Annotated in this window: 53 protein-coding genes (2 of these 53 cut by a window edge); 25 read left to right on the forward strand and 28 right to left on the reverse strand. The window is 70.1% G+C overall.

Annotated features, from left to right (window positions below):
• On the reverse strand, positions 1–651 hold the 5' portion of the coding sequence (locus tag INQ48_37595; protein QRF61121.1) for an alpha/beta hydrolase. 162 nt of this gene lie to the left of the window's left edge; 651 of the gene's 813 nt are visible here — the first part of the coding sequence; the start codon lies at positions 649–651; its stop codon lies off the left edge, out of view.
• 91 nt (positions 652–742) lie between these two features.
• The gene (locus INQ48_37600) at positions 743–1699 is read right to left on the reverse strand and encodes a LysR family transcriptional regulator (GenBank protein ID QRF61122.1); all 957 of its coding nucleotides are present in this window, start codon (positions 1697–1699) and stop codon (positions 743–745) included.
• 103 nt (positions 1700–1802) lie between these two features.
• On the opposite strand from INQ48_37600, the gene INQ48_37605 reads away from it, so the two are divergent.
• The 6 genes from INQ48_37605 to INQ48_37630 all read left to right on the forward strand — a co-directional run bounded on the left by INQ48_37605 (position 1803) and on the right by INQ48_37630 (position 7169).
• Positions 1803–2780: a tripartite tricarboxylate transporter substrate binding protein gene (locus tag INQ48_37605; protein ID QRF61123.1), complete on the forward strand. Its 978-nt coding sequence runs from the start codon at positions 1803–1805 to the stop codon at positions 2778–2780.
• Positions 2781–2830: 50 nt separating this feature from the next.
• Complete coding sequence (locus tag INQ48_37610) at positions 2831–4207, forward strand: MmgE/PrpD family protein (protein ID QRF61124.1); 1377 nt, start codon at positions 2831–2833, stop codon at positions 4205–4207.
• A 13-nt stretch (positions 4208–4220) separates the two neighbouring features.
• Positions 4221–5306 (forward strand): isocitrate/isopropylmalate dehydrogenase family protein, encoded by a 1086-nt coding sequence (locus INQ48_37615; protein ID QRF61125.1) that lies wholly within the window; start codon positions 4221–4223, stop codon positions 5304–5306.
• Positions 5307–5338: 32 nt separating this feature from the next.
• The gene (locus INQ48_37620; protein QRF63138.1) at positions 5339–6331 is read left to right on the forward strand and encodes a zinc-binding dehydrogenase; all 993 of its coding nucleotides are present in this window, start codon (positions 5339–5341) and stop codon (positions 6329–6331) included.
• Positions 6332–6402: 71 nt separating this feature from the next.
• Positions 6403–6720 carry a type II toxin-antitoxin system PrlF family antitoxin gene (locus INQ48_37625; GenBank protein ID QRF61126.1) on the forward strand — a complete coding sequence of 106 codons (318 nt, stop codon included), beginning with the start codon at positions 6403–6405 and terminating at the stop codon, positions 6718–6720.
• Entirely contained in the window at positions 6720–7169 is a 450-nt protein-coding gene (locus tag INQ48_37630) for a type II toxin-antitoxin system YhaV family toxin (GenBank protein ID QRF61127.1), read from the forward strand. Before INQ48_37625 ends, INQ48_37630 begins: the two co-directional genes overlap by 1 nt.
• A gap of 1 nt (position 7170) precedes the next feature.
• On the opposite strand, the gene INQ48_37635 is transcribed toward INQ48_37630, so the two are convergent.
• From INQ48_37635 to INQ48_37680, 10 genes are all read right to left on the reverse strand, one after another.
• On the reverse strand, positions 7171–8577 hold the full coding sequence (locus tag INQ48_37635) for a heavy metal sensor histidine kinase (protein QRF61128.1): 1407 nt from the start codon (positions 8575–8577) through the stop codon (positions 7171–7173).
• Positions 8574–9254: a heavy metal response regulator transcription factor gene (locus INQ48_37640; protein QRF61129.1), complete on the reverse strand. Its 681-nt coding sequence runs from the start codon at positions 9252–9254 to the stop codon at positions 8574–8576. The genes INQ48_37635 and INQ48_37640 overlap by 4 nt, the downstream gene beginning before the upstream one ends.
• A 76-nt stretch (positions 9255–9330) precedes the next feature.
• Entirely contained in the window at positions 9331–10116 is a 786-nt protein-coding gene (locus INQ48_37645; GenBank protein QRF61130.1) for an alpha/beta hydrolase, read from the reverse strand.
• A gap of 129 nt (positions 10117–10245) precedes the next feature.
• Entirely contained in the window at positions 10246–10413 is a 168-nt protein-coding gene (locus tag INQ48_37650; protein ID QRF61131.1) for a hypothetical protein, read from the reverse strand.
• Positions 10414–10441: 28 nt separating this feature from the next.
• Entirely contained in the window at positions 10442–10642 is a 201-nt protein-coding gene (locus INQ48_37655) for an MbtH family protein (protein QRF61132.1), read from the reverse strand.
• Between the two features lie 36 nt (positions 10643–10678).
• Entirely contained in the window at positions 10679–11992 is a 1314-nt protein-coding gene (locus tag INQ48_37660) for a glycosyltransferase family 1 protein (GenBank protein ID QRF61133.1), read from the reverse strand.
• A gap of 10 nt (positions 11993–12002) precedes the next feature.
• On the reverse strand, positions 12003–19487 hold the full coding sequence (locus INQ48_37665; GenBank protein QRF63139.1) for an amino acid adenylation domain-containing protein: 7485 nt from the start codon (positions 19485–19487) through the stop codon (positions 12003–12005).
• Between the two features lie 469 nt (positions 19488–19956).
• Positions 19957–20616, reverse strand: a complete 660-nt coding sequence (locus INQ48_37670) for a hypothetical protein (protein ID QRF61134.1) — start codon at positions 20614–20616, stop codon at positions 19957–19959.
• 78 nt (positions 20617–20694) lie between these two features.
• Positions 20695–21207, reverse strand: coding sequence for a hypothetical protein (locus INQ48_37675; protein ID QRF61135.1), 513 nt, complete (start codon positions 21205–21207; stop codon positions 20695–20697).
• A 30-nt stretch (positions 21208–21237) separates the two neighbouring features.
• Positions 21238–21933 (reverse strand): TetR/AcrR family transcriptional regulator, encoded by a 696-nt coding sequence (locus INQ48_37680; GenBank protein ID QRF61136.1) that lies wholly within the window; start codon positions 21931–21933, stop codon positions 21238–21240.
• Positions 21934–22115: 182 nt separating this feature from the next.
• Between INQ48_37680 and INQ48_37685 the strand changes: the two genes are divergently transcribed.
• A complete protein-coding gene (locus INQ48_37685; GenBank protein QRF61137.1) occupies positions 22116–22901 on the forward strand; it encodes a helix-turn-helix domain-containing protein in 786 nt (261 codons plus the stop codon).
• Between the two features lie 43 nt (positions 22902–22944).
• Here INQ48_37685 and INQ48_37690 read toward each other — a convergent pair whose 3' ends face one another.
• From INQ48_37690 to INQ48_37705, 4 genes are all read right to left on the reverse strand, one after another.
• Complete coding sequence (locus tag INQ48_37690; protein QRF61138.1) at positions 22945–24219, reverse strand: MFS transporter; 1275 nt, start codon at positions 24217–24219, stop codon at positions 22945–22947.
• A gap of 137 nt (positions 24220–24356) precedes the next feature.
• Complete coding sequence (locus INQ48_37695; GenBank protein QRF61139.1) at positions 24357–25496, reverse strand: porin; 1140 nt, start codon at positions 25494–25496, stop codon at positions 24357–24359.
• Between the two features lie 365 nt (positions 25497–25861).
• Positions 25862–26638, reverse strand: coding sequence for a cyclase family protein (locus INQ48_37700; protein ID QRF61140.1), 777 nt, complete (start codon positions 26636–26638; stop codon positions 25862–25864).
• Positions 26639–26665: 27 nt separating this feature from the next.
• Positions 26666–28012, reverse strand: a complete 1347-nt coding sequence (locus tag INQ48_37705) for a fumarylacetoacetate hydrolase family protein (protein QRF61141.1) — start codon at positions 28010–28012, stop codon at positions 26666–26668.
• A gap of 196 nt (positions 28013–28208) precedes the next feature.
• Between INQ48_37705 and INQ48_37710 the strand changes: the two genes are divergently transcribed.
• From INQ48_37710 to INQ48_37765, 12 genes are all read left to right on the forward strand, one after another.
• Positions 28209–29579: an MFS transporter gene (locus INQ48_37710; protein ID QRF61142.1), complete on the forward strand. Its 1371-nt coding sequence runs from the start codon at positions 28209–28211 to the stop codon at positions 29577–29579.
• A gap of 297 nt (positions 29580–29876) precedes the next feature.
• Positions 29877–31124 (forward strand): ABC transporter substrate-binding protein, encoded by a 1248-nt coding sequence (locus tag INQ48_37715; protein QRF61143.1) that lies wholly within the window; start codon positions 29877–29879, stop codon positions 31122–31124.
• A 12-nt stretch (positions 31125–31136) separates the two neighbouring features.
• A complete protein-coding gene (locus INQ48_37720) occupies positions 31137–32003 on the forward strand; it encodes a branched-chain amino acid ABC transporter permease (protein QRF61144.1) in 867 nt (288 codons plus the stop codon).
• Between the two features lie 13 nt (positions 32004–32016).
• Positions 32017–33870 carry an ATP-binding cassette domain-containing protein gene (locus INQ48_37725; GenBank protein QRF61145.1) on the forward strand — a complete coding sequence of 618 codons (1854 nt, stop codon included), beginning with the start codon at positions 32017–32019 and terminating at the stop codon, positions 33868–33870.
• Complete coding sequence (locus INQ48_37730; GenBank protein ID QRF61146.1) at positions 33854–34549, forward strand: ABC transporter ATP-binding protein; 696 nt, start codon at positions 33854–33856, stop codon at positions 34547–34549. Before INQ48_37725 ends, INQ48_37730 begins: the two co-directional genes overlap by 17 nt.
• 43 nt (positions 34550–34592) lie before the next feature.
• Positions 34593–35603 (forward strand): alpha/beta fold hydrolase, encoded by a 1011-nt coding sequence (locus INQ48_37735; protein ID QRF61147.1) that lies wholly within the window; start codon positions 34593–34595, stop codon positions 35601–35603.
• A 2-nt stretch (positions 35604–35605) separates the two neighbouring features.
• Positions 35606–35821, forward strand: coding sequence for a hypothetical protein (locus tag INQ48_37740; protein QRF61148.1), 216 nt, complete (start codon positions 35606–35608; stop codon positions 35819–35821).
• Positions 35808–37244, forward strand: coding sequence for an amidase (locus tag INQ48_37745; GenBank protein ID QRF61149.1), 1437 nt, complete (start codon positions 35808–35810; stop codon positions 37242–37244). The genes INQ48_37740 and INQ48_37745 overlap by 14 nt, the downstream gene beginning before the upstream one ends.
• Positions 37234–38352, forward strand: a complete 1119-nt coding sequence (locus INQ48_37750; GenBank protein QRF61150.1) for a transporter substrate-binding domain-containing protein — start codon at positions 37234–37236, stop codon at positions 38350–38352. The genes INQ48_37745 and INQ48_37750 overlap by 11 nt, the downstream gene beginning before the upstream one ends.
• Positions 38352–38975 (forward strand): ANTAR domain-containing protein, encoded by a 624-nt coding sequence (locus INQ48_37755; GenBank protein ID QRF61151.1) that lies wholly within the window; start codon positions 38352–38354, stop codon positions 38973–38975. Before INQ48_37750 ends, INQ48_37755 begins: the two co-directional genes overlap by 1 nt.
• Positions 38975–40186, forward strand: coding sequence for an amidase (locus INQ48_37760; GenBank protein ID QRF61152.1), 1212 nt, complete (start codon positions 38975–38977; stop codon positions 40184–40186). The genes INQ48_37755 and INQ48_37760 overlap by 1 nt, the downstream gene beginning before the upstream one ends.
• A gap of 162 nt (positions 40187–40348) precedes the next feature.
• On the forward strand, positions 40349–40825 hold the full coding sequence (locus INQ48_37765; GenBank protein QRF63140.1) for a gamma-glutamylcyclotransferase: 477 nt from the start codon (positions 40349–40351) through the stop codon (positions 40823–40825).
• A gap of 266 nt (positions 40826–41091) precedes the next feature.
• Here the strand turns inward: INQ48_37765 and INQ48_37770 are convergent, their stop codons facing one another.
• The 6 genes from INQ48_37770 to INQ48_37795 all read right to left on the reverse strand — a co-directional run bounded on the left by INQ48_37770 (position 41092) and on the right by INQ48_37795 (position 45660).
• Positions 41092–41406 (reverse strand): cell envelope biogenesis protein TolA, encoded by a 315-nt coding sequence (locus INQ48_37770; GenBank protein QRF63141.1) that lies wholly within the window; start codon positions 41404–41406, stop codon positions 41092–41094.
• 8 nt (positions 41407–41414) lie between these two features.
• Positions 41415–41966: a hypothetical protein gene (locus tag INQ48_37775; protein ID QRF61153.1), complete on the reverse strand. Its 552-nt coding sequence runs from the start codon at positions 41964–41966 to the stop codon at positions 41415–41417.
• A gap of 27 nt (positions 41967–41993) precedes the next feature.
• On the reverse strand, positions 41994–42815 hold the full coding sequence (locus INQ48_37780) for an alpha/beta hydrolase (GenBank protein QRF61154.1): 822 nt from the start codon (positions 42813–42815) through the stop codon (positions 41994–41996).
• A 50-nt stretch (positions 42816–42865) separates the two neighbouring features.
• On the reverse strand, positions 42866–43687 hold the full coding sequence (locus INQ48_37785) for an alpha/beta hydrolase (protein QRF63142.1): 822 nt from the start codon (positions 43685–43687) through the stop codon (positions 42866–42868).
• Positions 43688–43921: 234 nt separating this feature from the next.
• Positions 43922–44722 carry a helix-turn-helix transcriptional regulator gene (locus INQ48_37790; GenBank protein ID QRF61155.1) on the reverse strand — a complete coding sequence of 267 codons (801 nt, stop codon included), beginning with the start codon at positions 44720–44722 and terminating at the stop codon, positions 43922–43924.
• 191 nt (positions 44723–44913) lie between these two features.
• A complete protein-coding gene (locus INQ48_37795; protein ID QRF61156.1) occupies positions 44914–45660 on the reverse strand; it encodes a response regulator in 747 nt (248 codons plus the stop codon).
• 137 nt (positions 45661–45797) lie between these two features.
• Here INQ48_37795 and INQ48_37800 point away from each other — a divergent pair, with 137 nt between their 5' ends.
• Entirely contained in the window at positions 45798–46193 is a 396-nt protein-coding gene (locus INQ48_37800) for a response regulator (protein QRF61157.1), read from the forward strand.
• Here the strand turns inward: INQ48_37800 and INQ48_37805 are convergent.
• Positions 46137–48143 carry a PAS domain-containing protein gene (locus tag INQ48_37805; GenBank protein ID QRF61158.1) on the reverse strand — a complete coding sequence of 669 codons (2007 nt, stop codon included), beginning with the start codon at positions 48141–48143 and terminating at the stop codon, positions 46137–46139. The genes INQ48_37800 and INQ48_37805 overlap by 57 nt on opposite strands.
• 170 nt (positions 48144–48313) lie before the next feature.
• Between INQ48_37805 and INQ48_37810 the strand changes: the two genes are divergently transcribed.
• Entirely contained in the window at positions 48314–48937 is a 624-nt protein-coding gene (locus INQ48_37810; GenBank protein ID QRF61159.1) for a response regulator transcription factor, read from the forward strand.
• A 6-nt stretch (positions 48938–48943) separates the two neighbouring features.
• On the opposite strand, the gene INQ48_37815 is transcribed toward INQ48_37810, so the two are convergent.
• From INQ48_37815 to INQ48_37825, 3 genes are read right to left on the reverse strand one after another with little or no spacing between them, the layout of a single operon-like run.
• The gene (locus INQ48_37815) at positions 48944–49930 is read right to left on the reverse strand and encodes a tripartite tricarboxylate transporter substrate binding protein (GenBank protein QRF61160.1); all 987 of its coding nucleotides are present in this window, start codon (positions 49928–49930) and stop codon (positions 48944–48946) included.
• Positions 49931–49974: 44 nt separating this feature from the next.
• Positions 49975–50808, reverse strand: coding sequence for an alpha/beta hydrolase (locus INQ48_37820; GenBank protein ID QRF61161.1), 834 nt, complete (start codon positions 50806–50808; stop codon positions 49975–49977).
• 20 nt (positions 50809–50828) lie between these two features.
• Complete coding sequence (locus INQ48_37825; protein ID QRF61162.1) at positions 50829–51380, reverse strand: cupin domain-containing protein; 552 nt, start codon at positions 51378–51380, stop codon at positions 50829–50831.
• A 141-nt stretch (positions 51381–51521) separates the two neighbouring features.
• On the opposite strand from INQ48_37825, the gene INQ48_37830 reads away from it, so the two are divergent.
• Positions 51522–52430: a LysR family transcriptional regulator gene (locus INQ48_37830; GenBank protein QRF61163.1), complete on the forward strand. Its 909-nt coding sequence runs from the start codon at positions 51522–51524 to the stop codon at positions 52428–52430.
• 9 nt (positions 52431–52439) lie between these two features.
• Here the strand turns inward: INQ48_37830 and INQ48_37835 are convergent, their stop codons facing one another.
• On the reverse strand, positions 52440–53378 hold the full coding sequence (locus tag INQ48_37835) for a LysR family transcriptional regulator (protein QRF61164.1): 939 nt from the start codon (positions 53376–53378) through the stop codon (positions 52440–52442).
• Positions 53379–53499: 121 nt separating this feature from the next.
• Here INQ48_37835 and INQ48_37840 point away from each other — a divergent pair, with 121 nt between their 5' ends.
• From INQ48_37840 to INQ48_37850, 3 genes are read left to right on the forward strand one after another with little or no spacing between them, the layout of a single operon-like run.
• Positions 53500–54054: a DUF3237 domain-containing protein gene (locus tag INQ48_37840; protein ID QRF61165.1), complete on the forward strand. Its 555-nt coding sequence runs from the start codon at positions 53500–53502 to the stop codon at positions 54052–54054.
• 33 nt (positions 54055–54087) lie between these two features.
• Positions 54088–55071: a tripartite tricarboxylate transporter substrate binding protein gene (locus INQ48_37845; protein QRF61166.1), complete on the forward strand. Its 984-nt coding sequence runs from the start codon at positions 54088–54090 to the stop codon at positions 55069–55071.
• A gap of 16 nt (positions 55072–55087) precedes the next feature.
• Positions 55088–56011 carry an NmrA family NAD(P)-binding protein gene (locus INQ48_37850; protein ID QRF61167.1) on the forward strand — a complete coding sequence of 308 codons (924 nt, stop codon included), beginning with the start codon at positions 55088–55090 and terminating at the stop codon, positions 56009–56011.
• Here INQ48_37850 and INQ48_37855 read toward each other — a convergent pair.
• On the reverse strand, positions 55988–56478 hold the 3' portion of the coding sequence (locus tag INQ48_37855) for an amidase (protein QRF61168.1). 856 nt of this gene lie beyond the right edge of the window; 491 of the gene's 1347 nt are visible here — the last part of the coding sequence; its start codon lies off the right edge, out of view; it ends in the stop codon at positions 55988–55990. The two genes, INQ48_37850 and INQ48_37855, sit on opposite strands and share 24 nt — an antisense overlap.

A 56478-nucleotide genomic window follows, 5' to 3' on the forward strand; every position in this document is an offset into this window, starting at 1 on the left:
CAGGTCCTCGGACGACTGGACGATGAGCGTGGGCGTGCGCAGCTTCCCCAGGTCCTCGCGGTTGTCGGACAGGAAGGTGACCCGAGCGAACTGCCTGGTGATGTCCGGGTCGGTGCGGCAGAAGCTCGCCGTGAGCTCCTCGCCGAGCTCGGGCCGCTCGGGCACGCCCATGATGGCGGGCGCCATGCTGCTCGCCCAGCCGAGGTAGTTGCTGTCGAGCGTGTCGAGCAGCGAGTCGATGTCCTCGCGCGCGAAGCCGCCCACGTAGTCGCCATCGTCGATGTAGCACGGCGAGGGGCCGATCATCACCTGCGCCGCGAAGGTGCCGGGCGACTTCAGCTCGGCGAGCAGGCCGATCATGCCGCTGACGGAGTGGCCCGCGAAGATCGCGGGGCCCGTCGCCACGTCGCGGACGACCTCGAGCAGGTCGTCGGCGTAACCCTGGAGGCTCGAGTACTTCGCGGCGTCGTAGGCATCGAGGTCCGACTGGCCGGCGCCCACCAGGTCGAAGGTCACCACCTTGTAGCGATCCGCGAACCGTGGCGCCACGAGTCGCCACATGTTCTGGTCGCATCCGAATCCATGGGCGAAGACGATGGCTGTCGGCCCGGAACCCTGGATCCGGATGTTGTTTCGGTGGTGGACGTTCATGAAAAGCTCAGACGCGGTCTGAGGCGATGAGGCGAGAGGAGTAGCAAGAAGTATCCATTTTGCGCCGATTCGGTGAACGCCAGCCGCTCGTTCAAGACCGGCGCGTGCGTTGCGGCGACCGGGCCTTCGCCGCCTTGGCCGCCTTGGCCGGCCCCACGCTCGAGCGGCTCGCCAGCGCCAGCATCTCCAGAAACGCCGCCGCCGCCGGCGACAGGCTGCGCCCCGCGCGCCGGATCACGCCGATGGTGCGCCCGATCTCGGGCCGTTCCAGCCGCACGCCCACCACGGCCGCCGGCTTGCGTGGCAAGGTGAGCTGCGGCACCACGGCCACGCCGAGGCCGTTCTCGACCATGCCGATCAGCGTGGAGACGTGGCGCACCTCGCACACCGGGCGCGGCAGCGGCGGCAGCTCGGCCAGGGCCTGGTCGATGAACAGGCGGTTGCGGCTGGCCTGCGAGACGCGCGCATGCGGGTACTGGGCGAGCTCCTCCCAGCCCACGGACTTGCGCCGCGCCAGCGGATGGTCCGCGGGGCAGGCCAGCACGTAGGGCTCCTTGAGCAGCGGCGTGAACTCCACCTCGGAGTCCTGCATGCCGATGTAGTTGAGCGCGAAATCGGCCTCGCCCTGCTTCACGCTGGCGAGCACCTCGTCGGCACCCTCCTCGATGATGCGCACCAGCACATGCGGATGACGCGCGCGGAAGGCCTGGATCACAGGCGGCATGAAGTGGTGCACGGTCGACAGCACGCAGCCGATGGTGACGTCGCCGGCCTCGAGCTCGGCCGCGTCGCGCAGGCTCAGCACGGAGCGGTCGAGGTCGTCGACCAGGCCGCGGATCTGGCCGAGGAAGCGCCGGCCCAGCAGGGTGAGCTCGACGCTGCGCGTGGTGCGGTCGAACAGGCGCACGCCCAGCAGTTCCTCGAGGTGCGAGATGCGCCGCGACAGCGCGGGCTGCGACAGGTGCAGGGTGCGCGCCGCCGCGGCGAAGCTCTGCAGCTCGCCCACGGTGACGAAGGCGCGCAGGTCGGCCAGCGAGGGCTTCAGCATCGGGTCTCACTCATGCAGTTCATGCAATAAACCCCCAAAAACTTGCAATTTACTGCAATGACGCCCAGGCAGAAGATGCGCGGCAGAACAAGGAGACAACGACATGCAACGCCGCCAACTGCTGCTGACCGCTTCCGCGGTCTCGGCCACCATCGCGATGCCCCGCTTCGCCATCGCGCAGGACTTTCCGAGCAAGCCGATCCGCTACATCGTGCCGGTCGCCGCCGGCGGCGGCAACGACATGATCGCCCGCGTGGTCGCCGAACGCTGGGGCCGCGCGCTGGGCCAGCCCTTCGTCATCGACAACCAGAGCGGCGGCGGCGGCGTGGTGGCCTGCCAGAACACGGCGCGCGCCGCGGCCGACGGCTACACGCTGATGCAGGGCTATGTGGCGACCCACGGCACCACGCCCGCGACGCGCCGCGTGAGCTACAACGCGATCAAGGACTTCACGCCGATCGGCATGATCGGCGCCACGCCCAACGTGCTGGCCATCAATGCCGACGTGCCCGCGAAGACAGTGGCCGAGTTCGTCGACTACGTGAAGCGCAATCCCGGCAAGGTGAGCTACGGCTCGGCCGGCGCGGGCTCGCTCACGCACATGACGATGGAGCTGTTCAAGCAGGAGACCGGCGTGGTGATGGTGCACGTGCCGTACCGCGGCATCGCGCCGGCCATCAACGACGTGCTCGGCGGCCAGACCCAGGCCATGTTCCCGGGGCTCGCGGCGGCGCTGCCGCACCTGCGTTCGGGCCGCATGCGCGCGTTGGCCGTCACCGGCAGCAAGCGCAGCGCGCAGCTCAAGGACGTGCCGACGATGGACGAGGTCGGCTTCAAGGGCTTCGACGCGATGCAGTGGTACGGCTCGGTCGGCCCCGCGGGCATGCCGGCCGACGTGGTGCGCCGCCTCAACGAGACCCAGGTCGCGGTGCTCAAGGCGCCCGACCTTGCCGAGAAGCTCGCGAGCGAGGCCGTCGAGCCCTGGCCGATGACGCCCGACCAGTTCGGCAAGTACATCGGCTCGGAGATCGCACGCTGGACCGCGCTCGCCAAGGCCCGGAACATCCAGCTCGACGAGTAGGTCCGGCCGGCTCCCCTTTCTCTTTCTCAACGCAACCAGCAAGAACTCCAGTGGCCCGCAACACGCACGTTTCCGCCGACACCTCGGCCCCTCCCGTCACCGCCATCCTGGCCCGCTTCGTCGCCACGCATCCCTCGCGCGGCTGGAGCGACGCGGTCGAGCGCGAGGCGCATCGCACCTTCTACAACTGGCTCGGCTGCGCGATCGGCGCGGCGCGCCACGAGGCGGCCGAGGCCGCGATCGCCGCCGTGCGCATGCTCGAGCCGGCGCCGCAGGCCAGCGTGCCGGGGCGCGCCGACAAGGTCGACATGGCCAGCGCGGCGCTCGTCAACGGCATCACCTCGCACACTTTCGATTTCGACGACACGCACCTCAAGACCATCATCCATCCGGCCGGCCCGGTGGCCTCGGCGCTGCTCGCGCTCGGCGAGCACCGCGGGGCCTCGGGCCGCCAGCTGATCGACGCGTTGGTGCTCGGCATCGACGTAGCCTGCCGCATCGGCAACACCATGTACCCCGACCACTACGACCGCGGCTGGCACATCACGGGCTCGACCGGCATGCTCGGCGCGGCCGCGGGTTGCGCGCGGCTGCTGGGACTGGACGAACACCGCACGGCGATGGCGATCGGCATCGCGGCCTCGCAGCCCGTGGGCCTGCGCGAGCAGTTCGGCACCATGACCAAGCCCTTCCATCCGGGCGCCGCGGCGCGCGCGGGCCTGATGTCGGCGCTGCTCGCGAGCCAGGGCTTCACGGCCAGCGAACGGGCGCTCGAGGCGCCGCGTGGCTTCGTGCAGGTGGCTTCCGACAAGCGGGCCTGGCACGAGGTCACCGACGAGCTCGGCGAGCGCTTCGAGATCTCCTTCAACACCTACAAGCCCTTCGCCTGCGGCATCGTGATCCATCCGAGCATCGACGCCTGCGTGCGGCTGCGCGCGCAGGGCATCGCGCCCGAGGACGTGGAACGCATCGAGCTGCGCGTGCATTCGCTGGTGCTCGAGCTCACGGGCAAGAAGGAACCGAAGGACGGGCTGCAGGGCAAGTTCAGCGTCTACCACGGCTGCGCCGTCGGCCTGATCCATGGCCGTGCGGGCGAGGAGGAGTTCTCGGATGCGATGGTCAACGACCCGCGCGTGGTCGCGCTGCGCAACCGGGTGCAGGCGGTGGTCGACGACGGCATCGCGGAGGAGTCGGTGCATGTGAGCGCGCTGCTGCGCGATGGCCGGCGCGTCGAGGTGCAGGTCGATCACGCGATCGGCTCGATGCACAACCCGCTGTCCGATGCGCAGCTCGAGGCCAAGTTCGACGCGCTCGCGGTGCCGCTGCTCGGCGCGCAGCGTTCGGGCCGGATCACCGAGGTGTGCCGCACGCTGGCCGCGCTGCCCGACCTGCGCACGCTGACCGCACTGACCGCGCCTTCGGCTTGAACAGGAGGCACGCATGACGAACAAAAACATTCCATCGCTTCGCATCGGCATCCTCGACGGCGACGACATCGGCCACGAGATCGTGCCCGCCTCGGTCGACATCGCGCGCGCGGCCGCCGAGCTGCACGGCGTGGCCGTCGACTGGCATCCGCTGCCGATCGGCGCACGCGCGCTCCAGACCCACGGCCACACCCTGCCGCCCGGCACGCTCGAGACCCTGCGCACGCTCGACGGCTGGCTCCTCGGGCCCATCGGCCACCGCGCCTATCCCAAGGGACCGAACGCGATCAACCCGCATCCGATCCTGCGCAAGACCTTCAACCTGTTCGCCAACGTGCGGCCCACGCGCTCGTACCCGGACATCGGCTGCCTGCACGATGGCGTCGACCTGGTGATCGTGCGCGAGAACAACGAGGGCTTCCAGCCCGACCGCAACATGGTGGCGGGTTCGGGCGAGTTCCGGCCCAACGACGAAGTCACGCTGTCGGTGCGCGTGATCACCCGCACCGGCAGCCGGCGCGTGGCGCGCGCGGCCTTCGAACTCGCACGCCAGCGCCGCAAGCACCTGACCTATGTGCACAAGGACACCGTGTTCAAGCTCGGCTGCGGCATGTTCGTCGAGGAGTGCCGCAAGCTCGCCGAGGAGTACCCCGACGTGCGCGTGGACGACGTGATCGTCGACACCTTCGCGATGCGGCTGGTGCGCGATCCGCAGAGCTTCGACGTGGTGGTCACGACCAACATGTTCGGCGACATCCTCTCGGACGAGGCGGCCGGCCTGGTCGGCGGCCTGGGCATGGCGCCGGGGTTGTGCATCGGCGACGGCGACATCGCGATGGCGCAGGCCACGCACGGCTCGGCGCCCGACATCGCGGGGCAGGGCATCGCCAATCCCTACGCGATGATCGAGTCGACGCGCATGCTGTTCGACTGGCTCGGCCACAGCCGTGGCAACGATGGCGCGGTGCGCATGGCGGCGTCGATGTCGCGCGCCACCACGGCCGCGCTGGCCGATCGTTCGGCGCGCACCGGCGACATCCGCGGCAGCGGCAACACAGTGGCGTTCACGAAGGCCGTGCTGCGCAACCTGAGTGCCTGAAGGGGAATCTCTTGATGACCGAAGCGACCACCATGCAGTCCTTCTGGATGCGGATGAGCGAGGCGGGCGGCGTGCTCGAGCAACGCGAGGTGCCGGTGCCCACCGCGGGTCCGGGACAGTTGCTGGTGCGCCTGCATGCGGCATCGCTCAACCGGGGCGAGTTCCTGGCGAGCCACGGCGCTTCGGGTGCTTGGCGTCCGGCCGGCGGGGAGGGTGCAGGCAGGGTGGTCGATGTTGGAAATGCCGTTAGTGGATTTCAAGTCGGCGATCGCGTGATGGGCCGCTGCGCCGGGGCCTTCGCCGAGTACTCGCTGATGGAAGCGGCCGAGGCCATGGCCGTGCCGCAGGCGCTGTCGTGGGAAGAGGCCGCGAGCATTCCGCTGGCCTTCCTGGTTGCGTTCGACATGCTGGTGCTGCAGGGCCGGCTGCAGCCCGGCGAATGGCTGCTGGTCAACGGCGTGTCCTCGGGCGTCGGGGTGGCGTCGCTGCAACTGGGCAAGGCGCTCGGCGCGCGCGTCATCGGCACCTCGGGCTCGGCCGACAAGCTCGCGGCCCTCGCGCCGCTGGGGCTCGACGTCGCGCTGCCCACCCGCGCCGCCGATTTCGCGCCGGCCGTGCTGCGGGCCACCGAGGACAAGGGCGCGAACCTCGTCGTCAACACGGTCGGCGGTTCGGTGTTCGCCGAGAACCTGCGCGCGATGGCCTTCGAGGGACGGCACGCGACCGTGGGCCATGTCGATGGCGTGCTGCATGCCGAGCTCGACCTCGAGGCCCTGCATGCGCGGCGGCTGGTGCTGTTCGGCGTGTCGAACAAGCTGCGCACCAAGGCCCAGCGTGCCTCGGGCGTGCCGCGTTTCGTCGCCGAGGTGCTGCCGCTGTTCGCGGCCGGGCGCATCCGGCCGCGCATCGACCAGGTGGTGGCGTTCGACGAACTGCCGGCGGCCAAGGCGCGAATGGAGGCTGGGGCGCATGTCGGGAAGATCGTGCTGCGCATGCCGGGCGGACAGGACAGCGACCGCCCCTGAAGGTGCCAGTGTTTGACGTGGTAAGGAAATTTCCTTACCATCTGAGGACATTGCCAGCACGAAAGGCCGCCATGTCCGAAATCCATGAAATTGCGACGCTGACCTCCAAGGGGCAGCTCACGTTGCCGAAGTCCATCCGGCAAGCGTTAGGCGTCGACATCGGCGGCAAGGTGGCGTTCGATCTGCGCGATGGAGAGGTCGTCGTGACTCGCGCCCATGCGGAACACGAGGACCCTGCCATCGGCGCCTTCCTGGCATTGCTGGAAGCGGACATCCGGGCCGGGCGCCACCTCCAGTCGCTGCCGGAGGACTTGGCGCGGGCCATGTTGGCGAGCGCTGGCCACGCGGTGAATCTCGATGAAGACATCGAAGGCGAGGTTGCGCTCTGATGCAACGGCATGGCTGGACGCTGCTGTTTCACGAGTGCGTGATCGAGCAGTTGCGCAAGCTGCAAGCGGCGGCGGAAAAAGCCGAGCAGAGCGACCCGCAAGGATTCGAAGGCAATGCCAACGTCAAGTTGTTTCGTGCGCTGAGCCAACTGATCGTGGATGTAGTGCCGAGCGATCCGGCCCGAGACGAATTCCGCCAGGGCAACACCCTGGGGGCTGAATTTCGCCACTGGCGCCGCGCGAAGGTCGGCAGGCGCTTTCGATTGTTTTTTCGCTACGACTCGAAGGCGAAAGCCATCGTCTATGCATGGGTCAATGACGAGCAGACCTTGCGATCGGCGGGCAGCAAGTCGGATCCGTACGCTGTCTTTGAAAAGATGCTGGGGCGAGGCAGTCCACCCGATGATTGGGCGGCGCTGATGGCCACGAGCAAGGTCGATTGGCGATAGCTCAACGAGCGCCAGCCGGGTCGCGCTTGGCCCCATTGCGACCCAGCGTGAACCCGATCTCGTTGACGCCTGGCGCGCCCTGCACGAAGGTCTCCCCCCCATGCATCCGCGCAATGGCCCGCACGATCGCCAGCCCGAGCCCGAAGCGTTCGCCCGTCCTCGGCCGCGAGCTGTCGCCGCGCCAGAAGCGCTCGAACATGTGCTGCCGCACTTCTTCCGCAATCGCATCGCCCGGGTTGGCGACGGTGATGCGCGCGCCTTCCGGCAGCGCCTCGATCCGCAGGCCGATCACGGCCTCCCGCGGCGCATGCCGCGACGCGTTCGTCAGCAGGTTCACGAGCGCGCGGCGCAGCAGCACGCGATTGACCGGCACCGAGGCATCGCCCTCGATCTCGAGCCGCTGGCGCTTCTCCTCGAGAAAGACCTCGACGAACTCGCCGACCTGCCGCGCCTGCTCGCCCAGCGAGAGCTCGCGCAGGTCCTCGGCGGCATCGCCGCGGTCGGCGCGCGCGAGGAACAGCATGTCGTTGACCATCGAGCCCAGCGTGCGCAGCTCCTCGAGGTGCGACTCGAGCACCTCGCGCATCTCGTCCTTGGGCCGGTCGCGCGCGAGTGCGAGCTCGGCGCCGTTGATCATGATGGCCAGCGGCGTGCGCAGCTCGTGCGCCACGTCGGCATTGAAGCCCTCGAGCTGGGTCCACGCATCCTCCATGCGCGCCAGCACCTCGTTGAAGCGCAGGGCCAGCGGCAGCAGCTCGGTGCTGTCGGCCGGCAGGGTCAGGCGCTGCGACAGCCCGCCGGGGCGTATCACCGCGGCCTCGCGCGACAGGTCCGCGAGCGCGCGCAGGCCGCGCCGCGTGGCGATGGCGCCGAGCGCCACGGTGCACAGCACGCCGAGCGCGCCGACCAGCAGGCCGTAGTTGTCGTAGCGGTCGAGCATCTCGGCGCGCGGCCGCGGGTCCATGCCGATCAGCACCTGCGCGCCCGGAAAGATGGCGTGCTCGTCGAGCCGGTAGTGCGCGCCGCGCAGCACCACGCCGTCCTGCCGCTGCAGCCAGACCTTGTTGCCCTCGCCGCGCAGCGTGGGCGGCATCGGCTCGGCGCCGTAGAGCATCTCGCCGTCGCGCGCGATCAGCCACACGTTCCAGCGGTAGCGTCCGCCCACGCTGGTGGCCGCGAGATGGCGCCGCAGCATCGGCAGGTCGGCCGGCGTGCGTACCTCGTCGATGAAGTGCTGCACCACCTCGGTCTTGCCGCTGAGGTCCGAGCGCTCGTCGGCGATCAGCACCTGTTCGAGGGCCTTGTGCAGCAGGTAGCCGGTGGCCGCGAACACCGCGACCGCGACCACCGCCAGCATCAGCACCAGGCGCGCCGAGATCGATCCGAAGCGCACCCGCGGTGCCTTCACGCGGACTCCAGCACGTAGCCCATGCCGCGCACGGTGCGCAGCATCGGGGTCTCGAAGGGATCGTCGAGCTTGGCGCGCAGGCGGCGCACGGCCACTTCGACCACGTTGGTGTCGCTGTCGAAGTTCATGTCCCACACCTGCTCGGCGATCACCGTGCGCGACAGCACCTCGCCGCGGCGCCGCATCAGCAGCGCCAGGATCAGGAATTCCTTGTTGGTCAGCTCGAGCGCCTGGCCGCCGCGCGAGGCCTTGCGCCGCGCAAGGTCCAGCTGCAGCTCGCCCAGGGTCAGCGTGGTGGGCTCCGACGTGCCGCCCGAGCGCACGCCGCGGCGGCGCAGCGCGGTCAGGCGCGCCAGCAGCTCCGAGAACGCGAAGGGCTTGACCAGGTAGTCGTCGGCGCCGTCCTGCAGGCCGCGCACGCGGTCCTCGACCTGGTCGCGCGCCGTGAGCATGAGCACCGCCACGTCCTTGGCGGCCCGGATCGCCTTGAGCACCGCGAAGCCGTCGATGCCGGGCAGCATCACGTCGAGCACCACGATGTCGTACTCGCCGTTCACCGCGAGATGGCGGCCGTCGATGCCGTTGGCCGCGACGTCGACGACGTAGCCGTTCTCGGTGAGTCCCTTGCGCAGGTAGTCCGCCAGCTTGGGATGATCTTCGACGACGAGCACGCGCATGTTGTGTCCTTCCGGGGGCCGCCGCCGGCGGCTCGACCGACGCGGCGGTTTCGCAGTCTATCGCCGGGCCGCGCGTTCAGCGCCGGCCCTGCGCCGCCTTCACGATCAGGTCGGCCACGGCCTGGGGCTGCGACAGCAGCGACACGTGGCTGGCGTCGAGCTCGACCGTGCTGGCCTTCATGCGCTGGGCCATGAAGCGCTGCAGCTCGGGATCGATGGTGCGGTCCTGGCGCGAGACGGCATACCAGGTCGGCTTGTCGTGCCAGGCCGCCACCGTGGTTCTGGCGGTGGTGATGGCGCGCGCGAACGGTTGCTGCACCGCGTAGTAGGCGAGTGCCTCGGCCGGCGGCAGGTCGCCCGCGAAGTCCTTCACGAAGGCCGGCTGGCTCAGCGAACCCCAGCCGTTGGTGTCCCACTGCAGGCCGGCACCGGCGGGCGCGGCCGCGAACTTGCGAGTGAGAGCCGCGTAGTCCTCGCCGGCATCGGGCGCGCGCGCCGCGATGTAGACCAGGCCCGCTACGTGCGGGTCGGTGCCCGCCTCGCTGATCACCATGCCGGCGTACGAATGGCCGACCAGCAGCGTCGGGCCGTCCTGCTGCGCCAGCACGCGCTTGACCGCGTCGACGTCGTCCTGGAAGCCGCTCAGCGGGTTCTGCACCGAGGTCACGTGCAGGCCCTGGGCCTGCAGCAGCGGAATCACCTTGCCCCAGCTCGAGCCGTCGGCATAGAGGCCGTGCACCAGCACCACGTTGTGGACGGCGACCGGCGCCGGGGGCGCGGTCTGCGCACTGGCGGCGCCCGCAGAGAAGACGCCGGCGAGGGCGATGGCCGCGATGCGGCCCATGAGGGTTCTGCGATGCATGAAAGGCTCCAGGTTCTGGCGGTGCCGGTTGCGGCGCCGCGGGGTCATGCAGTGACGACCGGCACTGCTCTGGAGCGGACTGTGGCGCCAGGCCATCGACCTGGATCGCACATTTCGATTACAAAAATGTCATCTGGAACGCGGCTTCTTCGTGCCGTCCGCTTTCCGGCTGCCCGGCCGCTCGGCCCGGCGCTGGGTGTCGGAGGACGGATGGCCCGCGGGCTCGGGGACGAGCGCTCGCAGCCGCCGCACATGAACCGCGGCGGCACTGCGGCTGCGCAGGAACAGGAAGATCATGGCCGGGGGCCCGATGCGATGGACGCGCTCAACGTCCCGCCAGCGAGAGCGGCCGCATGTCCTGCCAGTTCGCCTCGATGTAGGCGCTGCACGCGGCGCGGTCGGTGGTGGGCAGGGCCACGCGCCAGCCGGCGGGCACGGCGATGAAGGCGGGCCACAGCGAGTGCTGGCCCTCGTCGTTGACCAGCACCTGGAAGCTGGCGTTCTTGTCGTCGAAGGGATTGGTCATGGCGGTTCTTTCGATGGGATGCGAAGGGGCCGGCGCTCAGGCCACTTCCAGGAATTCGACGCGCGGCAGGGCCTCGAGCGCCTGCGCGATGCCGTGCAGCGCGCGGTGGCGCGCGAACTCCTCGCGCAGGGCATTCGCGCGTTCGCGGTAGCCGGGGGTGGCGAGCAGCTTGCGCACCGCATCGCCGACCTGGCGCGCCGCCGGCTGCGCGGTACCGAGGTTGATGCCCACGCCCGACCAGGCCACGCGCGCGGCGATCTCGGGCTTCTCCTCCGAGCTGCCGGCCACCACCAGCGGCACGCCGAGGCTCAGCGCATGGTTGACCGAGCCGTAGCCGCCGTTGGTGACCATCGCATGCAGCTTGGGCAGCAGGCGGTCGTAGGGCAGGAAGGGCAGCACGCGCGCATTGGCCGGCACGTTGGCCGACAGGGCGGGCGGCACCGGACCGCCGGTGGTGGCGATCACGAGCAGCGTCGGATCGCCGGCCAGCGCCTGCAGCGTGGGGCCGATCAGCTGCGCGGGATTCTGGTTGGCCAGCGTGCCCTGCGTGACCAGCACGACCGAGCGGCCGTCGTCGAGCTCGTCCCACCACTCGGGCGGCGTGAAGTCGCGGCTGGCCGGCGCGAGCAGCGGGCCGACGAAGCGCACCGAGGCCGGCAGGTCGCTGCGCGGGTATTCGAAGGACGGGCCGGTGAGCTGCAGGTAGAGGTCGGGCATGCGCACCATCGCATCGACGAAGAAGGCCGGCAGCGCGCCGGCGCCCAGGCGCCGCAGCACGGCGTCGAAGTGGCGCTGCACGTCGCCGAACATCGCCTGCTGCAGGTTGGCGTTCATCGCCTTGTTGCGCGCGCGGCCTTCGGGCGTGGAGGACGGCGGCAGCGCGGTGCCGAAGAAGGCGGTGTCGCAGCTCGACAGCGGCAGCGCCGAGATGCCGACCGCGACCACCGCGGGCCGCTCGTCGCGCGGACCCAGCAGCAGCGGGAAGGTGCCGCAGAACATGGTGTCGACCACGATGGCGTCGGCCTCGAAGTCCTCGAGGATGGCGCGCAGGCCCGCATGCTGCGCCTCGATCGCGTCGGCGAAGAAATGCTTGAGGCCGAAGCACAGCTGGGCATGCGGCGAGTTCAGCCGGCGACGCTCGGGAAAGCGCTCGTCGAGATCGCGGTAGTCGCCGTCGATGGCGAGCGCGAAGGGCGTGAAGCTCGCGCCGGTCGCTTCGGCCTGGGCCCTGAACTGGCTCGCGGTGTGCACCCGCACCTCGTGGCCGAGGCCCGTGAGGTGCTGGGCGATGGCCAGCATCGGCAGGACGTGGCCGGGCAGGGCGGTTGCCGCGATGAGATAGCGTGCCATGGGATGCTCCTCAGGAGGCGGTGGTTTCCAGGGCGCGGCGCGCCTTGGTGTGGATGCCGAGGTCGACGAAGTAGCGCTGCAGCAGGTCGCGGTCGACCGGGCGGATCGGCGTGCCGATCGCCTCGAGCTGCGCCTGCGTGGCCGCGCCGCACACCTGCGGCGGCGTGGCCGAGGTGTCGTAGCGGTCGAGGATGGCGAGCACCGCCGCGAGGTCGCGGTCCTGCCCCACCGCCAGCCGCGCATGCGCGCGCTCGAGCCAGGGGTCGAGTCCCACCGGCTCGAGGCGCATGCCCAGCCGCTCGAACACCGGCGGGATGTCGCGCACGCGCAGCGGCGCCTGCCCCATCAGGTGGAACACCTGGCCCCACGAGGCGCGTTGTGCCGCGAGGCCGAGGATGGCGCGCGCCACGTCGTCCACCGGCGTCAGGTTCAGTGGCAGGTCCATGTCGGGGATGGCTTCCAGGTCGGCGTAGAGATGGGCCACGCGCCAGATCAGGTCGTCGGCGTTGCAGATCGCATGCGTGTGGTCGCCGGTGACCGCGCCCAGCCGGTAGATCGCGACCGGCATGCCGCGCGCCTGCGCCTCGCGCGCGATCGCGTCGCCGACCCACTTGCTCTGGCTGTAGCCGTCGACCAGGCCGCGCCACGAGTGGAGCGCCGAGCGCTCGGTGACCGTGCCCTCCTGGTCGTTGCCCTGGTCGATCACGGCCAGCGTGGAGACGTAGTGCAGCGTCTTCGCGCAGCCCTGCGCAGTCCATTCGAGCAGCGTGACCACGCTGTCGACGTTGGCCGGCTTGAGGTTGGCGTAGGGGTGCAGGAAGTCGACCTGCGCGGCGCAGTGGTAGAGCGCGTCGCAGCCGTCACGCACCAGCCGCACGGCGTCGTCGTCGAGGCCCAGGCGCGGCTTGCCGAGGTCGCCCGTGACGACCTCGATGCGCGCGTCGTCCCAGATCGATTCGAGCTGGCGCGAGGCCAGCGTGCGCTTCAGGCGCAGCGCGCCGGCCTCGGCGTCGGCGGCGCGCACGTGGCAGACCACGCGGGCTTCGGTGTCGCGCAGCAGCGCGGCCAGCAGGTGGCTGCCGACGAAGCCGCTGGCGCCGGTGAGGAACACGCGTCGCGGTGCCAGCGTGGGCGCGACTGCCTGCGCCTGCACATGCGCGGGCAGCACCACTTCGCGCGACAGGTCGAGCGCCTCGGTCGTGCCCGCGTTGTCGTCGATCCAGGCGGCAAGCTCGGCGATCGAGGGCCGGTTGTAGACCTCGGCATTCGGGAAGTCGGCGCGCACCTGCTGGCGGATGCGCATGCCGAGCTGGATCGCCATCAGCGAATGGCCGCCAATCTCGAAGAAGTTGTCGTGGATGCCCACGCGCTCCAGCCGCAGCGTCTCGCGCCACAGGCCGGCGAGCAGTTCCTCGGTGGGCGTGCGCGGCGCGACGTACTGCACCGCGGCCTGCTGCTCGGGCTCGGGCAGCGCCTTGCGGTCGAGCTTGCCGCTTGGCGTGAGCGGCAGCGCGGGCAGGTGCACGAAGGCCGAGGGCACCATGTAGTCGGGCAGGGCGCGCGCCATGTGGGCGCGCAGCTCGGTCGGCTGCGGATCGGCGGCGGCGACGAAGTAGGCCACCAGGCGCTTGTCGCCGGGCGTGTCCTCGCGCGCGATCACCGCGGCCTGCGTCACCTGCGGATGCTGCAGCAGCGCCGACTCGATCTCGCCGGGCTCGATGCGGTAGCCGCGGATCTTCACCTGCTGGTCGGCGCGGCCGAGGAAATCGAGGCTGCCGTCGGCGCGCCAGCGTGCGAGGTCGCCACTGCGGTACATGCGGCTGCCGGGCGCGCCGTGCGGGTCGGCGACGAAGCGCTCGGCGCTGAGCGCGGCGCGGTTCAGGTAGCCGCGCGCCACGCCGGCGCCCGCGATGTAGAGCTCGCCCGCGACGCCGGGCGGCACCGGCTGCAGCAGCTCGTCGAGCACGTACATGCGCGTGTTCCAGACCGGCTGGCCGATCGAGGGCTGGCGGCCGGCTTCCATCGGCGCGCTCATGCTCGCGCAGATGGTGATCTCGGTCGGGCCGTAGGCGTTGACCATGCGGCGGCCCGGCGCCCAGCGCGCGGCGAGTTCGGCCGAGCAGGCATCGCCGCCGACCACCAGCGTCCGCAGCGCCGCGAACTCGCCGGGCGGCAGGGTCGAGAGCGCGGCCGGTGGAATCAGCGCATGGCTCACGGCCCGGGCCTCGAGCAGCTCGGCGAGGTCGCTGCCCAGCAGCTGCTGCGCGCCCGGCACCACCAGCGCGGCGCCCGCGTGGAAGGCCATGAGCTGGTCCATCACCGAGGCATCGAAGCCGCAGGAGGAGAACTGCAGCACGCGCGAGTCGGGCGTGATCGCCAGCCGCTCCTGCATCGCGGCGCCGAGGCTGGCCAGGCCCGCATGCGGCACGACCACGCCCTTGGGCAGGCCGGTGGAGCCCGAGGTGTAGATGACGTAGGCGGCCTCGCGCGGATCGGCGGGCGGTGCAGAGGGCGCGGCCTCGGACTGGATCGCGATCGCTTCAAGCGTGTCAGAGGCGTCGAGCGCAATGCAATGCGCGACGTTGGCCAGCTGCGGCAGCAGCGCCTCGTGCGTGAGCACCGCCGCGGGCGCGGCCTCCTGGAACACGAAGGCGCTGCGCGCCGCCATGTGGTTCGGATCGATCGGCAGGTAGGTGGCGCCGGCCTTGACGATCGCCAGGTGGGCCACGACCAGGTCGAGCGAGCGCGGCAGCACCGTGGCGACGATGGCGCCGGGCGCGATGCCGCGTGCGCGCAGCAGCTGCGCGAGACGGTTGGCGCGCGCGTCGAGTTCGGCATAGCCGACGGTCGCGTCGTCGAGCACCACGGCGGGCGCCTGCGGGCGCTCGGCGGCATGCGCGGCCACCATGGCCGCCAGCGAACGCGGCGCGAGTTCGCGCGGCTGGCCGCTCCATTGCGACAGCAGCCGGTGCTGTTCCTCGGGGCTCAGGATCGCGAGCTCGGCGATCGGCGCGTCGGGCGCGTCGCAGGCCTCCTCGAGCAGCCGGGCCAGCCGCGCGGCCATGGCCTCGACGGTGGCGCGCTCGAACAGGTCGCTGCTGTACTGGATGCCGCCGCCGATGCCGCCCGGCAGGCCGTCGGCGCCGCGTTGCTCGCTGAGGATGAAGGACAGGTCGAACTTCGCGGTGTCGATCTCCACCGGCTGCGGCGTGATCGACAGGCCCGGCAGGCTGAACGACAGCCGGCTGCTGTTCTGGAAGCCCAGCATCACCTGGAACAGCGGCTGGTTGGTGCGCGCGCGGCCCGCGCCGCTGCGCTGCAGTTCCACCAGGCGGTCGTACGGGAACTCCTGGTTCGCATAGGCCGCGAGGTTGGTGGCGCGCACGCGCGCAACCAGCTCGCGCAGGCTGGGCCGGCCCGAGGTGTCGGTGCGCAGCACCAGCGTGTTGACGAAGCAGCCGATCAGCTCGTCGAGCGCGTGGTCGCTGCGGCCCGCGACCGGGCTGCCGATCACGATGTCGTCGCCCGCGCCGAGCCGGCTCAAGAGGCCCGCGAGCGCGGCCTGCAGCACCATGAAGACGCTGGCCTGCCCGTCGCGCGCCAGCTGCAGGATGCGCTCGTGCACCTGCGGCGCGATCTGCAGCGGCACCACGTCGCCGCGGTAGCTCGGCGCCAGCGGGCGCGGATGGTCGGCGGGCAGCGCGAGCTGTTCGGGCAGGTCCTGCAGCGTGGCCTGCCAGAACGCACGCTGGCGCCCGGCCATGCTCTCGGCATCGTCCTCGCTGCCCAGCAGCTCCTGCTGCCACAGCGCGTAGTCGGCGTACTGCAGCGGCAGCGGCGTCCAGTCCGGCGCCCGGCCCTCGCAGCGCGCCGCGTAGGCCACGCTGAGGTCGCGCGCCAGCGGCAGCAGCGAGGCGCCGTCGCCGGCGATGTGGTGCGTGAGCAGCAGCAGCACGTGCTCGTCGTCGGCCAGCCTGAGCAGCGAGACGCGCAGCGGCGCCGTGCTGCCGAGGTCGAAAGCATGGCCCGCGGCCGCATGCAGCTGCGCGGCGATCTCGTCCTCGCTGCTGTCGGCCTCGAGCACGGCGGGGCGCGCCTGCGCGCCGTCGAGCACCTGCTGCCACGGCAGCCCGTCCTCGTTCGGATAGATGGTGCGCAGGCTCTCGTGGCGCTGCACCAGGTCGTCGAGCGCCGCATGCAGGGCCGAGCGGTCGAGCGTGCCCGACAGGCGCAGCGCCAGCGGCATGTTGTAGGCCGGGTTGGCGCCCTCGAGCTGGTTCATCAGCCACAGGCGGCGCTGCGCGAAGGACAGCGGGATGCGCGCCGGGCGCGGCATCGGCACCAGGCTGGGCCGCGCCACCGATTCCTGGTCGAGCAGCTCGGCGAGGCCGGCGATGGTCGAGACCTGGAACAGCGTGTCGAGCGGCAGGTCGATCATGAACTGCTGGCGGATCATCGAGACCAGCTGCACGATCATCAGCGAGTGGCCGCCAAGCTCGAAGAAGTTGTCGTGGATGCCCACGCGTTGCAGGTGCAGCGTCTCGGCCCAGAGGCCGGCCAGGATCTTCTCGGTGGGCGTGCGCGGCGCGGCGTAGGGCGTGGCGGCCTGCACCTCGGGCGGCGGCAGCGCCTTGCGATCGAGCTTGCCGCTCGGTCCCAGCGGCAGCGCGGGCAGGCTCACGAAGGCCGAGGGCACCATGTAGTCGGGCAGCGCCTGCGCGAGGTGCGTGCGCAGCTCGGCCGTTTGCGGATCGGCGGACTCGGCCGGCACGAGATAGGCCACCAGGCGCTTCTCGCCGGGAGCGTCTTCGCGCGCCACCACCGCGGCCTGTGCGATCTGCGGATGCTGGAGCAGCACCGCCTCGATCTCGCCGGGTTCGATGCGCAGGCCGCGGATCTTCACCTGCTGGTCGGCGCGACCCAGGTACTCGAGGCTGCCGTCGGCGCGCCAGCTCGCAAGGTCGCCGGTGCGGTACATGCGGCTGCCGGGCGCGCCATGCGGATTGGCGACGAAGCGCTCGGCACTGAGCAGCGGCCGGCCCAGGTAGCCGCGTGCCAGGCCCGTGCCCGCGATGTAGAGCTCGCCGGCCACGCCGACGGGCACCGGCTGCAGGCCGCTGTCGAGCACGTACATCCGCGTGTTCCAGATCGGCCGGCCGATCGGCACGCTCTTCGGCGTGGTCTCGCCGCGTTCGCATTCCCATGCGGTGACGTCGACCGCGGCCTCGGTCGGGCCGTAGAGGTTGTGCAGCTCGGCGCCCAGGCGCTCGTGGCATTGCGCCTGCAGCGCGGGCGACAGCGCCTCGCCGCTGCAGATCACGCGGCGCAGGCTGGTGCAGCCAGCGGCCGCGGGCTCGCGCAGGAAGACCTCGAGCATCGAGGGCACGAAATGCAGCGTCGTGATGCCTTCGTCGGCGATCAGGCCCGCGAGGTAGGCCGCGTCCTTGTGGCCGCCGGGTTTGGCGAGCACAAGCGTGGCGCCGTCGATCAGCGGCCAGAAGAACTCCCACACCGACACGTCGAAGCTCGAGGGCGTCTTCTGCAGCACGCGGTCGTCGGCCGCGAGGCCGTAGCGCGCCTGCATCCACTGCAGGCGGTTGACGATGGCGCGGTGCGACACCACCGCGCCCTTGGGCCGGCCGGTCGAGCCCGAGGTGTAGATCACGTAGGCGGGGTGCGCGGGGTCGATCGCGACGGCGAGATTGGCTTCGTCGCAATTCGCCAGATCGGCAATCGTTTGCGCCCCATCGATCAACAGGCGTGGGGCATCGGCGGGCAGCACCTGCGCGAGCGCCTTGGTGGTGACCAGGCACACGGGCGCTGCGTCGCCGAGCATGAAGGCGATGCGGTCGGCCGGAAAATCCGGATCGACCGGCAGATAGGCCGCGCCGGTCTTCAAGGTGGCGAGCAGCGCCACCATCAGTTCCATCGAACGCGGGATCGCGAGCGCGACCGTGCGCTCGGGGCCCGCGCCGCGCGCACGCAGCAACCGCGCGAGGCGGTTGGCGCGGCGATTCAGTTCGGCGTTGGACATCGCCTCGCCCTCGAAGCGCAGCGCGACGGCCTCGGGCCGCTCGGCGAACTGGGCCTCGATCAGCGCGACCAGGTGCGTGTCGGGCACGGCGTGGTCGGTGTCGTTCCAGCCGACCAGCAGTTGCCGGCGCTCCTCGGCACCGAGCAGGTCGACATGGCCGACGGCCTGCTGCGGCTGCCGGATCACGGCATCGATGAACGCGATCAGCCGGCGCTGGTGATCGGCCAGCCCCTGCGCCGTGTGTACCGCGGGATTGGCGTCGAAGTCGATCTGCAGGTCCTGCCCGTTGCCGCGCTCGTAGAGGAAGATGCCCAGGTCCTCGGCCGTGCCGTTCGATAGGTTGCGCGGCCGTGCCGCATGGCCGGCGAAACGGAAGTCGTAGTCGAAGGGCTCGACGTTGACCACGGTGGTGAACAGCTGCCGGTTGTTGACCAGCATGTTGAGGTCGCTGCGCAGGTGCTCGTAGCGGTACGACTGGTGGCGCAGCACCTGGCGCATCTGGCGGCCCACTTCGCGGATCAGTTCGGGGATCGGCAGATCGGCGCGCATCGCGAGCCGCAGCGGCACCGCATTGGCCACCATCGCGGGCACGCGCCGCATGCGTTCGTTGTGGCGCGCGGTGACCGGGATGCCGATCGCCATGTCCTCGATGCCGGTGGCGCGATAGAGGTAGGCCGCGGTGGTGGCGATCAGGATCTGCGGCAGCGTGGTGCCGAGCTCCTGCGCGATCTGCTGCAGTGCCTGCACGCTGGCCGCGGGCAGGTGCACCGTCTGGCGCAGCAGGCCGCCGATGTTGACCGAACGCTGCGCCGCGAGGCTCAGCGGATCGGGCGCGTCGGCGAAGCGCTCGGTCCAGTACTGGCGGTCGCGCGGGAAGCGGCCCGACTCGCGGTAGGCGTGGTCCTCCTCGGCCAGCTGCGACAGCGGTGCCAGGCGCGACGCCTCGGGCACCTCGGCGGCGCCTTCGGCCATCGCGCTGTAGATATCGGCGAAGCGCCGCGCGATCAGCCCGCCGCCGAAGCCGTCGAGCACGATGTGGTGGCTGCGGTGGTACCAGATGTGGCGGTCCGGCGCGAGGCGGATCAGTGCCGACAGCCACAGCTGGCCGTGCGCGAGGTCGATGTTGCGTTCGAAGTCCGCGCGCATCCAGCGCTCGGCGTGCGCCGCGGGATCGGCCTCGGCACTGAGGTCGAGGTAGGGGATCTCGCCCGCAAAGCTGGTCGCCACCACCTGGCGCGGCCCCTGGCCCGCGTCGACGAAGTTGAGCCGCGTGGCCTCGACCTCCTCGGTGATGCGGCGCAGGGCCGCGAGGAAGATCGCGGGATCGATCGGGCCATCGATGTCGATGGCTTCGGCGAGGTTGAAATTGGTGTCGGGCGACGCGAATTTCGCGCCCAGCCACATCGCCATCTGACCCGAGGTGAGAGGCGCCGAACTGCTCAGGGGACCGCTGCCTTGCATGCGCTGCTCCAAGTTGGACATGGGGTGGCCAACGGGGCATTGCAGGCGCGAAGCGAATTGCCAGAAGCTGCCTTCTCGCATATCCGCAGCGGGTCGAATTGACATTCCGTTGACATTTAAAAACCAAATGTACAAGCGGTTGCAGTCACTTCGATGGCAGTTTCGAGTGCGGCAATATTTCACGCTCTCAATTGAGCAAGAAAGGTTTCCTGGGGTTTTTCGCACTGCACCCAGAAAGCCTCATTTTCGAGGCGGTTCGGCTTACTTTCAGAGGGAAAAGCAGGAGGAAAAAGTTTGTTGCGTCGCAACAACTTCAATACGCGCAGCAGGGGTATGGCAACTATGTTGGAGAAGCCGCCGAATGCATTGCGTGAATAAGAACGGCCTAATTCCCACGGAATTCCGTGGTGAATAGAAAAGTATTGCGAGGACTTTCAGCGTAATTAAATAAAGCCCTGATTCACGCCGATCATCCGCTGCGTCTCGCCGATCGCGACAGCGCCGCCAGCGTCTTCTTAGCGCTGTTCAGCAGCCCGCCGCGCTCGGGCTTGAGCCGCGCCTTGGTGTCGCCCGGCGCGACGATCTCGAAGGCCGTGTCGGCCGCGAGCTTCATGGCCAGTGCATCGCGCGGCACCAGTCCGTCGAAGCGCGCGCTCGAGATCACGTGCACCTGCAGATGGCGATGGATGGCCTTCGACAGCTTCCGGCAGGCCGCGGTCATCGTCGCTTCGTCGGGCGTCACGGCACCGTGCACGACGAGCACTTCCACGATGCCGTTCGCGTCCTCGCCGAGCACGAAGGCGCGCACCACCGAGTCCTTGAACCTGGCGCGCAGCATCGCGCGCACCGGCTCGGCCGCCGCGAAGGACTTCAGCGCGATGCGGCGCAGCTCGCGGTGGAAGACGAAGCCGCGGTCGAGGGTGAAGGTTTCGGGCAGTTCCTCCTTCGCGGCATGCCGCGACAGCATGCCGCTGCCGACGAGGTGCGCGAGCGTGCCCTCCACCTCGGCGGCGTCGAGCCGGGTCTTCTGCGCCAGCTCGTTCGTGGTGAAGGGTTCCTCGGGATTGCCGTAGAGCACCTGCAGGAGCTTCTGGACGGAGGGGGACAGGAGGAAGTCGGCGGCGCTCATGGGGCAGTGGGATCCGGTGCGGGCAAAGGCAGGGATTATCGAAGCGCGGCGATGCACCGCGCGAGCGCGGACCTGGGACTACGAGATCGCGGGCTGCGGCCGCAGCCGGAAGTGGCTCAGATGGCTCCTGCGCATCTTCTCGAGCGCATGCGGCGCCTCGGGCCAGCGGCACCAGTTCGGCCGCGGCGCGCCGAGCGTGGCAAGCCGCGCCTCGATCGATTGCTCGGTGCGCGCGCATTCGGCCTCGGCCGCGGCGAGTTCCGCTTGCAGGCGGGCGATCTCGCCCTGGTAGCGCGCCAGGGTCTCGCGCGCGCGCCGCATGCTCGCGAGCACCGCGAACGCATCGGGTGCGCTGCCCGCGAAGTAGGTGCGCGCGAACTGCCGCGGATCGGCTTCGTACTCGAGGATCTGCTGCTGGCAATGGAAGATCAGCGCCTCGCCGCGCGCGCAGGCGCAGCGGCGCTCGCGCAGCTTCTCGTAACTGCCACGCAGTTGCAGCGCCAGTTGCCGCGGGACCGCCGGGCGCCTGGCCTTCGCGGGCGCCGGCGCAGGCGGCGCGCCGAAGGCGGGCAGGGAAAAGGTCGTCGACATGCTGCTTCCCGATGCAACCCGAGGCGCCGCTCAGCCGGCGGCCGGCACGTTACGCACCCCGGCCTCGAGATAGTCCATGAATTCCTGGCGCTCGCGCGCCTCGTTGCCGCGCTCCGACATCGGCATCACGCCGAAGGGCGAGCGCTTGAGGTAGCTGCGGTAGGAGATGCCGTAGTACACGACGTTCATGCTGAGGATGAGCCGGTACTGGATCGTCTCGCGCGGCGTGCCGGGCAGCCGTGCCTCGAGCAGCTCGACCGCGAGGCCCAGCAGCCTGCGGTGCAGCTTCGCGGACAGCCGCTGGCCGGCTTCGCCGAAGTCCCAGCCGAGCCGGCCGATGAAGCTCACCGCGTCGCGGCCGAAGCCTGGCGTCTGCAGCATCTCGATCATCGGGCCGAAGGCCGCCTCCATGATGTCGCGCACGCCATGCGGCCGCGCGCGCAGCGCCTCCAGGCCCGCGCACGAACGCGGCTCCAGCCATTGCTGCAGCATCGCGGTGATCTCGCCCACCAGTCCCTCGCGGCTGCCGAAGTGGTAGTGCAGCGCCGAGGCGTTGTTGGCGCCGGCCGCCACCACGATGCGGCGCAGCGAGACCGCATTCATGCCTTCGCGCGCCATCAGCTTCATGGCCTCGGCGAGCAGCCGCGCATGCGTGCTGTCGCCGGGTGCGTCGGCATGCGGCGTGGGAGCGGCGGGCTTGGAAGTTCGGCGGGCGAGGGCGGGCACGGGCGGAATGATGCAAGTCGATTAATTCACCTGCATTAGCAGATACCCTCGACCGGCATTCGTTCGAGGGACGGCGGGCCCGGGTGACCACCGCCACAATTGCAAGCATGTGGCTCCGACCCGCCAACCCACGGCGCGAAGCGCGGAGATACTTTGCAAGACAAATCCTGAAAAACTAGTCAATGACATCCAGCCTCAGCAAGATGCTCGACATCCTGGACCTCTTCGACGAAGAGACGCCGGCTTGGACCGCTGACGGGATCTGCGAACGCCTCGAGCTTTCCACCTCCAGCGGCTATCGCTACATCCGCGAACTCTGCGCCAAGGGCCTGCTCAGCCGCACGATGGGGAGCACCTACATCCTGGGCACGCGCATCATCGAACTCGAGTACGTCATGCGTGTCTCCGACCCCGTTGCCAAGGCCGGACGCCCCATCCTGGAGGAACTTTCGCGCGTCACGACATGCGACGCGCTGCTGGCCAGCCTGCAGGGATTCCATATCGTCAACCTCCTGCATCAGCGCGGCGTCGACGATCTGCAGATGCCGTTCACGCGTGGCCGGCAGCTGTCCCTGTTTCGCGGCGCCATCTCCAAGGCCATCCTGTCCGCCATGCCGCGCACGCAGTTGGTGAAGCTCCATGCGTTGCACCAGAAGGAGATTGCCGCTGCGGGCATGGGGGAGTCGTGGCTGGATTTCTGGCTCTTCCTGCAGGCGATCAAACGTGCGGGTTTCGGAGAAAGTCACGGTGAGCGCCGGTCGAACATTTCCGGACTCAGCGTGCCCATCGCTTCGAGGGAGTGGGGCGTCGGCGGCATCTCCCTGGTCTACGCGAGCAAAAGGCGATCCGAACTCGACACAGAGGAGCTGGTGGCGCGGTTGAAGCAGGCCGGTGCGCGGATGAACGAAGCCCTGCGCAAGCTCGGTGGGCCGCCTGGTGTCGCGACCGACGTGACCCGGCGCAGCTAACCGGGACTCGAGGCCCGGGTTCGCGCAACGCAGGGCCGACGTCTCACGATGGCGCGCGGGGCTCGGCGGGACTGTCGACCGTCGTCTTGGGATGCGCATCGCGGTCCTGGCGTGAGGGAAAGCGCGGCGCGCACAGGAACAGGGCGGAACTCAGCAGCATCACGCCGGCCGATATCGCGAGGATCAGGTCGTAACTGCCGGTTCGTTCGGCACTCTGGGCGAGCAGCAAGGCGCTGAAGGAACTGGCGCCCGAGACGGTGCTGTAGAAGACGCCGTAGTTCCTGCCATAGTTCTTCAGCGGGAAGTAGCGCGAGACGAGGTAGGCAAGCACGTCCAGCTCTGCGCCCAGCGCGAAGCCGACGGTGAACGCCGCCGGCAGCAGCAGGGCTGGCTCGTGGCTGCGCAGCATCAGCAGGCCGGCGCCGAACATCGCCAGGATGACCGCCATCACGCGCGGTGCGAACAGATGGTCGAGCAGGAAGCCGGTGCCCAGGCGCCCGATGAACAGCGCGGCGCCGATCACCGACACCACCATGCCGGCGTCGGTGGCGCTGTAACCGCGGTCTCGCAGCAGCAGGATGAAGTGCGACATGTAGCCCGAGCCGAACAGCATGGGCAGCATGAAGGCGACCATCAGCAGCCAGAACACGGGACGGCGGACGAGGGGAATGTCCTCGTGCTCGCCACTTTCCGATGCCGCGCGCTTGTCGAGAGACTGGGCATCCCCTCGCAGCCGTGGATGGGAGTGGCGCTGCGCGCCCGACTTCCTGCTGCTGTCCGGGCCCAGCAGCCAGAGAGTGGGAATGCTCAGCACGGCGATGAAACCCGCCATCGACAGGTAAGCGCCGCGCCAGCCGATGACGGCCATGAGCGGCGGCAGTATCAGGGGCGCGGTGATCGCGATGAGGCCCATGCCGCTGATGGAGACGCTCAGCGCGAAGCCGCGCTTGGCGTCGAAATGGGAGCTGATCGCACGCGAGTAGCCCAATGGCGTGGCCGCCACGCCCAGCGCCGACAGCAGCGCCTGGAGACCGTAGAAGGCCCAGAGCTTGGCCGGCATGGCGGCGAGCGCGATGTAGCAGACGACCTGCGCGACCAGGGAGAAGGCGATGGGACCCCGGATCCCCCGGCGATCCATGAAGCTGCCGACGAAGGGGGCCAGTACCACGATGAATGCCACGTGCGCGATGCTCGCGATGGCCAGCTCGCTGCGCGACCAGCCGAGACTCAGGTGCAGCTCGGCGAAAAACATCGGCTTCGTGTAGATGTACATCCCCGACGAGCTGATGCATAGCCCCAGGAACGAAGCGAGAAGCACGCGCCAGTTTCGCGTGACCTCGGACCAGTTGTTGTACGAACTGCTCTTCATGCTGACTCCTTCATGGTTGCGATGGCAGGTGGATCGGCGGTGCCATGGACCGCGCGGGAACACGGGGAAACGGGCGATCGCCCGCCTCAGAAGTTGTGCGTGATGCCGAAGTCGAACCCGGTGGCGGAGCCGCCGGAGAAGGTCTTTGCGCTTGGCGTCGGCCCGCCTGGTATTCCCAGGAACGAAGTGCCCCGGTTGTTCATGCGCACGGCATTCGCGTAGAGCCAGGTGCGCCTGGACAGGACATGCACATAGCCCAATGCGAACAACGACGTGCCATTGCCATCGATCGAGCCGGCCGTGGTACCGGCCGCCAGGTGCGAGCTCACGCTGCCGGCCAGCCGGCTCCTGCCGTAGGTGGCATGGATGCGGTCGCCGCCGATCGGTAGCGTGGCGGTGACGTAGGCAACGGTCTCCCGGCTGGTTTCGGCGCGGAACTGGCGCACCGCGGCGGCAAGCTTGAAGGACCGCAGGTCGTAGGCCATCGCCACGAGGCTGTCGGTCAGCCGGCGCACCGATTCCGCGGTGGCGAACTGGGCTTGCGTCCGCGAATGCGCGACGGCGAAGGACAGCCGGTCGTCGGGCTTGTAGGCGAGTTCGAGCAGCCGCAGTCCGGCGCCGCCGGTGGTCGTCGATTGGCCGGCGCGCGTCGCGTATGCCAGCACGCCGGAGAATCCGTTCAGCGTGGGGCTGAGGTACTGGATCGTCCTGCGGGAATAGGCCACGGTCGTCTCGTACCGGCCGACCGGGCCGAAGCTTTCACGCAACGGCCCGTTCTGCGTGAGGTCGTACAGGTTGTTCGCCGAACCCATGCCCGCGAACCAGGGATCGTTCTCGAGCCATCGACGATAGAGCGCGTTGCTGTCGTGACCCAGGCGCAGGGTGCCGAGGGATCTGCTGCCGATTTCGACGTAGGACGCGCGGTTCCAGAACTGTTCCGGCAGCGAACGCGAACCGACGCCGCCGACATCCGCGTGGAGGGTGGTTTCGAGCTTGAAGCCCGCATGCCAGCCACCGCCTAAGTCTTCCGTGCCTCGCAGGCCCAGGCGGCTTGCACGGTAGCCGGCGCTGGCCAGCGAAGTCTTCGAGCCGATGCCGTCGCCGCTCACGCTCCGGATGCCGAGGTCGACGGCGCCGTAGATCGTCAGCGAGGACTGGGCGCGACCCGCCTCGGTGAATGTCAGCGATACCAGGGCGCAAAGTGGAAGCAGTGATCTGCGGGGCATTCGTGTCTCCTTGGTCATGCATGCGGCGGCGGGACGGCCGTGCGCCATCCGTCTGCGCGAGAAGGCGCTTGCTCGATGGGCGTCTGGCGCCCGGTGGTGCGGTTTCCGACGCGGCGCGTCAGGGCCGCGGCGGCGGCGCCGGGTCGCTCGGCTTGCAGTTCTGTCGCGAGGGCGGAGGGACGATCGCTTGCTCGGGCGCGGGCCGGGCAAGCGTCCTGGTCGGACTGCGGTGCATGTCTGTCTCCCTGAATGGCGGGTCGGCCGGATCGCCGCCCGTTCTTTTCTGAATTACCGACGCTGCTTGCCGCGCGATGCGGTGCCTGCGTTGACGGCGATGGCTGCCCATGGGCACGCCATCGCCGGCCTCATGCCAAGGGGTCAAGGATGGCCAGACAGCGCGTCCAGCCCGCGGAAGCCGCCTTGATCTTGATGGGAAAGCAGGCCACCAGGAAGCCATGCGAGCCGATCGCCTCGAGGTTGTGCAGCTTCTCCATCTGGTAGTACTCACCTTCGAGGCCCGCTTTGTGACCTTCCCAGACGATCGAAGGGTCGCCCTCGCGAGCGAAGCGCTCGCGCATGAAGCGGAAGGGAACGTCCCAGCTCCAGGCATCGGTGCCGACGATCTTCACGCCCTGCTCCAACAGGTGCAGCGTGGCCGCGCGGCCCATGCCGCAGCCGCGGTCGCGATACTCGGGCAAGCCGTAGGTCGCGCCGGCCGAGGTGTTGACCAGGACGATGGTGAGCGGCTCGATGGTCGCGCCGACACGCGCCAGTTCCACGTCGATATCCTCGGGCTGGACGACGTAGCCGTCGGGCAGATGGCGGAAATCCAGCTTCACGCCTTTCTGCAGACACCACTCCAGCGGAAGCTGGTCGATGGTGCGCGCGGGCTTGCCATGGTCCATGGTGGACGCGAAGTGCCACGGCGCATCCATGTGCGTGCCGCTGTGGGTCGACAGGTGCAGCCATTCGCCGGCCCAGGCTTCGCCGTTGGGCAACTGGTCTTCGCGCAGGCCAGGGAACGTCGACAGGTAGGCCTCGATGCTCTGTGTGTGGTTCAGGTACTCGATCTGCGGCAGCAGCTTCGGAGGATCGGACGGCACGCCCGTTTCGATCGCGATGGAAAGATCGATCATGCGCATGGTGCTCTCCTGTGCAGTGGAAGGAATTCAGCGAGGTGTGTCGGAATCCGGCCAGCTCGGCGCGGGCAGCAGTTCGCCGCTGGCTTCGCCGAAGCCGATCGCGACGTAGCCCTCGCGCTGCGCCCTGCCGCGCAGCGTGACGCGGTCGCCGTCCTGCAGCCATCGCGGTGCAGCGCCGCCGGGCTGGGTCGGGGACGGGGCGAAATGCAGTTCCGCCAGGCATGCCGCCTCGTCGAGCGCGGGTCCCGAGCAGGTGCCGCTGGCAATCAGGTCCCCCGCGGCCAGCGCGCAGCCGTTGCTGGCGTGGTGCGCGACCATCTGCGCAAAGGTCCAGTACATGTGGCAGAAATTGCTGCTGCACAGGCGCAGGTCGGGCTCGCGCTGCGCGCGCATGTCGGCCGTGGCCAGATGGCTTTCGAGCGTGATGTCGAAGCCGCCCTGGCGCTGATCTTCGGCCGAATGCAGATGCGTCGGCACCTCGGGGTCGCCCTGGGGCCTGGCGAAGGCCGGAATGCGAAAGGGCGCCAATGCCTCGGCCGTCACGATCCAGGGCGCGGCCGTGGTCGCGAGGCTCTTGCCGAGGAACGGGCCGAGCATCGCTTCCCAGAACTGGATGCCGCGCGCCGACCAGTCGTTGACGAGGCTGAAGCCGAACAAGGCGTCGGCTGCCTGATTCATGCCCATCGGTTCACCAAGCCGATTGCCGGGGCCGCCGATCCAGGCCCCCAGTTCCAGTTCGTAGTCCTGTCGTGGCTCGGGGCCGAAGCGAAGCGCGCCGGACTTGAGTTGTTCCTGCCAGCTTCCGAGCGGGCGGCGCACGGGTGTGCCCGAGCACACCACCGAACTGGCGCGGCCGTCGTAGCCCACGGGCAATGTGCGGAAGACCGGCGGGCAGATGGGTTCGCCGCGTTCGTCATTGCCGCGCTGACGGCCTATATGGAAGGTCGATGCGCACATGTCGGTGAACTGGCGCACGGTGGTGGGTAGCAGCATCTCGACCTCGGCCTGGGGCACCAGCAGCCGCTCGGCGTGGGCGCGCGCGGCGCCATTCGCCGCGAGCAGCGCGCACAGGTGCGCGCGCAGGGCACCCGCTGCCTCGTTGCCGAGCCGCAGCAGCGGCAGCAGATCGTCGCCGCAGGCGGCCCGCGCCGCTTCTCTCGCCTGCGGCGATGCGCGGTCGAACAGGCCCAGCGCCAAAGCCGCCCTGAGGTCGACGATCCGATCGCCGATGGCGACACCGCCCTGCGGCGTGCCGCCGCGACGGCGAAAGCGGCCGAGCGGCAGGTTCTGGATGGGGAAATCCGTGGTTCCGTCGTTGGCGGAATCGACCCAGCTTCGCAGCGTCGGATCGTGCGTGGCGTTGAGATTCGGCATGTCTTGTCTCCCTGTTGCTCGATGGCTCTTCGGTTCTCTTGCACCGAGCCGCCATCGTATTTTTCATTTTCTGATTGTCAATAGGTGAAAAATAGAAATTGATAAAAAATCAGGCGCCGGGGACATTGGCTTGCCTATGAACCCTTCTTGCCCTTCGGTCCGGGACGGACTGCCATCCGCCTCGCGCGGCCGAGCCATGCTGGTCGTGATGGTCGGCCTGTCGCTGGCCGTGCTCGACAACACCCTGCTCAATCTCGCATTGCCGGTCCTGGCGCGTGAGTTGCAAGTCAGTGCGGCGCAGGCGCTTTGGGTGGTCAATGCCTATCAGCTGGCCAGCCTCGCGCTGATCCTGCCCCTGGCGGCGCTCGGCGAACGCCTCGGCTATCGACGCGTCTACCTGGCCGGGATGCTGGTCTTTTCCCTGGCCTCGCTGGGGGCCCTGTGCGCGAACTCGCTGGCGGCGCTGATAGTGGCGCGCGCATTCCAAGGCTTGGGCGCGGCCGGGATCATGAGCGCCAACTCCGCGCTGGTGCGACTGATCCATCCCAAGGACCTGTTGGGCCGCGGCATGGCAGTGAATTCGCTGGTGGTGGCCACGGCGACCATGGCCGGTCCCACCGTGGCGGCGATGATTCTCTCCGTGGCTTCGTGGCCCTGGTTGTTCGCGGCGAACCTGCCGCTGGGACTGTTCACGCTGTGGCTGGGCCTTCGCGCGCTGCCTTCCAATCCCGATCCGCGTCCGACCGACGTCGCACCCTCGCCCTTCGATGTGCTGCTGAACATCCTGGTGTTCAGCCTGATCCTGCTCGGCGTCGGGCAATTGGGTGCGGACGCGCACGGTCGCGGCGTTACGGGAGCCCGGCCGTCTTCGGGGTGGCTGTTGCTCGGCGCGGGCCTGTGCGTGGGCGCCTGGTACCTGCGCCGGCAGTGGCCGCTGAGCCGCCCCCTGTTTCCCGTGGACCTGCTGCGCATCCCGGTCTTCGCACTGTCGATGTGCGGCTCGGTCTGCGCCTTCTGTGCGCAGATGCTGGCCTACCTGGCCTTGCCATTCCTGTTGCTCGAGTCGCATGGCCTGTCGCCGCTCGAAGCCGGCATGCTGCTCACCGGCTGGCCTCTCGCGACGATGCTCACCGCACCGCTGGCGGGTCGGTTGATCGGGCGCTATGCCGACGGGTTGCTCGGCGGCGCCGGGATGGCCTTGTTCGCCTGCGGCCTGTGGCTGCTGGCCGCCATGCCGGACCAGGCCGCTGGCTGGGACATGGCGTGGCGCATGCTGCTGGCCGGTGGTGGCTTCGCGCTCTACCAGTCGCCGAACAACCACGCCATCATGTCCGCGGCGCCCCTGTCGCGCAGCGGTGCCGCGGGCGGCATGCTCAGCTCGGCGCGAGTGGCGGGCCAAGCGCTGGGCACCGTGATCCTGTCGGTCATCTTCAGCGTCTCGAACGGGCATGGCGGCGACGCCGAGATACTGGCATTGGTCACTGCCGGTGGCTTCGCGACCTTGGCAGGCATGTTCAGCATGCTGCGTCGACCGCGCACGAAACCCGCATCGGCCGCAGGAGGTTGAGCAAGGCCTCGGGTGTCATCCCGTTGACACCCGCGCGCGCGCTGCGTTAACCTGCGCCCCGTTCCCTTCTCCGGCAGCTTTGCCGGATTTCCTCGGCGCCCTCGCGGCGCAACCGGCAGCTTCGCTGGTTCTCCCCTCGGCAGTTCTGCCGTCCCCCTCGTGTCCGCGGTCGCACCGCATTGCCGACGCGCCTGCGCGCGCTTCGCATGGCCTGGCCATGCGCGCGTGCCGGCGCTTGCATCGGCATGGCGTCCCGGGCACGTCGATCCATCCAGACACCCCCAGGAGACAGCCACCATGCACACCCCTTCTTCGCGTCCCTTCGCGCGGCTTGCCGGACTCTTCCTCGCCGCGGGCCTCGCCGCCTTCGGCACCCATGCCTTCGCCGCCGGCGAGCCGGTGCGCATCGGCGCCATCTTCGACAAGACCGGCGGCCTCAACATCTACGGCATCCAGCAGAGCCGGGCGCTGCGGCTCGCGGTCGACGAAATCAATGCGGCGGGCGGCGTGGCCGGCGCCAAGGTCGAGGTGGCCGAGGCCGACGCGCAGTCGGAGGACGCCAAGTACACGCAGTACACGACCACGCTGATCCTCAAGGACAAGGTGCAGGCGCTGTTCGCGGGCCTCACGAGCTCGAGCCGCGAGGCGATCCGCCCGATCGTGCGACGCTCGAAGATCCCCTACTTCTATTCCTCGCTCTACGAAGGCGGCGCCTGCGACCGGCAGACCTTCGTGACCGGCGCCACGGCCTCGCAGCAGCTCAGCGTGCTCGTGAAGTGGGCGATCAAGAAGTACGGGCCCAAGGTCTACATCATGGCGCCCGACTACAACTTCGGCACCATCTCGGCGCAGTGGGTCAAGCTCTACGCCAAGGAGTTCGGCGGCGAGGTGGTCGGCGCCGACTTCCTGCCGCTCACGCTGACCGACTACTCGCCCACCATCAACAAGATCCAGCAGGCCAAGCCCGATTTCGTGGTCGCGCTGCCGGTGGGCGCGAACCAGACCGGCTTCCTCGAGCAGATGGCGGCCGCGGGCCTGAAGAGCCGCGTGGGCGTGGTGTCGACCAACTATGGCGGCGGCAACCAGCAGGTGGTGGTGTCGCCGCAGGCTGGCGAGGGCATCGTGGCGGCGCTCGAATACTTCGCCTGGCTCGACACGCCGCGCAACAAGGCCTTCAAGGCTTCCTGGGAAAAAGCCTACGGCAACAAGGAGCCGGTGACCGCGGTCGCGGTCGACGTCTACAACGCGGTGCACCTGTGGGCCAAGGCCGCGAACAAGGCGAAGTCGGCCGAGCCCGCGAAGGTGATCCAGGCCTTCGAGGAGGGCGAGGGCGTGGCCTTCGACTCGCCGGCCGGTCCGGTGTCGATGCAGCCGAAGTCGCACCACGTGCGCCAGAACATCTACATCGGCGTGGGCACGAAGACGCAGAGCTTCGACATCGTCGAGACCTACGCGTCGGTGGCGCCGAAGTTCGAGGACCAGGTCTGCGACCTGGTCGCCAAGCCGCAGACGGCGCAGCACTTCACGCCCGGCGCGTCGAACTGAGCGAGGCCCCCGATGGCATGGGATCAATTGCTGACCGGCGTGCTCTCGTCGGTCGCCAGCGGCTCGGTGCTGCTGATCGCGACGCTCGGCCTGGCCGTGGTGTTCGGGCTGATGGGCGTGGTGAACCTCGCGCACGGCGAATTCATCATGTTCGGCGCCTATGCGGCGCTGACCGCGGTGCGCGCGGGCGTGCCGTTTCCGCTCGCGGTGGCGCTGGCCGCGCTGGCGGCCGCGGCCTTCGGCGCGCTGGTCGAATGGCTGATCGTGCGGCGCCTGCACGGCCGGCCCTTCGACACGCTGCTGGCCATGTGGGGCCTGAGCCTCGCGCTCTACCAGAGCGCGGTGCTGCTGTTCGGCACGGTCACGCCGGGCATCGGCATGCCGGCATCGAACGTGCGCATCGGCGACTACACGATCTCCAGCTACCTGCTGTTCCTGATCGCGGTGGCGGCGGTGCTGATCGCGGCCGTGTATGCGCTGCTCACGCGCACCAACTACGGCCTGATGGCGCGCGCCGCGATCCAGGACCCGGCCACCGCGGCCGCGATGGGCGTGCGCACGGTACGCATCAACAACCTCACCTTCGCCCTGGGCTGCGGCCTCGCGGGCCTGGCCGGCGCGATCCTGGTGCCGGCCGTGCCGGCCACGCCCAGCATGGGCTTCGCCTTCGGCATCAAGGCCTTCCTGGCGGTGGTGGTGGCGGGCCCGGTCACGCTCGCGGGCACCATCGCCGCGGGCGGCATCCTGGGCTCGGCCGCGAGCGCGGTGGCCAGCGTCTGGTCCACCGTCGCGGGCGACGTGGTGTTCTTCGTGATCACGCTCGTGGCCCTGCGCGCCTGGCCGCAGGGCATCTCCGAGCGCTGGCGCCTGAAGCTCTGAACGGAGGCCACGCATGAACATGAGCAGAACCCTGGCCGCACCCGTGGCCACGACCGCGGCCACCACGCGCCGCGCGCTTCCCTGGTGGCTGGCCACCGTCGCCGGCACCGTCGTGCTGGGCGCCGGCGCCTTCTTCGTCGACGAGTACCTCGCCTACCTCGCGAGCTCCTGGCTGATCTTCGGCATGCTGGGCCTGAGCCTGGACATGGTGTGGGGCCGCGGCGGCATGCTGAGCCTCGGGCAGACGGCCTTCTTCGGCCTCGGCGGCTACGCGGGCAGCGTGGCGGCGATCAACCTCGCGAGCGTCACCGGCAACACGCTGGTGTGGTCGCTGCCGGTCGGCGCGATCGTGGGCGCGGCCGCCGCCGGCGCGGTCGGCTGGCTGCTGTTCCACGGCCGCCTCGGCGCGCTGCAGGCCACCATCCTGACCTACACCGTCACCCTGCTGCTGTGGACCGGCAGCATCTCGTTCTCGGCGCGCTTCGGCGACGCGGTGGTGGGCGGCGACAACGGCCTGTCGAACATCCCGGGCATGGTGCTGGGCTTCGGCGCCGACGCGCAGGGGCTCGGGCCGCAGGGCACCTTCGCCTGCGTGCTGGCGGTCTCGGCGCTGGTGCTGCTGGGCGTGCGCGCGCTGCTGCGATCGCCCTTCGGCACGGTCGTCGACTGCGTGCGCCTCGACGGCCCCAAGACCGAGCTGCTGGGCTACGACGTGCGGCGCTGCCAGCTCGTGGTGTTCACGCTGGCCGGCGGCATCGCGGGCCTGGCCGGCGCGCTCTACGGCGCCTGGGCCAACTACCTCAACCCCTCGCTGTTCAGCGCGCAGCAGGCGCTGCTGGTGCCGATCTACGTGCTGGTGGGCGGGCTCGGCACGCTGGCCGGTCCGTTCGTGGGCGCGGTGGCGGTCGGCGGGCTGTCGTACTGGCTGGGCGGCGGCGTGGTCGGCGGGCAGACCACGCTGATCATGGGCGTGGCGCTGATCCTGCTCGTGCTGTTCCTGCGCGGCGGGCTGCTCGGCGGTCTCGGCCGGTTGTGGGCGCTGCGCGGGCCGGGCGGCGCGCAGGGCAAGGCGCGCCAGGCCAAGACCGCGATGGACGTGGACCTGGTGCGCGGCCTGCGCGAAGGCGCGGCCGTGCCGGCGCCGGTGCTCGAGATCCGCGACGGGGTCAAGCGCTTCGGCGGCGTGGTGCCCGTCAACCGCGTCACCCAGCGCTTCGCGCCGGGCCGCGTGCGCTGCCTGATCGGGCCGAACGGCGCGGGCAAGAGCTCGCTGCTGCGCTGCCTCACGGGCACGCACCTGCTCGACGCGGGCGAGATCGTGCTCGACGGGCGACCGGTCACGCGCTGGATGCCGTACCGCCGCGTGCAGGCCGGCGTGGGCATCAAGATGCAGGTGGCGCAGGTGTTCGGCGAACTGAGCGTGCGCACCAACCTCTGGATCGCCGCCTACAGCCGCGACCGCGATGCCGCGGTGGCCGACCGGCTCAGCGAGCGCACCCTGCGCGCGCTCGGCCTCGAGACGCTGGCCGAGCGCGATGCGGCCGACCTCTCGCACGGCGAGCAGCAATGGCTGGACCTCGGCATGGTGCTGTGCCTGCAGCCCTCGGTGGTGCTGCTCGACGAGCCGGCCGCGGGCATGACCGGCGACGAGCGCCGCGAGCTCTCGCAGCTGGTGCGCGTGCTCGCCGAAACGGCGGCCGTGGTCGTGGTCGAGCACGACATGGCCTTCGTGCGCACGCTCGACGCCGAAGTGACCGTCCTGCACCGCGGCGAGGTCTTCGCCCAGGGCGACCTCGACACCCTGCGCCAGGACGAACGCATCCTGGACATCTATCTCGGGAGACAGCAGCATGTTCGAAGCCATTGAGATCAGCGGCGGCTACGGCAAGACATCGATCGTCGAGCGCGCCAGCCTGCGCGTGGGGCGCGGCGAGATCGTCGCGCTGCTCGGCCGCAACGGCGTGGGCAAGTCCACGCTGATGCGCCTGCTGGTCGGCCAGGCCACGCCCATGGGCGGCAACACGCGCCTCGACGGCCGGCCGCTGCCCGAGCGCACCGACGACCGCGCGCGCTGCGGCCTGGGCTACGTGCCGCAGGGGCGCTTCGTGTTCCCGCGGCTGTCGGTCAGCGAGAACATCGCGCTGGCGGCCGTGGCCTGCGGCCATCCGCGCGCCGAGGCGATCGCGCGCGCCTTCGCCGACTTTCCGGCGCTGGTGCCCAAGGCCAACGACCTCGCGGGCCGGCTCAGCGGTGGCCAGCAGCAGATCCTCGCGATGGCGCGCGCGCTGGCCACGCGGCCGAAGCTGCTGCTGCTCGACGAGCCGACCGAGGGCGTGCAGCCCTCGATCGTCGACGAGATCGCCGAGGTGCTGCTGCGGCTGCGCCGCGACGGCCTGTCGGTGCTGGTCGCCGAGCAGGACCTGAACTTCTGCCTCTCGATCGCCGAGCGCGCCTACGTCATGGACCAGGGCCGCATCGTGCGCGAGACGCGCAAGGCCGAGCTCGAGGGCGACCGCGCGCTCCTGCAGGAACTGCTCGGCGTCTGAGCCCCCACATCCACGCACACATCCAAAGAGAGGAACGAACACCATGGACCACGAGATCTTCGAGGCGGGCGACATCGCCCTGCAATCGGGCCGCATGCTGCGCAACGCGAAGCTGGCCTACAAGACCTACGGCAAGCTCAATGCCAAGCGCGACAACGCCATCGTCTACCCGACCTGGTTCGCGAGCACGCACGCCGACAACGAATGGCTGATCGGGCCCGGCAAGGCGCTCGATCCGTCGGAGTACTTCATCGTCGTGCCGAACTCCTTCGGCAACGGCGTCTCGAGCTCGCCGAGCAACCAGCCCGCGCCCAACAACCGCGGCCGCTTTCCGAACGTGACCGTCTACGACAACGTGGTGCAGCAGCACCGGCTGGTGACCGAGCACCTGGGCATCGACAGCCTGCGCCTGGTCACGGGCTGGTCGCTGGGCGCGGTGCATGCGTTCCACTGGGCCGCGCTGTACCCGGACATGGTGCAGCGGCTGCTGCCGTTCCAGGGCGCCGCGCGCGCGTCGCGCCACTTCCAGGTCTTCTTCGCGAGCGTGAAGGCCGCGCTGCAGGCCGACGCCGAATGGCGCGAGGGCTTCTACGAGCGCCAGCCCGAGCGCGGCCTGCGCGCCGCCGGCCGGGTGTACGCGGGCTGGGGCTTCTCGCAGAAGTTCCTGCGCGACCGGCTCGACATCGAGGCACTGGGCTTCGCCTCGCTCGAGGACTTCCTGATCGAGTTCTGGGAAGGCTGGCTGCTGTCGAAGGATGCCAACAACCTGGTCGCGTCGCTGTGGACCGGGCAGCACGGCGACATCGCCGACAACCCGGTCTACCGGGGCGACTTCGTCGCGGCGCTGTCGGCGATCAAGGCGCGCGCCATCGTCATGCCCTCGTCGAGCGATCTCTACTTTCCGCCCGAGGATTCGGCCTTCGAGGTCGCGCACATGCCCAACGCCGAGCTGCGCGTGCTGCCTTCCGACTGGGGCCACCTGGCGGGCAAGGGCCTGCACGAACCCGACAACGCGTTCATCGACAGCGCGCTGCGCGAACTGCTGGCGGCATGACCATGGCAACCGTTCCCACCCAGCCCGCCGCACCCTGGAACGCCGACAGCGTGGCCGCGCATCGCCGCGCCGCGGGCCTCGCGGCGCTCGACCCCGCGCTGTGCGGCGAGGTCGCGGCGATCCTCGAGGACCTGCGCACGGGCCTGCGCGAGATGCCCGGGCGTGCCTGGTTCGCGCTCGTTCCACCGTCGACGGAGACCGATCATGTCCATCGCTGAGACCATCGACGGCGCTGGCGTGGCGCAATTGGCCGCGCTGATCCGCCGCGGCGAGCTCGGCGCGGTCGAGCTGGCCGAACGCCGGCTGGCCGACATCGAACGCCGCGCCGCGCGCACCAATGCCTTCGTGGCCGTCGACCGCGAAGGCGCGCTGGCCCAGGCGCGCGAGGCCGACCTCGCGCTGGCGCGCGGACTGTCGCTGGGGCCGCTGCATGGCGTGCCGATCGCGGTGAAGGACAACGTGCTGACCGCCGGCCTCGGCAGCAGCGCGGCCTCGGCCGTGCTGGCCGACGCGCCGCTGCAGGGCGAGGCACCGCTGGTCGCGCGGCTGCGCCGGGCCGGCGCCATCGTGGTGGCCAAGACCAACATGCACGAGTGGGCCTACGGCGCGACCAACAAGGGATCGCACCATGGCCCCACGCGCAATCCCTGGGACCCGCGCGCGATCACCGGCGGCTCCAGCGGCGGCTCGGCCGCCTGCGTGGCCGACGGGCTGCTGCCGCTGGCCATCGGCACCGACACCGGCGGCTCGATCCGCATTCCCGCCGCGGCCTGCGGCATCTCGGGCATCAAGCCGGGCACCGGCCGCGTCGAGGGCGAGGGCGTGCTGCCGCTGGCCTGGAGCTTCGATGCCGCCGGGCCGATGGCGCGCAGTGCCGAGGACCTGTGGCTGGGGCTCGACGCGATGTGGCCCGGCGCGGCCGGCGATTCCTCGCGCCATGCCGCGCAGTTCCGCGAGGCACGCGGCCGCGCCCGGCTGCGCATCGGCGTGCTGGCGGGCGAGGGCTTCGAGACCGCGTCCGACGTGGGCCGGGCCTTCGAGGCGGCGCTCGAGGTCTTCGGCCAGCGCGGCAGCGATCTCGTGCCGGTGCCGGTGCGCGGCATGGCGGCGGTGTTTGCGGCCTGGAAGGCCATCATGTACGCCGAGGCCAGCACCTTCCACCGTCCGCTGATGCACGACCGGGCGCGGCACTACGCACCCGACGTGCGCGCGCTGCTGCATGCGGGCGAGAGCGTGTCGGCCGTCGACTACCTCGCGGCGCAGCAGTTCCGCGGCGCCTTCTGCGCCGCGTTCGCGCGCGACATGGCGGGCCTCGATGCGCTCGCGCTGCCGACGCTGCCCGTGACCGCGCCGCCCTTGGCAGAATCGCGCATCGAATTCGCCGGCCGCACGACCACCGTCCAGGACGCCATGACCGCCATGCCCTGCCTCGCCAACTTCACCGGCCTGCCGGCGGTGAGCCTGCCCTGCGGCTTCGGCGACACGGGCCTGCCGGTGGGCCTCACGCTGATCGGCCATGCCGGCGGCGAGTTCGCGCTGCTCGGGCTGGCCGCGGCCTTCCAGGACGACACCGCCTGGCACGCCATGCGGCCCGGCCATGCGACGGCGACAGGCCGCGAGGAGGGCGTGCATGTCCGATGAGATCGGCGTGGGCGTGCTGTTCGCCCAGACCGGCAACATGGCCGTGACCGAGCAGGCGCTGCTGAGCGGCACGCTGGTCGCCATCGACGAGATCAACTCGGGCGGCGGCGTCGCGGGCCGGCCCATCGTGCCGATCATCGAGGACCCGGGCCCCGATCCCGCGAGCTACCGCGACATCGCGCGCCGCATGGTGCTGCACCACCAGGTGCCGGTGATCTTCGGCTGCTGCTCGTCGGCCAGCCGCAAGGCCGTGCTGCCGGTGGTCGAGCGCCATGGCGCGGTGCTGTTCTATCCCTCGGTGTACGAGGGCTTCGAGTATTCGCCCAACGTGATCTACACCGGACCCACGCCCGCGCAGACCATCGTGCCGCTGATCAAGTACCTGTTCGCGCACCACGGGCGGCGCTTCTTCCTGGTCGGTTCCGAGTATGTGTTCGCGCGCGAGATCTCGCGCATCGCGAAGGAGTTTCTGCTCGAGAGCGCGGGCAGCGTCGCGGGCGAAACCTACCTGCCGATGGGCGCGCCCGACAGCGCCTTCGCCGAGGTGGCCGAGCGCATCGCCGCCGCGCGGCCCGACGTGGTGCTCAGCACCGTGGTGGGCGCCGACACCGCGCGGCTCTATGCCGCCTGCCATGCCATCGGCGCCACCTCGGCCGAACACCCGATCGCGAGCCTCACCGCGAGCGAGGCCGAGATCGCGGCACTGAGCCCGGCCGCGCGCGCGGGGCACCTCACGGTCGCGCCCTATTTCGCGGGCATCGAGAGCCCGGCCAGCGCGCGCTTCACCGCGCTCTACGAGAAGCGCTACGGCGCCGGCCGCCGGCCCAACATGTATGCCGAGGCCGGCTACCTGCAGGTGCACCTGTTCGCGCGCGCCGTGCCGCGCGAAGGCGCGCCCGACCCCGACCGCATCGTGCGCAGCCTCGGTGGCACGCGCCATGCTTCGGCCCAGGGCGAGGTCGAGATCGACGCCGACACCAACCACACCGCGCTCAAGGCCCGCATCGGGCGCTCGCGCGAGGATGGCGGTTTCGACCTGCTGTGGGAGGATGCCTCCATCGTCCGCCCCGATCCCTACCTCGTCGCCTACGAACGAAAGATCCTCTGATGTCGCCCGATCCGATCCAGCTGCGCTCCCTGCGTGACATCCGGGTCGCCGTCATCCATCCCGACGACGAGGACGCCCGCGTGCTGTGCGAGCAGCTGCGCCGCTTTGGCTGCCGCGTCACCGCGCTGTGGCCCGAGCCGAACCACCTGCCCGAGGGCACCGAGGCCGTGTTCTTCAGCATCCAGTCGGAGCGCGATGCCGCGCACCCGTGGCTGGCCGGTTCCTCGCACGCGGTGCTGATCGCGCTGCTGGCCTACGAGAACCCGGCCGTGCTCGAGGCTGCCGCGGCGGCCAACGTGCACGGCGTGCTGCCCAAGCCGATTCGTCCCTTCGGCGTGCTCGCCACGCTGTACGTCGCACGCATGCTGTTCCGCTACGAGGAGCGGCTGCTCAACCGCATCGCCAAGCTCGACGAGACTTTGCGCACGCGGCGCATCGTCGAGCGCGCGATGAAGATCCTCGCCACGCGCCAGGGCATCTCGGAGGACGAGGCCTACGCCATCATCCGGCGCGAGGCCATGCGCAAGCAGTTGCCGGTGTCGTCGATGGCCGAGTCGATCGTGCATGCGGAAGCGATCTACGGTTTGCCGCCCGATCGCGGCACTTCCGATCCGGCCGAGTGATGGCCCGCCCTCCCTTCGAGAGTCCGGAACGCTTCGGACTCGATACTTCGTTCGCGCGCGATCCGAGCGATCCGTTCGGTGATGGCCCGTTGAGCGGCCTCGGCTTCGCCGCCAAGGAGGTGTTCGACCTCGCGGGCCACGTCACGCGCGCGGGCAATCCCGACTGGCTGCGCACGCATGCGCCGGCCACGGCCGACGCACCCGCGGTCGCGCGCCTGCTCGAGGCCGGCGCGCGGTTGCAAGGGCGAACGCTCAGCGACGAACTCGCGTTCTCGCTCGCGGGCGAGAACCTGCACTACGGCACGCCGCTGAACCCGCGCGCACCCGGCCGCGTGCCCGGCGGTTCGTCGAGTGGCTCGGCCTCTGCCGTGGCCGGTGGCTGCGTCGACTTCGCGCTGGGCACCGACACCTCGGGCTCGGTGCGCATCCCGGCCAGCTACTGCGGTCTGTACGGTCTGCGGCCCACGCATGGCGCGATCGAGGCGCGCGGCGTCACGCCGCTGGCGCCGGCATTCGACACGGTCGGCTGGTTCGCCGCGACCGCGGCGGTGCTCGAGCGCGTGGGCGCGGTGCTGCTGCCGCCGGGCGAGGCACGGCCGCTGCGGCGCGTCGTCCCGATGGCCGATGCCTTCGACGATGCCGCGCCGGGCGTGGCGACAGCACTTCGTCCCGCGCTCGATCGCCTCGCGTCGCTGGACCTGGCCTTCGATGCGCCCGCGCGAGGCTTGCCGCTGGGTGCCGCGGCACAGACCTACCGCGTGCTGCAGAGCGCCGAGGTCTGGCGCACGCATGGCGAATGGTTCGAGCGCACCCGGCCGTCGATGGCGCCCGAGATCGCGGCGCGGCTGCGCGCGGCGTCGCAGGTCACGGCCCGGGAGATCGATGCCGCCCAACGCGAGGCCGACGCGCTGCGCGCGAGGATCGACGACCTGCTCGCGCACGACCGCGTGCTGTGCCTGCCGACCGCGCCCGACGTGGCGCCGCTGCTGGGCGCATCGGCACAGCCCGATGCGCAGACCCGCATGCGCGTGCTGGCCCATACCTGCATCGCGGGGCTGTGCGGCTTGCCGCAGGTCAGCCTGCCGCTGGGGGTGGTCGATGGCCTGCCCGTGGGGCTGGGGTTGATCGCGGGGCGGGGGAGGGATCGGGATCTGCTGGCGTTGGTGGGGCGGATCGCATCCGACGATGCGAACAAGACGGCGAGGGCTTGAACTACATTCGGCTGAAGAAGGCCATCGATGCCAAGGACCAGGGATAACGAGATGGAGCAGTTCGAGCAGAACCTGCTCCAGTCGATCGATGAAATGAAGCGCGGCGAGTTTGCCGCCGTTCATGCGCCGGAGCAGATCGAGGCCCACCTACGTGGCAGGCCGATGGACTCCAGCGAGGCGACGCCGAAGGCGTCGACCCCTGTCGGATCGAATCTCGTCTTCGTCTTCGGCACCCTGAAAGAGGGCTACCCCAACTTCGCCACCAACCGCGGCCGGCGCATCCCCGGCGACTTCGTCACGCGGGAGCGCTATCCGCTGTACCTGATGGGCGAGCGCTTCTCGCCCTGGCTGGTCTTCCTGCCAGGCGAAGGAGAGCGCATCGTCGGTCAGCTGTTCGAGGTCGACGACGCGGCGCTGGCCGCCATGGACCTGCTCGAGAGGATCGACGCGTCGGACGGTTATCGGCGTGTCCCGATCGCTGTCGAACGCGTTGGCGATGCCGTTGGGCAGCGGCTGACCGTTCACGCCTACGTCAAGCCAACGGAGCAGTTCGACGTGACGCAGGCGAGGCTGGGGCCGCTGGCGGAATACACGATGGCGCACGCCAAGCTCTATCGATCGCGGGGCGTCGTGTCCTGAGACCTGGTGGCCCTTGGCGATCGGAGGCGTTCGAGAGGCCGGCCTGACGCCGTTCAGGCGTCCGCGGCGATCGACCGTTGCCGCGCGCGATCACCGCGAACAGCGGCATCACGCTCGCGCAGGTGAACCCGAACAGCGCGGCCCGTGAGTCCTTCCATGCTGTAGATCGACACGGCCGCCATCAGCGGAATGCCGCAACGCGGGCGGACGACTCACCAGCAGGGCCAGGGGAATCATGGTGACTGCTGCCCACTGCCCTCCCGGCCCTACTGTGGCGTGCCACCTTGCGTGGTGCGGCGCTTGAGGCTCCCGTCCTTGTTCCGGCGGCGCTCGTCCCGCGTGTGGGCACGGGCGTCGCCAGCGACGGCCGCGCGGCCCGTGCCGATCGCGCCGCCTTCCTCGGTCTTCGGTTCGTCGCCACCGGGCGCCTTGACCTGGCCGGCCGGCCGGGCCTTCACCTTGGCTTCAGCGCGCGCGGCCGGTCGGCCCTGTCCGGTGGGGTCGAGTTCGCCCGGTTTCGTCTGGGCGTACGCGCTGGATGCGAGAAAGGCGGCGATCAGGAGGCAGAGAGGCTTGTTCATGGCGAGGCTCATGGAAGGTTCATGGGAGGACGAGAAGCGGGAGGGCGCTGCGGCTGCGCGAGGCTCGCCGCCGTCGGTGCCGATTCGGCACGCAGGCGTCGCACCTGCAGCAGGCAACCCACGACCAGCACCGCGAAGCAGGCGCCCACGGTTTTCTGCAGGGCGGGATCCTCGGGGCTGCTGAACAGCGGGGCGCCCGTGGGCAGGCGCGTGAAGGTCTCGGTCAGGCCCGGGATCAGGTGAAAGAAGAATGTGGTCGAGTACGCGATGGTTGCCACGTAGCGCGAAGCGCGGCCGAAGGCGTTCGTTCTGCCGGCCACCGCCGCGACGAGCAGCACCGCCAGCGTCAGGATGCCCAGCACGTGGGGCGCGCCGAAGCCGCCGCGCTGGAAGATCCCGAAACCCGTGAGGCAGGTGAGCACCGTGGCCCAGATGTAGGTCTGGCCCAGCATCGTGCGGGCGGGGATCTCGCGGTGGCGCAGCAGCGCCGAGGCGCCGGCCGCGAGCGCGACCAGGCTGATCGCCGTATGGATGGCGCCGAGCGTCGTCAGGCCGAACATGTGCTTCTCCTTGGCGTCATGGGCGGCTCAGCCCTTGATGAACGCCAGCAGGTCGGCGTTGATCACCTCGGGATGCGTCGCGCACATGCCGTGCGGCAGGCCTGGGTAGACCTTGAGCGTGGCTCCCTTCACCAGCTTGGCCGACATCAGGCCCGCCGCGCCGATCGGCACGATCTGGTCGTCGTCGCCGTGCATCACGAGCGTGGGCACGTCGATCTTCTGGAGGTCCTCGGTGAAGTCGGTCTCGGAGAAGGCCTTCACGCAGTCGTAGTGGGCCTTGATGCCACCCATCATTCCCTGCAGCCACCAGTGGTTGCGAATGCCCTCGGAGATCCTGGCGCCCGGGCGGTTGTAGCCGTAGAAGGGCAGCGTGACGTCGCGGTAGAACTCGGCGCGGTTGCCGGCGACGCCGGCCCGGATGCCATCGAAGACCTCGATCGGCAGTCCGCCCGGATTCGCGGCGGTCTTGAGCATCAGCGGCGGCACCGCGCCGATGAGCACCGCCTTGGCGACGCGCTTCGTGCCGTGGCGGCCCAGGTAGCGCGCGACTTCGCCGCCGCCGGTCGAGTGGCCCACGTGCACGGCGTCCTGGAGGTCCAGCGCGGCGGTGAGCGCGGCCAGGTCGTCCGCGTAGGTGTCCATCTCGTTGCCGGTGGCCGTCTGCGTGGAGCGGCCATGGCCGCGGCGGTCGTGCGCGATGACGCGGAATCCCTGGTGCAGGAAGTACAGCATCTGGTTGTCCCAGTCGTCGCCCGACAGGGGCCAGCCGTGCGAGAAGACGATCGGCTGACCCTGGCCCCAGTCCTTGTAGTAGATCTGGGTGCCGTCGTTGGTCGTGATGCAGGGCATGGTCGCGGTTCCTCGTGGTGGGGTTGAAAAAGCGGTGGGATGTCGATCGCTCACGGCGCGTCGAGAAATCGGTTCACCTCGTCCGAGAAGGACTCGGCGTGCTGGAACAGGAAGCCGTGCCCCAAGTCCGGATAGACGACGAGACGGGCATGGGGCAGTCGCTGCGCCATCGCATAGGAGGCATAGGTGGGCACCATGACGTCGTGGCGGCCGTTGGCCACCAGCACGGGATGCGGCACGTCTTTGAGGCGCGGCAGCAGGGAACTGCCTTCCGAGCCCACGGCCATCGCGGCCTTGAGCTGTGCCTGCCAGGCCGCGGGCTCCACCTGTCGGGCGAAGGCGTCCTCGCGCTGCGCGAGTCGCGCGAGATAGGCCTGCCCCGCTGCCCTGCTGGTCGGCGTCGGCTCGAAGAAGAGGAACAGGAAGTCCTCGTCGCTGTTGACGGGCTTCGTCGCCACCTGCCAGACGGCGGCATCCGCTGGCGCGACGCCGCCGCCTTCGGCGGGCACATGCCCGGGCCCGGAACCGGCGATGACCGCGCGGCGCACCCGTTCCGGATGGTCCAGCAGCAGCTGCAGTGCCACGGTGCCCCCCATCGAGAAGCCCATCACGTCGACCTGCCGGTGGTTCAGCTGCGCGACGACGCGCGCCGCCATGGCGGCGAAGGCCTGCAGCGAGTCCTCGGGCACGCCCGAGGAACGCCCGAACCCGGGCTGGTCGAACATGAGCACCGGGCGCTTCGCCGCCAGCGCATCGATGAGCTTCGGGTCCCAGTGGTCCATGGTGCCGCGGAAGCGGTTGAGCAGCAGCAAGGGGATGCCCGTGCCGTGCCCGATGGCGCGGTAGGCGATCTCCTGCCCGTCGAGCGACATGCGCAAGGTCGGTGCCGAGACCGTGGGCCCCGATGCCGGGGGCGCGGCGGTGCCTTCGCTCGACGTGCCCGCGGGCACGCCTGCGGCGGTCGAAGGCTGGAGGGCCTGGAGATTCTGTGAGGACGTCATGGCCGTCAGCATCGCCGCCGCGGCGCGTCGCCAAACCTCCCCGTTGGCGATGGACAGCTCTCTCCAAAGGAGGAGCGGGGCTCGTCCTCCCGACCCTGAAACGGGTCAGGACGACTGGCGGCGGTACTCGCTCGGGGACAGGCCGGTGGCCTGCCGGAAGGCCCGCGCGAAGTTGGCGGGCGTCGAGAACTGCATCGACAGCGCGATCTCCGCCAGTGGCATCCGGCCATCGGCCAGCAGGCGCCGCGCGTTCTCCATGCGCAGGTTCGCGAGGTACCGGTAGGGCGGAAGGCCGGTCGAGGCACGGAACAGGCGCGCGAAATGGAAGGGGCTGACCGCGACGGCCGCGGCGATCTCGTCCAGGCCGATGGGCTGGTCAAGGTGCGCACGCATGAACTCGATCGCCAGCCGGACGCGTCGCATGTCGCGCGCGGCCGTCGCCGCGGTGCCGCGCGGCATCCCTGTGTCGCAGTAGTCGCGGGCCATGCGGTTCGCCAGGGCCGCGGTCAGGGAGTCGACCAGCATGCGGCCCGCGGCAGAGGGATTCCTCATGTCTTCGGCCAGGGCGTGACCGATCTGCACGATCGATTCATCGCGCACGCCCGCGAGGTAGCGGACGTGGTGCAGCGATGCGCCGGCGTCGCCCTCGGGATCGCTCAAGGCGAGCAGTCGGTCCATCGACAGGTAGATGTGGAAGATGGACGGCAGGTAGCGGCTGATCCGGATGTCGTCCTCGGCGACGCCCATCGGGCTGATCCAGATGGTGCCCTTCTCGACCCGGGTCTGCTGCCGCTGTCCCCAGCCCTTGCGGCTCACCGATGCGCCGGGCGTGGTCTCGGGCGCGATCGTGATCTCGATCTGGCTCGACACGAACGGCGGCAGGTCGCCGGCCGGATGCGAGCGCATCTCCGCGGCAATCCCGCGCCAGCCCAGCCCGCTCGAAGAGCAGAGCACCCGTGCCTCGGGGAACTTGCTGTCGCCATGCCGCAGGAGATTCATGATGACTGGAGGGACGAAGGAGTGGCCCCAAGGTAGTCGATGAAGTCTACGTAATCCTTACAAGGAGCCTGCGCGCCGGGCCTCCACGGGCCGCGGGATCAGCCGCGAACCGTGTGGACCGCCGGCGTGAAGATGTACCCGGCCCCGCGCTCGGTGAGGATCAGGCTCGGGTTGCGGGGATCCTGCTCGACCTTCCGGCGCAGCCTTCCGACCATGACGTCGATCGAGCGGTCATAGACCTCCGCGTCGTGCAGCCTGGACAGCTCCAGCAGGCGCTGCCGCGAGAGCACGCGATGCGGCGAGGCCAGGAAGGCCAGCAGCAGGTTGAACTCGGCGTTGCGCAGCGAGACGCCGTGGCCCGCCGGCGCCCGGAGCTTGCGCAGGCGCACGTTGAGCTCCCAGCCCTCGAACCGGTAGGCGCGCACGTCGGCCACGGCATCGGCGACCGTCTCGTGCATGCGCGAGCGTCGCAGCAGCGCACGGATCCGCGCCAGCAGCTCGCGCGGCGAGAAGGGCTTGGTGACGTAGTCGTCGGCGCCGAGCTCGAGGCCCATCACGCGGTCCGCCTCGTCCTGCAGGGCCGTCAGGATGATGATCGGCAGCTTCGTCTCCGCGCGCAGCGCCCGGGCGATCTCCAGTCCGTTCTCGCGTCCGAGGCGAAGGTCGAGCACGACCAGGTTGGCCGGGTCGCGGGCGAGCACCGAACGCATCTCGCGCTCGCTGGTGACGGCGGTGACGCGCAGGTCGTGATCGCCGAGGTAATGCACGATCAGCTCGCGGATGGACGGGTCGTCGTCGACCGCGAGCACGTGCGCGGCGTGCGTGAATGCATCGCTCTCCAGCATTCGACGGGCTCCTTCAGGCAACGGCAGATGTCAAACGACACAAAGGCACCCATCTGCGGCACGGGTCGGCGACCATGCGTCCTTCGGCGGATTGCCCGGGCTTCATTGTCCGGCGAGACGCCCGTGGGGAGCACGACTTGAGGATTCAAATCTTGCGGGGTTGTTTTCGCATCGCGGTCATCGAGGGCGACTCTCTCATGCGGGAGCTGGCGAGCCGGTGGCTGTCCGACGCGGGGCACGAGGTCGTCTTGCTCGCCGAGCGCCAACGCACGCCGGTGCCGGGACTGGACCTGGTGATGCTGGACATCGCGAACCCCGGCCGTGCCTCCGGGCGCGTCGAGGCGTTGCGCGCGCTGCACCAGGCGCCGGTGATGGTGGTGTCGGCGCACCAGCGAAAGGCGCCGGGGGCATCGCCGCTGCTCGCCCGCCGGGTCGGTGCCGCCGCCATTCTTCCCAAGCCCTATACGCGGGACGAGCTACTGGCGGCGGTCGCGTCGGCCTGCGCTTCGTCCCGCGGCGCCCGGGAACAATGAGGAGAGGGCCGCGGCCAGCTCGGCCCTCGCGACCGGCTTGGCCAGCACCTGCGATGCACCTTCCGCGCGGGCGCGGTGGACCAGGGTGTCGCCCAGGTAGCCGCTCATCACGATGACCGGCAGGTCCTCGCGGATGTCCTTCATCAGGCGCAGCAGCGCCATGCCCGTCATGCCGGGCATGCGCTCGTCCGTGAGCACGGCATCGAAGCGGTCCGGCGCTTCGCCGAAGAGGCGGGCGGCCTCGGCACCCGAGGTGCAGGCCGTCCATTCGTAGCCGAGGTCCGCGCACAGCTGGGAGGTCATGCGGACCAGCGCCGGGTCGTCGTCGACCACGAGGACGCGCTGCTTGCCGCCGCGCGGCAGGCGCCGCGCCTCGACCGCCGGCGGCGCCGGCACGTCGCCCATCCTCGGCAGGTAGACGACGAAGGTGCTGCCGCATCCCAGGCTCGACGCGACGTCGATGGCACCGCCCAATTCCGCCACGATGCCGTGCACCAGCGACAGGCCGAGGCCGGTGCCGACGTTGACTTCCTTGGTCGTGAAGAACGGATCGAAGATGCGCTGCCGGTTCTCGAGCGCGATGCCGATGCCGGTATCGGAGACCGTCAGCACGACGTAGTCGCCCGAGGCCAGCGGGCCCGTCGTGGCCGAACGGCCCTGCGGAAGGGACTCGCAGGCGAGCGCGATGCGCAGCGTTCCGCCGTCGGGCATGGCCTGCATCGCATTGATCGCCAGGTTGCCCACGACCTGGTGGACCTGGGTAGGGTCGCCCATGATTGCCGCCGTTCCCGCCCGGAAATCGCAGACGAGTTCGATCTCGCCTTGCAAGGCCGGCTTGAGCAGGTCCGCCGATTCGCGCGCGACCTGCTCGAAATGAACCCGCACCCGCTCGCTGACGCTGCTGCGGCTGAAGGCGAGGATGCGGTCGACCAGCGCGCGGCCGCGTTCCCCGGCGGTCACGATCGATTCGAGGTCGCGGCGCATGCGGCTTCCGGCGCGGGTCCGCCGCAGCGACATCTCGCCGAAGCCGAGGATGGCGCCGAGGATGTTGTTGAAATCGTGCGCGATGCCGCCGGCGAAGGTGCCGACCGCCTCCAGCCGCTGCGACTGCTGGCGCGATGCCTGCTCGCGCCGGCGCGCGTCCACGTCGCTGATCGATCCGCTCAGCCGGATCGCCTTGCCCTCGGGGTTGCGCAGGCAGCGCCCGCGGATCCTTCGCCAGCGGTCGGTGCCGTCCGGCTGCCGGAACAGCCATTCGGCATCGAGCGAGTCGGTTTCCCCGGCGATGTAGCGCGCGATGGCATCGCGGCGGGCGGCGACATCGGCCTGCGGCTCGAGCACCAGCGTCATCCACTCGGCGCGCGGGCGCGAGGCATCGGCGCTCGGCGGCAGCCCGTAGAGGAACTGCGCGCGTTCGGACATGAACATCATGCCGGTCTGCAGGTCCCAGTCCCAGATGCCGTCGGCCGAGCCCTCCACCGCCAGCGCGAAGCGCTCCTCGGACTCGCGCAGCGCCGCCGCCGTCAGCCGCAGCCGCGTGATGTCCGCCGAGGCGCCGACGACGCGCAGCTTGCCGTCGCCCTCGACCATGGCGACACCGCGCTCGTGGATCCATCGCAGCTCGCCGTCCGGACGAACGATCCGGAATTCCGCCTCCCAGCGCTCGGTCGGTTGCGCGAGCCAGTCGTGGAAGGCCAGGCCGATCCGGTCCCGGTCCTCGTCGTGGATGCACTGGATCCAGAGGCCCGGCTCGCGGTAGAGCTGCGCGACCGTGTAGCCCCAGATCTGCTCGAAGCTCTCGCTGCAGTACACGACGCGCTCGGGGTCGCACTCGGTGATCCAGATCACGTCGCCCGTGGCCTCCACCAGGTGGTGGAAGCGCGCCTCGGCCCGGTCGAGGTCCTTGCGCAGTTCGTGCGGGAGCGAAGGGGCCGTCGAAGGTCGCGCCATGTCGTGTCCAGTGGGATGCGCGGGATTATCGAGCAGCAGCGGCGACCGGCCCGCCCGTGTGTCAGATGACACATGGGGAGGTCGAATGTGATGCCGTCGAGATACACGGCCCTTCCAGACTGCGCGCCATCGTCTTCGAGTCCGCATCCCAACCGGAAAGCGTCATCACCATGGTTCCACGCGTGGAAGTCTTCGTGTGCCACGAATCGCCGCTCGTTCGCGCGGGGCTGGGCGCCACCCTGCAGGGCCACGCCGATCTCTCGGTGACCGTGGCGAGCGACACCTTGCCCGCGCCCGCGGAACTTCGCTGCGATGTGCTGGTGGCCGACTACGCGACGGGCCTGCGATGCATCGAGGCGCTGGCGCCATCGCCCGAGTTCCGGCACGGGCCGTCGCCGCGATTGCTGATCGTCACCTCGCGGGACGGCGAGTGGGACATCCGCAGCGCGCTGACCCGTGGCGTGCCCGGCTACCTGCTGCTCGAGTGCCCGGCCGAACGCCTGCTTCATGCGGTGCGCTCGCTGGCCCGTGGCGGCCGTTGCTACGACGACGCGGTCTCGGCGCGCATGGCCGAGAGCCTCGTGCACGCGCCGTTGACGAAGCGCGAGCGCGACGTGCTGAACCTGATCTCGCAGGGCGCGGGCAACAAGCACATCGCGCGGACGCTGGACATCCAGCTCGGCACCGTCAAGACGCATGTGAAGGCCATCCTCGCGAAGCTCGACGTGCGCACCCGGACGCAGGCCGTCGTCGTCGCCGAGCATCGCGGCCTGACGGGAACGGTCTGCGGATGACCTCCCCTAGCCGTCGATGCGTATCCGATTCGCCTTCGCGATGCGCCCCCACTTCTCGAACTCGCTGCGCGAGATCGCGCCGAACTGCTCGACCGAATTGCCCACCGGCACCAGCCCCAGTTCGGTGAGCTTGCGCTGGACCTCGGGGTTGCGCAGGATCTTCACGAGCTCCCGGTTGTAGCGCGCGACGATGGGTTGGGGCGTGGCGGCCGGCACGTAGAAGCCCTGCCAGCCGTCGCCGTCGTAGCCGGGCAGCAGTTCCGCCACGGCCGGCACCTCGGGCAGCAGCGCGCTGCGCTTCGGGCTCGTCACCGCGAGCGCGCGGAGCTTGCCGCTGCGCACCAGCGGGATCGCCGTGGTCGCGGGCTCGAAGGCGATCGGCATCTGGCCGGCCATCACGTCGGCCAACGGGCTGCCCTTGTAGGGCACGTGCACCATCTGCACGCCGGCCATGTTGTTCATCATCTCCATCACCACGTGCGGGCCCGAGCCCACGCCCAGCGAGCCGTAGTCGACCGAGCCCGGCTTGGCCTTGGCGCGCGCCAGCAACTCGCGCAGGCTGGCGTCGGGCTGGCTCGGGCCGGTGATCAGCACATAGGGCACCAGCGCGACCTGCGTCACGGGCGCGAAGTCGCGGAAGGTGTCGTAGGGCAGCTTGGCGTAGACGTTGGGGTTGATCCCCATGATCGAGTTGACGGTCATGAAGAGGGTGTAGCCATCGCCGGGACTGCGCGCCGCGACCTCGGCGCCGATGATGCCGGCCGCGCCGGCGCGGTTGTCGATGACGATCGGCTGCCCGAGCGCCTGGCCCAGCGGCTCGCTGAGGATGCGCGCCACCACGTCGGGCGACACGCCGGCCGAGAACGGCACGACGAGCTTGATCGGCTTGGTGGGCCAGCCGGCCTGCGCGAAGGCCGCGCGGCCCGTGGTGGCGGCCAGGGCCGCGAGGCCCAGGCGCTGGAGCGCGAGGCGCCGGGAACGAGAGACGGGCATGGTGAACTCCTCAGCGTGGGTCGATGCAGGTGTCATGAGTGTTGTCATTGCAGCCAATCGCGCATGCGCTCCACCAGCAGCTCGGCCGTGACGATGTGCGGGTAGTGGCCGCCCTGCGCCTGCGTGAGATGGCGCGCCTTCGGATAGCGCGCGCGCACGCGGGCCCGGGTCGCGGGCGCGATGATCGCGTCGTCCTCGCATTCGAAGACCACGGTGTTCGCGATCGCCCGCGACGCCGGCAGCTCGGCCGCTCCCGCCACCTGGCGCAGCCGCCCGTGGAAGTCCGAAGCGGGCAGGCCGGCATGCAGCATGTGCAGCTGCACCGCGCGCAGCAGGTCGTCGGGCCGCCCGCGCAGCGCCTGGTCCCAGCGCGCGATCACGGTGGCGCTGTCGCTGGCCGCGAGCCAGAGCGCATCGAACAGCGGATGCTGCGCCACGTCGCGTCCGTCGACGAAGGTGTTGCCGAGCCAGAGCGCCGCCACCTGATCAGGGAAACGCAATGCGAAGGCCTGCGCCCACCAGGCGCCGTACGACGAGGCCCAGAGCGCGACCGCGCCGGTGCGCCGTTCGCGCAGCAGCTCCTCGAGCCCGAGCGCGAGCAGCTCGGGCGCGACGCCGCCCGGGTAGGTGATGCTCAGCACGCGGCGCTCGGTGGCGAAGGCCTGCGCGATGCGCCAGGCGCTGTCGCCGTTGCCCAGCGCGCCCGGCAGCAGGACCAGCGGCGGCGGCCCGGCGGTGGCCGTGTCGCCGCGCGTGCCGGTGTCGCGCAGCGACCAGGCCAAACCCCGCGTGTCGGTGAAGCGGTGCAGGGGCTGCGCGGCGACGAAGCGGCGCAGGTTCTCGGGCATCGCGGGCAGGTCTTCGGCGAGCGTCGTCATGCGGTGGGCCGTCGCGTGCATCAGGCCAGCAGGCCTTCTTCGCGCAGCGTCTTCTTCGCGTCTTCGGTGAAGTCCGCTTCGGGCGCGTTGCCGCCGATCACGAACATCAGGAAGTGCGTCTTGCCCGGCTCCTCGTGTGTGATGTTCTCGAAGCGGCGGTTGACGCCGGCCGGGAACGAGAAGATGTCCCACGGTCCGACGTCGAAGTACTCCTCGCGGCCGTCGAGCTCCCACGAACAGCGCCAGCGGCCCGTGAGCGGCATGAAGGTCTCGTTGGTGTCGTGGTTGTGCATCATCGGGCCCTTGCCGGGCTTGGCCTCGCAGAAGCCGAGGTTGAAGCCCTCGCTGATGCGGATGGCGGCGTTCTCGGCCGCCTGCGCGCCGACCGGCGATATCACGTCGTCGCCGCCCTTGCCGCGCGGCGGCTGGAAGCCCACCGCGTTGTAGAGCTTGCGCTCGGCGCTCGGATGGCGGCTGTCGGGCAGCCCGCCGTCGAAGCCCTTGAGGTCCTTGAAGTAGGCGACGCGCTGGCGCATCTCTTCGCGGGTGACACGGATCTGGGGAATGGCCATGACGATCTTTCTCGTGGAGTGAATAATGGCCGCCAGTATTCGAGGCCGCGGCCGCGCGGTCCATCGAAGCCGCCGATGCCCGGCATCGCGTTCTTGATGATCCATGCGGGTTTACCCGCCCGCGCCCCGCTGTCGCCCCCGATGAAGCTGCAAGACCTCGACCTGAACCTGCTGCGTGCCTTCGATGCGCTGATGCGCGAGCGGCACGTCACGCGCGCGGGCGAACGGCTCGAGATGAGCCAGTCGTCGATGAGCGTGTCGCTCGCCAAGCTGCGCGACCTGCTGGGCGACGAGCTGCTGATGCGCGCCGGCACCGGCTGGATGCCGACCGAGCGCGCGCTCGTGCTGTGGCCGCGCGTGCAGGAGGCGATCGCCGCGCTCGAGCGCCTGACCGAGCCCGTGCGCTTCGACCCCGCGACCTCGACACAGGTGTTTCGGCTCATCGTCATCGACTACATCGACCTGCTGATGATGCCCTCGGTGATGCGCCGCATCCGCCAGGAGGCGCCGGGCGTGCGGGTGCACATGCTGCAGACCAACCCGCACCACTTCGGCGAGATGATGGCGGCCGGCGAGCTCGACCTGGCGCTGACCTACTTCCCGAACGCGCCGACCTACGTCAAGGGCCGCAAGCTGTTCTCCGACCGCTTCCTGGGCCTGGCCGCGCGCTCGCACCCGGTGCATGGCGCGGCGCTCGACGTGCCCTCGTTCTGCGCGCTGCCGCACGTGACGATCGAACCCGACGCATCCCAGATCTACAACGTGCAGATCGACGCCGCGCTCGAGCCGCACGGCCTGCGTCGGCGCGTGCAGATGATCAAGCCCAGCTTCCTCGCGCTGCCCTTCGTGCTCGAGACCTCCGACATGGTGGCCAGCGTGCCGGCGCGGCTCGCGCGCCGCATGTCGCGCATGGCCGAGGTCGAGGCCTTCGACCTGCCGCTGGACCTGCCGCTGTTCGACGTGCGCATGGTCTGGCATCCGCGCACCGACCACTCGCCGGCGCACGAGTGGCTGCGCGAGCTGATGCTGGCTTGCGCGCGCGACGCCTGAGCCTGGCCCTCAGCGCCGCAGCGCGCCGCTCACCATCTCGATGAACACGCGCACCTTCGCGGGCAGGAAGCTCGCGGTGGGCGTCACGATGTAGATCGCGCCGGGCTCGCCGACCTCCCAGTCGGGCAACACCGGCCGCAGCTTGCCGCCCAGCGGATGCTTCTCGACCAGCCAGCCGGTGGCGATGACCAGCCCCGCGCCCTCGGCCGCGGCGGTGATCAGCGAATCGGAGTCGTCGGTATGCATCGCGAGCTTCACGCCCACGGTGACGCGCTGGCGGCCCTTGCGCAGCGACCATTCGGCGCTGCGCTGGTAGCCCGCGAAGCCCAGGCAGCGGTGCTGCGCGATCTCGCGCGGCGCGCTCGGAGTTCCGTGCGCGCGCAGGTAGGCGGCCGAGGCGTAGACGTGGCGGCGCACCTCGCCGACCTTGCGCGCCACCAGGCTGCTGCTCTGCAGCGCACCGAGCCGCACCGCGACGTCGAAGTCCTCGCTGACGAGGTCGACGAACTGGTCGGAGAAGCGTACGTCGAGCTGCACGTCGGGATAGGCGGCCATGAAGCGCGGCAGCAGCGGCGCGAGCCACAGCCGACCGTAGGTGCGCGGCAGCGAGATGCGCAGCAGGCCCTGCGGCCGGTTGCCGCGCGCCGACAGTTCGGCATCGGCGTTCGCCATCTCCTCGAGCACCGCGCTCATGCGCGCGAGATAGCTGTTGCCGGCCTCGGTGATCGCCAACCGGCGCGTGGTGCGCGCGATCAGCCGCACGCCGAGGCGGCGCTCGAGCGCGGCGATGCGCCGCGAGATGGTCGAGGCGTCCTTCGACAGCAGGGCGGCCGCGGCCGAGAAGCTGCCGGTTTGGCCGACCGCGACGAAGGCCTGGATCTCGTCGAGCTGGCTGGCCTGCCGCGTCACCACTGAGGCCGGGATCGAAGCGGAGCGCGGAGAGGTCATCGCGGAAGTTTAGTGCGCCCGACGCAAAAGTCATGTGTATCGCGGGGCATTGCGGCAGGCGGTGCACGAATTTCAAATGCAGGCCTGTTCCCCATCGATCGCCTTTTCTTCCTTCTTCACCATGACCCTGACCTCGCTCCTGCGCTCGGCCGCCTGGCTGTTCGGCGGCGTGCTCGCCGCGCCCATCGTGCCGGCCGCGCCCGCCGGCAGCGCGCTGCCGCCGCTGCGCACCGAATTCCTCGCCACGCTGGTTGCACCGCTCCACGCGCCGCAGGCGCCGAGCGCCAACCTGCTGGTGTTCTCCCCGCGCGCCGGCGGCACGCTGCGCGGCCGCATCAATGCCGAGGTGATCGATCCCACGGGCGACTGGGTGCGCGTGATGCCCAACGGCAGCATGCGCATCGATGTGCGGATGATGGCCCGGCTCGACGACGGGGAGCTGCTCTACGTGACCTACGGCGGCGTGCTGCGCAAGCCCGACGAGGCGAGCTGGTCGCGCTTCATGGCCGGCGAGCGGATCGACGCGCCGCGTTGGTACTACGTGGTCACGCCCCAGTTCGAGACCGCCTCGAAGAAGTACGCCTGGCTCAACGACGTGCAGGCACTGGGCCGCTTCCTCTCGATCCAGACCGGCGAACAGGCGCACGTGGCCTTCGAGCTGCTCGAACTCAAGTAGGGATCAGGACAAGATCAAGACGAAGGAGACACCATGACCGATGCGATTCCGAACCCCGCGCGGCGCCGCTTGTCGCTGGCCGCCGCGGCGCTGTGCGCCGCGCCCGCCTGGGCGCGCGCCGCCCCCGACTGGCCGGCCAGGCCGATCCGCATCGTCGTGCCCTTCGCGGCCGGCATCTCGCCCGACATCGTGGCGCGGCTGGTCGGCGATGCGCTGGTGCGCACCCTGGGCCAGCCGGTGCTGGTCGACAACAAGGCGGGCGCGGCCGGGATGATCGGCGCCGAGGCCGCGGCGCGCAGCCCGGCCGACGGCTACACGGTCTTCATGTCGGTCGAATCGATCGTCGGCGTGCTGCCCCACATCTACAGCCGGCTGCCCTACGACCACTTCCGCGACTTCGTGCCCGTGACCCAGGTGGTGCAGGTGCCGTATTTCCTCGTGACCGCGCCGGGCTTGGCGCTCAACTCGCTGCCGGCCGTGCTCGCGCAGGCGCGCGACAAGCCCGGCAGCATCGATTTCGCGTCGCTGGGCGTGGGCTCGGGCGCGCACGTGCGCATGGCGATGTTCAACAGCCTCGCGGGCGTGCGCATGAATCACGTGCCCTACAAGGGCTCGCCGCTGGCCGACCTGATGGGCGGGCAGATCGCGCTGGTGTTCGAGCCGGCCACCACCGCGCTGCCGCTGATCAAGGCCGGCAAGCTGCGCGCGCTGGCGGTGACCAGCGCGCAGCCGCATCCGCTCGCGCCCGAGGTACCGCCCGTGGCCTCGCTGCTGCCCGGCTACCGCGCCGACGGCTGGCAGGGTTTCTTCGTGCCGCGCGGCACGCCGCAAGAGGTGGTGGCCACCTTGAACACGCACACGGTGCGTGCGTTGCGGCACCCGGACGTGGCCGCGCGCATCGCGCAGCTCGGCCTGCAGGCGGTGGGCAACACGGCCGAGGAGTTCGCCGCCATCACGCGCAGCGAGTACGAGAAGTGGGGCAAGGTCGCCCGCGACAACGACATCCGCGTCGAATGAAAAAAGGAACCCGAACGTGACGAAGACCATCCTCATCACCGCCGCGAGCGGACAGACCGGCACGCGCCTCATCCGGCAACTGGTGGCGCGCGGCGTGCGGCCGCGTGCGCTGGTCAGGCGCGCCGCATCCGCCGAGCGCGTGCGCTCGCTCGGTGCCGAACCGGTGATCGGCAACGAATGGGACAGCGCCGACCTGCTGCGCGCCATGGAGGGCGCCGACAGCGTCTATCACATCGCGCCGAGCCTCACGCTCGACGAGCCCGAACTCGGCCGCCGCATGGTGGCGGCCGCGTCTTGCGCCGGTGTCTCGCACTTCGTGCTGCACGGCGTGATCGCGCCCTACCTCGACAACATCAACTACCACTGGGCCAAGCAGATCGTGCAGCGCGAGCTCTACCGCAGCGGCCTGCCCTACACCGTGCTGCTGCCGACCAACTTCATGCAGAACGTGAGCTGGACCTGGCCCTCGATCGCCAGGGACGGCCGCTGGCTGCTGCCCTACGATCCCGCGCGGCGCCTGACCTGGGTCGACCTCGACGACGTGGCCGAAGCGGCGGCGATCGTGCTGACCGAGCCGGGCCATGCCCTGGGCACCTACGAGCTGGTGGGGACCGATGCCTATCTGTCGCGCACGCAGATCGCCGCGCTGATGGCACAGGCGCTGGGCCGGCTGGTGGTGGCGGTGAAGGAGTCGCCCGAGGCCTACCTCGCCCACGCGCGTGGGCAGCCCTTCTTCGAGCGCTTCCGCGACGAGGAGGTGGCGCAGATCCTCGCCATGTTCGACGACTACGACCGCCACGGCATGCCCGCGGGCAACGCGCGCGTGCTCTCGATGCTGCTGGGCCGCCCGGCCCGCGGGTGGCCGGAGTTCCTGGCCTCGCTGCGCCATGCCGGCGAGGCGGCGCGAGGCGTCACCTCATACGGCCTCGGTGGCGCCTAGCGCCTCGATGCGCGCGCAGGCGCGCAGCAGCTCCGCATCCCGGCCGCGCGGCATGCTGAAGAGCACGCTGGTAGGCAAGCCTCGGGCATCGAAGCCGCTGGGCATCGCGATGCCCGGCATGTCGAGCAGGCTCCCGACCATGCAATGGGCGAGCGCGCGTGCGTTGAGGGCCGCGTGCCGTGCGGGATCCGAGGCGTGCTCGATCGTGGGCGCGACGATGGGCGTGGTGGGGAACATGAACAGCGTTCCGGGCGCACAGGCACGCAGCGCGCGCAGGCCGCTGTCGCGCGCCGCCAGCAGCGCGAGGTAGTCTGACGCGAGGAAGCCGCGCGCGCTTTCCAGGCGCGCGCGGATGTGCGGATCGATGCGCGTGGCCTCTGGGCCGTCGAGCAACGCGCGGTGGCGATGGAAGGCATGCGCGGCCACCACCGTGCCGTGGCGCGCCATGGCCTCGCGTGTGGCGGTCA

The sequence above is a fragment of the Variovorax paradoxus genome, assembly GCA_016806145.1.
Taxonomy (GTDB): Bacteria; Pseudomonadota; Gammaproteobacteria; order Burkholderiales; family Burkholderiaceae_C; genus Variovorax.

Coding starts and splice junctions, on each gene's coding strand:
- INQ48_37740 (QRF61148.1), top strand. CDS start 35,606: ATGGCAACCGTTCCCACCCAGCCCGCCGCACCCTGGAACGCCGACAGC.
- INQ48_37825 (QRF61162.1), bottom strand. CDS start 51,380: ATGGCCATTCCCCAGATCCGTGTCACCCGCGAAGAGATGCGCCAGCGC.
- INQ48_37650 (QRF61131.1), bottom strand. CDS start 10,413: ATGATCTTCCTGTTCCTGCGCAGCCGCAGTGCCGCCGCGGTTCATGTG.
- INQ48_37710 (QRF61142.1), top strand. CDS start 28,209: ATGCTGGTCGTGATGGTCGGCCTGTCGCTGGCCGTGCTCGACAACACC.
- INQ48_37675 (QRF61135.1), bottom strand. CDS start 21,207: ATGTCGACGACCTTTTCCCTGCCCGCCTTCGGCGCGCCGCCTGCGCCG.
- INQ48_37715 (QRF61143.1), top strand. CDS start 29,877: ATGCACACCCCTTCTTCGCGTCCCTTCGCGCGGCTTGCCGGACTCTTC.
- INQ48_37735 (QRF61147.1), top strand. CDS start 34,593: ATGGACCACGAGATCTTCGAGGCGGGCGACATCGCCCTGCAATCGGGC.
- INQ48_37795 (QRF61156.1), bottom strand. CDS start 45,660: ATGCTGGAGAGCGATGCATTCACGCACGCCGCGCACGTGCTCGCGGTC.
- INQ48_37695 (QRF61139.1), bottom strand. CDS start 25,496: ATGCCCCGCAGATCACTGCTTCCACTTTGCGCCCTGGTATCGCTGACA.
- INQ48_37615 (QRF61125.1), top strand. CDS start 4,221: ATGACGAACAAAAACATTCCATCGCTTCGCATCGGCATCCTCGACGGC.
- INQ48_37810 (QRF61159.1), top strand. CDS start 48,314: ATGGTTCCACGCGTGGAAGTCTTCGTGTGCCACGAATCGCCGCTCGTT.
- INQ48_37840 (QRF61165.1), top strand. CDS start 53,500: ATGACCCTGACCTCGCTCCTGCGCTCGGCCGCCTGGCTGTTCGGCGGC.
- INQ48_37775 (QRF61153.1), bottom strand. CDS start 41,966: ATGTTCGGCCTGACGACGCTCGGCGCCATCCATACGGCGATCAGCCTG.
- INQ48_37785 (QRF63142.1), bottom strand. CDS start 43,687: ATGTCGCTCGACGGGCAGGAGATCGCCTACCGCGCCATCGGGCACGGC.
- INQ48_37765 (QRF63140.1), top strand. CDS start 40,349: ATGGACTCCAGCGAGGCGACGCCGAAGGCGTCGACCCCTGTCGGATCG.
- INQ48_37640 (QRF61129.1), bottom strand. CDS start 9,254: ATGCGCGTGCTCGTCGTCGAAGATCATCCCAAGCTGGCGGACTACCTG.
- INQ48_37750 (QRF61150.1), top strand. CDS start 37,234: ATGTCCGATGAGATCGGCGTGGGCGTGCTGTTCGCCCAGACCGGCAAC.
- INQ48_37745 (QRF61149.1), top strand. CDS start 35,808: ATGTCCATCGCTGAGACCATCGACGGCGCTGGCGTGGCGCAATTGGCC.
- INQ48_37620 (QRF63138.1), top strand. CDS start 5,339: ATGCAGTCCTTCTGGATGCGGATGAGCGAGGCGGGCGGCGTGCTCGAG.
- INQ48_37705 (QRF61141.1), bottom strand. CDS start 28,012: ATGCCGAATCTCAACGCCACGCACGATCCGACGCTGCGAAGCTGGGTC.
- INQ48_37730 (QRF61146.1), top strand. CDS start 33,854: ATGTTCGAAGCCATTGAGATCAGCGGCGGCTACGGCAAGACATCGATC.
- INQ48_37725 (QRF61145.1), top strand. CDS start 32,017: ATGAACATGAGCAGAACCCTGGCCGCACCCGTGGCCACGACCGCGGCC.
- INQ48_37760 (QRF61152.1), top strand. CDS start 38,975: ATGGCCCGCCCTCCCTTCGAGAGTCCGGAACGCTTCGGACTCGATACT.
- INQ48_37815 (QRF61160.1), bottom strand. CDS start 49,930: ATGCCCGTCTCTCGTTCCCGGCGCCTCGCGCTCCAGCGCCTGGGCCTC.
- INQ48_37830 (QRF61163.1), top strand. CDS start 51,522: ATGAAGCTGCAAGACCTCGACCTGAACCTGCTGCGTGCCTTCGATGCG.
- INQ48_37720 (QRF61144.1), top strand. CDS start 31,137: ATGGCATGGGATCAATTGCTGACCGGCGTGCTCTCGTCGGTCGCCAGC.
- INQ48_37770 (QRF63141.1), bottom strand. CDS start 41,406: ATGAACAAGCCTCTCTGCCTCCTGATCGCCGCCTTTCTCGCATCCAGC.
- INQ48_37660 (QRF61133.1), bottom strand. CDS start 11,992: ATGGCACGCTATCTCATCGCGGCAACCGCCCTGCCCGGCCACGTCCTG.
- INQ48_37835 (QRF61164.1), bottom strand. CDS start 53,378: ATGACCTCTCCGCGCTCCGCTTCGATCCCGGCCTCAGTGGTGACGCGG.
- INQ48_37845 (QRF61166.1), top strand. CDS start 54,088: ATGACCGATGCGATTCCGAACCCCGCGCGGCGCCGCTTGTCGCTGGCC.
- INQ48_37700 (QRF61140.1), bottom strand. CDS start 26,638: ATGCGCATGATCGATCTTTCCATCGCGATCGAAACGGGCGTGCCGTCC.
- INQ48_37625 (QRF61126.1), top strand. CDS start 6,403: ATGTCCGAAATCCATGAAATTGCGACGCTGACCTCCAAGGGGCAGCTC.
- INQ48_37790 (QRF61155.1), bottom strand. CDS start 44,722: ATGCGCTCGCATCCGGCCGGCGACCTGCCGCCGTTCGTGTCGAGCCAG.
- INQ48_37685 (QRF61137.1), top strand. CDS start 22,116: ATGACATCCAGCCTCAGCAAGATGCTCGACATCCTGGACCTCTTCGAC.
- INQ48_37645 (QRF61130.1), bottom strand. CDS start 10,116: ATGCATCGCAGAACCCTCATGGGCCGCATCGCGGCCATCGCCCTCGCC.
- INQ48_37630 (QRF61127.1), top strand. CDS start 6,720: ATGCAACGGCATGGCTGGACGCTGCTGTTTCACGAGTGCGTGATCGAG.
- INQ48_37665 (QRF63139.1), bottom strand. CDS start 19,487: ATGCAAGGCAGCGGTCCCCTGAGCAGTTCGGCGCCTCTCACCTCGGGT.
- INQ48_37780 (QRF61154.1), bottom strand. CDS start 42,815: ATGCCCTGCATCACGACCAACGACGGCACCCAGATCTACTACAAGGAC.
- INQ48_37600 (QRF61122.1), bottom strand. CDS start 1,699: ATGCTGAAGCCCTCGCTGGCCGACCTGCGCGCCTTCGTCACCGTGGGC.
- INQ48_37805 (QRF61158.1), bottom strand. CDS start 48,143: ATGGCGCGACCTTCGACGGCCCCTTCGCTCCCGCACGAACTGCGCAAG.
- INQ48_37655 (QRF61132.1), bottom strand. CDS start 10,642: ATGACCAATCCCTTCGACGACAAGAACGCCAGCTTCCAGGTGCTGGTC.
- INQ48_37605 (QRF61123.1), top strand. CDS start 1,803: ATGCAACGCCGCCAACTGCTGCTGACCGCTTCCGCGGTCTCGGCCACC.
- INQ48_37670 (QRF61134.1), bottom strand. CDS start 20,616: ATGAGCGCCGCCGACTTCCTCCTGTCCCCCTCCGTCCAGAAGCTCCTG.
- INQ48_37755 (QRF61151.1), top strand. CDS start 38,352: ATGTCGCCCGATCCGATCCAGCTGCGCTCCCTGCGTGACATCCGGGTC.
- INQ48_37820 (QRF61161.1), bottom strand. CDS start 50,808: ATGACGACGCTCGCCGAAGACCTGCCCGCGATGCCCGAGAACCTGCGC.